Origin of the sequence: Rathayibacter sp. PhB151, assembly GCF_004366415.1 — a bacterium.
Taxonomy (GTDB): Bacteria; Actinomycetota; Actinomycetes; order Actinomycetales; family Microbacteriaceae; genus Rathayibacter; species Rathayibacter festucae.
In genome coordinates this window covers 1-56,708 of record NZ_SOEN01000002.1, presented here as the reverse complement: position 1 = coordinate 56,708, position 56,708 = coordinate 1, and the positions used below count along the sequence as shown (strand labels likewise).

Below are 56,708 nucleotides of genomic sequence, written 5' to 3'. Positions count from 1 at the left end.
CCGCAGCGGGAGGCGACGTTGACGATGAGCTTCACCGGCGCGTAGTCGGCGAGCGTCGACGAGGATCCGTCGATCGTGGTGAGCGGGATGTCGGTGATCGTCTCGGGCACGGGGGCTCCTTGTCGAGGAAGTGGGGGTGATCGTCAGGCTATCCAGTGCAGCCGTGCGCGGGCCGCGAGACACTCCTCCACAGCCGCGCCCTCACCGCGACTGTCCCCCGTCGGCGCAACTCCCTCCCCGCCGGTGTGCGAGCGGCACCACCATGGAGGCATGACCCCCTCCTCGCAGCAGCTCGTGTCGGTGGGTGGGCGGCGTCTGCGGCTGACCAACCTCGACAAGGTGGTCTATCCGGAGGCGGGGTTCACCAAGGCCGACGTCCTCTCCTACTACGCCTCGGTCGCCTCCGCGATGCTGCCGCACCTCGCCCGCCGGCCGGTGACGCGCAAGCGCTGGGTCGACGGGGTCGGCACGGCGGAGGAGCCCGGCGAGGTCTTCTTCGAGAAGAACCTGCCCTCCTCCGCGCCCTACTGGCTCAGCCGGACGAAGCTCGCGCACTCCTCGCGCGACGTCGAGTACCCGCTCGTCGACGACGTCGCCGGGCTGACCTGGCTGGCCCAGCAGGCCGCGCTCGAGCTGCACGTGCCGCAGTGGCGGGTCGGCTCCGACGGCGAGCGGCGCCCGCCGGACCGGCTCGTGCTCGATCTCGATCCGGGCGAGGGGGCGGGGCTGGCGGAGTGCGCCGAGGTGGCGTTCCTGGCGCGGGACCTGCTGGAGGGGATGGGACTCGAGCCGTTCCCGGTGACCAGCGGCAGCAAGGGCATCCACCTCTACTGCCCGCTGGACGCCTCCGCCTCGAGCGATCAGATCTCCTCGGTCGCGCACGAGCTGGCGAAGGCGCTGGAGGCCGACCACCGCGATCTGGTCGTCTCCGACATGAAGAAGACCCTGCGCGAGGGCAAGGTGCTCGTGGACTGGAGCCAGAACAGCGCGGCGAAGACGACGATCGCGCCGTACTCGCTGCGCGGGCGACTGCTGCCGCGGGTCGCCGCGCCGCGCACCTGGGAGGAGATCGGGGCGGAGGACCTGCGGCACCTCGCCCCGGACGAGGTGGTCGAGCGGCTGCGGAGCGACGGCGACCTGCTGCGCCCGGTGCTCGCGTCGCGGGGTGCGGGGCTCGAGCCGTCGCCGGAGCGAATGGCGGGTTTCGCGGCGACCGACGCCTCCGCCGACCGGCTGGCCGCCTATCGCAGCATGCGCGACGCCTCGAGGACGCCGGAGCCGGTGCCCTCGCCGGGGGCGGGGATCGCGACGTCGGGCGACACCTTCGTCGTGCAGGAGCACCATGCGCGACGGCTGCACTACGACTTCCGGCTCGAGCACGACGGCGTCCTGGTCAGCTGGGCGGTGCCGAAGGGTCCGCCGCTGGACGGCGATCCGAACCGGCTGGCGGTGCAGACGGAGGACCACCCGCTCGAGTACGCGACCTTCGAGGGCACGATCCCCGCGGGCGAGTACGGCGGCGGCGAGGTGCGGATCTGGGACGAGGGCACCTACGCGCTGGAGAAGTGGCGCGAGGGCGAGGAGGTGATCGCGGTGCTGACGGGCCGGCCGGACGGCGGGCTCGGCGGCGAGCCGCGCCGGTACGCGCTGCTGCACACGGGGGCGAAGGGCGGGAAGGGGGACGAGAAGAACTGGCTGCTGCACCTCATGGCGCCGGGGGCCGCGGCGCACGGCGGACAGTCACACGGAGGGAAGACGCACGGGCGCGGGGTCGGGGTGCGGAAGGGCGGTGGCCCGTCTGGGGCGTCGGGTGCTGGAGCGTCGGCACCGTCCGCTACGGCTCCCACCGGTTCCGGAGCGACGGCGGCCTCCGGTGTCGCGCCGACCGCGGAGGCCGCCGCCTTCCGGCCGATGCTCGCGACCGCCGGCCGTGCGGCGGACATCCCCGGGGATTCCGCGATCGAGATGAAGTGGGACGGCTATCGCGCCCTGGTGCGGGTGGCGGGCGGAGCGGTGACCCTGACCAGCCGGAACGGCAACGACCTGACGGCCGCGTTCCCCGACCTGCTCGGTCCGATCGCCGAGGCGGCGGCGGTCGACTGCGTGCTGGACGGCGAGATCGTCGCGCTCGACGACCGCGGCCGGCCCGACTTCGGCCGGCTGCAGACCCGCGGCGGGCTGACCAGGCCGCGCGAGATCGAGGCGGCGGCACGCGCGACTCCGGCGCACCTGATGCTCTTCGACATGCTGGCGATCGACGGAACGGAGGCCGTCGGCCGCCCCTACGACGAGCGCCGCGCGGCCCTGGAGCAGCTGGCGACCGAGAACGAGCGCGTGCACGTGCCGTCGGTGTTCGACGGCGACCTGGAGGAGGCGATGTCGACGAGCCTCGCGCTCGGCCTGGAGGGCGTGGTCGCCAAGCGCCGAGACGCGGCGTACCGGCCGGGCGTCCGCTCCGGCGACTGGGTGAAGCTCACCCATCACCGCGTGCAGGAGGTGGTGATCGTCGGCTGGCGCGAGGGCGAGGGCGGCCTCGTCGGCTCGGTCGGCTCGCTGCTGACGGCGCTCCCCGGCGACGACGGCCTGGTCTACTCCGGCCGGGTGGGCAGCGGCTTCAGCGACCGAGAGCGCCGCGGACTCGTCGACCGCCTCGCCGAGCACGCCACCGACGAGCCCGCGGTCTCCGTCCCGCCCGCCGAGTCCCGCGGCGTGCACTGGGTCGAGCCCGTCCTCGTCGGCGAGGTCCGCTACCGCGAGCGCACCGCCGGCGGCACCCTCCGCCAGCCCGTCTGGCGCGGCTGGCGCGCCGACAAGTCCGCCGCGGAGGTCCGCCTGGAGTGAGCGGCGAGTTACTGAGAGACGAGGTTGCGGTCTTCTGGGATCACGCCGCTCACTTCGCTCGCCCGCCTGTGTAATGCGTACAACTCGATGGCGTTGCGCCAGCGCTTCGCACAAACGCGAGCCGAAAACCCCCGCACAGCCGCACCTACAAGGAGGAGAGAATGCCATGGACAGAAGAGCCGCGGTACCGTTCAGAGCCCGCTTGTCTTTATCGTCAGCACTGATCGACCTTGGCTTACACGCCTCGCGCAGCTTGATTCGGCTAGCGGAGCGCGAGAAAGCCGAGTCGAGCGAAGCCTATCGATGGCAAACCGTCGGCGGTCAAATGCCGCTCGCAACCATCCATCGCCTCGCCCTCGTCAGCACCGACCATTACCACGCCTTCGCTCGACTCCTTCGACTTGCGGAGCCCTATGCCCCCTCATTGGCATCGCTAGCTCGATCGTTCGGAGAGGTCAGTGGTAAAGCCTGGTGGCTACTCGAGTCCACTTCCGCTGAACAACTCAGTCATCGTACGGCGGCCCTCAAGCTGTCGGACACGACGAGTGCTGGAAAGCGAGAAATCAGCACCTTCGGACCTGACGGGGTCTCGACGCCCGTCGCGGATCCCCTGCAGTCCGCTCAAGCAGCACTGACTCGATCGGAGGTCTCTGGAAAGCGCGAAAAAGTGCCGAATTACACACAATCCTTCGAACTCGCCTGCTCCAAGTCCGAACTAAAAGGCGGGACCGAGCTTTATCGCCACCTCTCAGGAGCCGCCCACGGCTCCCTTCTGACTATGGGATCACTCACTCACGTCGGTCCGCAGAATGCGGATGGCTCCGCCTACACATACCTTGCCCTGTCACTCGATCTCACCGAAAGCTATCTGGATGCCCTTGTCGGAATAATGAGTTCCATCGTTCGGCGCGTCTCGGTCGCTTATGATGCGCAGGATGAACTCGAGAGACTGCGGCAGGTAGTGATACGCGTGGATGACTCGATCAGAGCAGTCCTTCGAGAGGTTGAGTACCGCTGACATTCGTCTCCGCACCGACTCTTGCGGGTGTGGCAATCGGCATGCGAAGCGAGACGCCGGCGCTCAGTGGAGGTTCTTCAGTCGAGGCGGACGCCGCGGAGGAGGACGAGGGTGGAGCCGACGGCGACGCCAGTGCCGATGAGGACGCCGCCGGCGCCGGCCGCGGCGGCGATGGTGCCGAGGAGGGTGGGCAGGGCGATCAGGCCCATGCGGTTGCCGGCCAGGCGGAGGGAGAGGGCGCGACCGTGGCGGTCGGCGGGGGTGCGCTCGATCAGCCAGGACATGGTGATCGGCTGGCCGATGCCGAGGCCGAGGCCCAGCAGGGCGACGGCGACGAAGAGCAGCGCGGTTGGCGCGGGCAGGGCGGTGAGGATCAGGCAGACGGCGGAGACGACGATGCCGGCGATCATCACGCGGGTGCGGCCGAAGCGCGAGGTCGTCGCGCCGAGCAGGAGGCGGGAGGCCATCGAGGCGAGGGCGCGGACGGTCAGCAGGGCGCCGACCACGCCCGCGGGGAGTCCGCGTTCCGCGCCGAGGGCGGGCAGGTAGACGACGGTCAGGTCGACGGCGGCGACGACGGTCGCGCTGGTGAGCAGGGCGCGGGCGAGGCCGGGGATCCGCAGCAGACCGAGCGTCGAGCCCTCGGACGGCGCTGCGGCGGCGGGGCGGGGTGCGGGGCGGGCGATCGCAGTGGTGACGGCGAGGAGGAGGACGGCGAGCGCGCCTCCGACGAGGAACAGCGGGGCCGGGTCGGGGCGGACGGCGCTGCCGGCGAAGACGGGGATGAAGGCGGGGCCGATCGCCTGGCCGAGGGAAGCGGCGAAGGTGTAGTAGCCGAAGCGGCTGTCGAGGCGGGTGCCGGCCGCTCCCCCGGCGACCACCGCCTGCTGGCCGACGACGCAGCCGAGATGGCCCGCGCCGAGCAGGGCGGTGCCGCAGAGCAGGCCGACGATGCCTCCGCCCGCGAGCAGCAGCAGCCCGGCGGCGGCGATCGTCAGCAGCGAGCCGCAGGCCATCACGAAGCGGGCGCCGACCCGGTCGACGAGGCCGCCGACGGGCAGCGCGATCAGCAGCGGCACCACCGCGAACGAGGCGCCGAGCGCTCCGAGCGCCCAGGCCGGCACGTCGAGCTGGATCGCCTGGTAGACAGCGGCCGGCCGCAGCAGGAAGGCGACGGCCTGGATCAGCACCGCGTGCGTCAGCAGCGCGCCGGTCGAGAGAGCCTGGCGGTCCGGCACGGCGCTCCCTCCCCTCGACGGGCGGTCGCCCGCCGTCCATCCTGGCGCACCGTCGGGCCGGCCCCCGCGCGCACGATCGCCGGCCCCGATGCGGTGAGCGAGAAGCCCTCGGCGGTGAGTCGCCCGAGAAGGCTCGTTCTTGGGCGGGGGAACGAGCCTTCTCGGGCGACTCAGTGCGCGAGAAGCGGGATAAGCGGCGCGGCTCCGGCGGCGGCACCCACCACGTTGGACTGAGTCGCCCGAGAAGGCTCTCTCCCGGGCGGGGGGACGCGCCTTCTCGGGCGACTCAGTGGGTGCAGGGCTCCCGCGGGCAGAGGGGGCCGCGATCCGGCGCGAACGGCTCCTTCGGCGGCGGGGAAGCAGCCGTTGGTGACGGATCGGGGGACACGGAGGGGCGGGCAGGAGCGCGGACGTCGGCGGGTCAGCGGTCGAGCGGCTCCGGGAGCGGCTGGGCGTGCTCCGGCAGGACGCCGAGGTGGTGGCGGCCGCGCAGGCGGAACCACACCAGGCCGACGGTGACGACCGCGCCGACGACGATCAGGGCGATCCAGCGGAGGGGGCCGTCGCCGTAGACCTCGACGCGGGGCCAGGCGAGGTTCACGGCCATCGCGGCGCCCCAGAGCACGGCGACGATGTTCACCGGCAGGCCGAGGCGGCCGAGGGAGAAGTAGCCGGTGGGCGCGTCGGCGGTGGGCCAGCGGCCGCGCAGGCGGCGCAGCAGCAGGGGGACGGTGACCAGCAGGTAGGCGAGGTAGATCAGGATGACGGCGACGCTCGTCACGGCGGTGAAGATCTCGGGGGTGCCGATGTTGACGACGAGGATCAGCACGGCGAGCACGCCGATCAGGACGGCCGGGGCGACCGGGGTGCGGCGACGCGGGTCGACGCGGGCGAGCAGGGTGCTGCCGGGCAGGGCGTTGTCGCGGGCCATCGCGAAGACCAGCCGGATGCCCGCGGTGTGCACGGCGAGCGCGCAGACGGTGATCGCGACCACGATGCAGCCGAGGAACACCGAGCCGAGCGGGCCGCCGAGCACCTGCAGGACCACCAGCTGCAGGCCGCCGGACGGGGAGCCGAGCGCCGGGTCGGCGAGGTCGGGGGCGGCGAGGAGGCCGAAGAGGATGATCAGGCCGCCCAGCACGAAGGAGGCGGTGATCGCGCGGAGGATCGCGGTCGGGGCGGTGCGCCGCGGATCGACGGTCTCCTCGCCGAGCGAGCCGGCGGTGTCGAAGCCGTACATCACGTAGGCGGAGGCGATCGCGGCGATGAGGAACGCACCGAGGTAGCCGCCGGGGACGCCCTCGCCGCGGCCGGCCGTCTCGAGGACGACGTTCGGCGGGTTGACCGCATTGGCGGCGAGGACGACGACGAGGAGGACCGCAGCGACCAGCTCGATCAGCACGCCGACGCTGTTGATGCGGGCCATCAGCCGCACGCCGACAGCGTTGACGCCGGTCGTGAACGCCACCAGGATCGCGCCCCAGAGCACGGCGCTGACGCCGGAGCTCGTGCCGGTGCCGTCGCCGACGAGCTGGAAGCCGCGCCAGATCTGCGGCAGCGTGCTCTGGTAGGCGAGCACCACGGCGGCGAGCGAGACGACGGAGGCGAGCGCCATGATCCAGCCGGCGAGCCAGCTCACGGTGGGGCCGGCCAGGCGCTTGCTCCAGTTGTAGACGGAGCCGGCGACCGGGTAGCGCGCGGCGAGCTCGGCGAAGCAGAGTGCCACGGCGAGCTGGCCGGCGAACACCATCGGCCAGGACCACCAGTAGGCGGGGCCGCCGTTCGCGTAGCCGAAGGAGAAGAGCTGGAAGGTGCCGGTCAGGATCGAGATGTAGCTGACTCCCGCGGCGAAGCTGCCGAAGCGGCCGATGCCGCGGGTGAGGGTCTGCCGGTAGCCGGACTCGGCCATGCCGTCGTCGGACATCCGCGCCTCCATGCACGGGATCGGGGCGTGCGAGGTCAGGATGGCAGGCCGCGGCGGGACGTGGGGTGCGGGGGCATGGATGGGGGGGCAGCCCATGCTGATCGAGTAGGCCGCGGAGCGCGGCGTATCGAGATCCACCGGCGTCGAGAGGCGGGTCTGCAGAACCGATGTGCTGACGAGGGCGGGTCTCGATACGCCGCTGCGCGGCTACTCGACCAGCATGATCTGGCGCAGATCGGTTCATGGTGATCGAGTAGGCCGCGGAGCGGGCGTATCGAGATCCACCATGGTCGCAAGGCGGGTCTGCAGGCCCGACGTGCTGACGACGGCGGGTCTCGATACGCCGCTGCGCGGCTACTCGACCAGCATGAGGACGCCGCGGCGCGGCTACTCGACCAGCATGAGGGCGCCGCTGCGCGGTTGCTCGACCAGCATGAACGCGACGTGGCTGCACGGGTCGCGAGGCCGGAGACGTGAGCGCGTCAGCTCCTCGCCTGGGTCGGCGGGCCGAAGACGAGGATCAGCTCGGCGGGGGCGTCCGACTCGTTGGCGACTCCGTGGTGGCTGCCGGCCGGGGCGTAGAGGGCGTCGCCCGCGCGGAGGACGGCGCTCTCGCCGTCGACGGTCATCACGACCTCGCCGAGGACGACGACGTAGAGCTCGTCGGAGCTCTCCGGCGAGCAGCTGCCGGGGTCGCCGGAGAGGTGCACGTGCTCGCCCTCGGAGGTGCCCGGCTCGAGGTGGAAGCGCATCACCGAGCTGGGCAGCGCCGTGGTCGAGCGGAAGTAGTACTCCAGGTCGAGCACGCCCGAGCCGCCGTAGAGCGGGCGGCGGCGCGCATCCTCACCGAGTCTCTGGATCTGCACGGGGTCCTCCTCCGAAGTCGGTCCTCACCAGCCTGCCGGACGCGCGGCGCTCAGCCCAGGAGCGGCGCCGCGACCGGCGGGGTCACTCCGAAGGCCGACACGTCCTCGCTGGTCGCACCGTCGAGGGCGAGCTCGGCGAGCACGCGGCCGATGGTCGGCGTGAACTTGAAGGCGTGCCCGGCGCCGAGTCCGACCAGGATGTCGGGGTGCTCGTCGAGCGGGCCGAGGACGAAGCGGCGGTCGGGCGTCAGCGCGTACTGGCAGGTGACGGTCCGCAGCACCTCGCCGGCGGTGGGCACCACGGCGCCGACGAAGCCGGTCAGCTCCTCCAGCAGCTCGGCCGAGGGGACGAAGGTGCGCTCGCGCGGCGCCATCAGGTTGTCGGAGACGTCGCGCGCGGCCTTGATCGTCGGCTCGCCGTAGGTCGGGAAGCCGTAGAAGCAGTGCTCGTCCTCCCAGATCCAGACCGGGAAGCGCTCGCGGTCGAAGGCGCTCGGCTCGGCCGGCGCGAAGTAGCTGACCTGCTCCTGCATCGTGACGAGCGGGATCTCGGCGCCCAGCGGTGCGAGCAGCTCGTTCGTCCAGGCGTCGGCGGCGAGGATCACCTTGCCCGCGAGCACGTCGCCGCCCGCGGTGCGCAGGACGACCCCGTCCTCGCCGGGGAGCAGCGCCTCGACCGGCGTGCGGTCGCGGATCACGGCGCCGTGCTGCCGAGCGCGAAGCTGCAGCACGGCGACCGTGCGGGCGGCGTGCACGATGCCGGAGTCGGCGGTGTACACCGTCTGCGTGCCCTCGGGCAGCGAGAACTGCGGCCAGCGCGCGGTGACCTCGGCCGGCGTGAGCAGCTCGAACGGGACTCCGCTCTCGGTGAGGCTCGACCGGAACGCCTCGGCGGAGTAGGGGCTGCCGGCCGGGAAGAACACCAGCCCGCCGGTGATCGTGACGAGCGATTCGCCCGACTCCGCCTCGAGGTCGGCCCAGTCGAGGTACGCCGACTGCGCGAGCCGGACGTACTCGGGGGCGCCGTAGGAGGTGCGCAGGATGCGCGAGGTGTCGTGCGAGGCGCCGCGGACGTGGCCGAGCTCGAACTGCTCGAACGCGACGACCCGGGCGCCGCGGCGGGCCAGGTGGTAGGCGGCGGCGCTGCCGAGAGCGCCCATCCCGACGACGGCGACGTCGAACTTCTCCATGCTGATGCTTCGCTTCCGTGGATCGGTGAGGGCCGCCGGGATCGACGGCCCGGGTGACAGGGTCAGAGGACCTTGGACAGGAACGCGCGGGTGCGCTCGTGCTGCGGGTGGACGAGTATCCGCTCGGGCGGCCCCGACTCGACGACGACGCCGCCGTCCATGAAGGTCACCGTGTCGGCGACCTCGCGGGCGAAGCCGATCTCGTGGGTGACGACGATCATCGTCATGCCCTCGGCGGCGAGGTCGCGCATCACGTCGAGCACCTCGCCGACCAGCTCCGGGTCGAGCGCGGAGGTCGGCTCGTCGAAGAGCATCAGGCGGGGTCGCATCGCGAGGGCGCGAGCGATGGCGACCCGCTGCTGCTGACCGCCGGAGAGCGAGCGCGGGTACGCGTCCGCCTTGGCGCCGAGGCCGACCCGGTCGAGCAGCACGCGGGCGCGGGCCGTGGCGTCCGACACCTTCTCGCGGCGGACCAGGACGGGCGCCTCGATCAGATTCTCCAGCACGGTGAGGTGCGGGAAGAGGTTGAACTGCTGGAAGACCATGCCGATCTCACTGCGCCGCGTCGCGATCTCGGCGTCGCGCAGCTCGTGCAGACGGCCGTTGTGGCGGCGGTAGCCGACCAGCTCGCCGGCGACACTGATCGTGCCCGCGTCGATCTTCTCGAGGTGGTTGATGCAGCGGAGGAAGGTGCTCTTGCCCGAGCCGGACGGGCCGAGCAGGCAGGTCACCTCGCCCGGCGCGACGGTCAGGTCGATGCCGCGGATGACGAGGTTGCCGCCGTACTGCTTGTGCACGCCGGTCGCCTGGACCATGGGCGCGGTCACAGCGCTCCCTCCCCTCGGGCGGCGGGCCGCGGCCTCGCGCTCGCGAGCAGCGCCCCGAGCGGGGTCGGGCCCTGGACGATCCGGTCGCCACGGGAGAAGCGCCGCTCGATCATCCGCTGACCCGCGCTGAGGACCGTGGTGACGAGCAGGTACCAGAGGCTGACGGTGATGAGCAGCGGGATCACCTCGAAGTTGCGGGAGTAGATGGTCTGGGCGGCGAAGAGGATGTCCGGGATCGCGATCACGCTCACCAGAGACGTCGTCTTCAGCATCGAGATCGTCTGGTTGCCGGTCGGCGGGATGATCACCCGCATCGCCTGCGGCAGGACGATCCGGCGGAAGACCTGGGCCTTGCGCAGCCCGAGCGCCTCGGCGGCGTCGACCTGGCCGGGGTCGACCGAGAGCAGGCCCGCGCGGACGATCTCGGACATGTAGGCGCCCTCGTTGAGCCCGAGGCCCAGGATCGCGGCGAGGAACGGGCTGATCAGCACGTTGGTGTCGGCGCTGGCGAAGGTGGGGCCGAACGGGACGCCCAGGCTGAGCTCGGGGTAGAGCGCGGCGAGGTTGAACCAGAAGATCAGCTGCACCAGGAGCGGCGTGCCGCGGAAGAAGGCGACGAACGCGCCCGCCGCCGTGGCGACCACGAGCGTCTGCGACTGCCGGCCGACGGCCATCAGGACGCCGATGACGATGCCGACGAGCATCGCGATCACGGTGAGCAGGAGCGTGGTGCCGAGTCCGCGGAGGATCCGCCCGTCGAGGAAGTAGCCGAAGACGCTGCCCCACTCGAAGTTGGGATTGGTCGCGACCGAGTGGGCGAGCAGCGCCGCGAGCACGAGGATCACGACGGTCGCGGCCCGCCGGCCCCAGTGCCGGACGGGGACCACGGTCTCGGGCGGCGCGGTGGTCGTCGCGCGCTGCTCCACGGCGGTCATCCGCTGATCTGGGCCGGGTCGGTGTAGAGCTCGGCCTGCTCGACCGCGCCGACCTCGACGCCGAAGCGCTCGAGGTTCTCCTGGTAGTCGCCCGTCGTCATCAGGTGCTCAAGGGCGGCCTGGAAGGCGGGGGCCAGCTCGGAGCCGTCCGGGAAGGCGATGCCCCAGGGGCTCGGCTCGAAGTTGACGTCGAGCGCCTCGAGCGCGCCGTCGGACTGCTCGGCCTGGAAGACGGCCGGCGGGACGGCGCTGACCGTCGCGTCGACGCGGCCGGAGCTCAGGGCGAGCACGGCGTCGGCCGCGGTCGGGAAGGTCGAGATCTCGATCGCCGGCTCGCCCGCCTCGGTGCAGACGGCGTCCCATTTCGGCAGCGTGATGTCGTTCTCGGTCGAGCCCTTGAGCACGCCGACGGACTGGCCGCAGAGCGTGTCGATCGTGAGGTCGAGCGGGTTGCCGCCCTCGACCAGCAGCGTGGTGCCGCCGAGGAAGTCGCTGACGAAGTCGACGGTCTCGAGCCGCTCGGCGGTGACGCCCAGCGCGGCTGCCGCGGCGTCGATCTTCCCGGAGGCCAGCGAGGGGAAGAGCGCGTCGAACTTGATGTCCTCGAAGACGACGTCGAGGCCGAGCACCTCGCCGATCAGGCGCATCTCCTCGGGCTGCGACCCGGAGAGCGTCGTACCGTCCTCCGCGAGGTCGAGCAGCGGCGGATAGCCGGGGCCGCTCGCGATGCGGATCTCGCCGGCGGCCGCGATGTCCTCGGGCACCAGGTCGGCGATGCTCTGCTCGAAGAGGGCGCTCGGCTCCGCGTCGGTCGTGGCGGCGGCGTCGGCCGAGCAGCCGGCGAGGAGGGCCGCGGAGGCGAGCACCGCGGTGACGACGGCGGCCCGGCGGGCGGGGTGCGGCGTGGAGCGGAGCGCCGTGCGGCTCGCGGGGCGGGGGACGGTCGGGTTCATGGGACTCCTAGGGCTGTGGGAAGCGTTCGTGGAGCAGGTGACGGCGCGCCGCCGTCGCGCTCGGCGGGCCGTCGTGACCGCCGCCGGGCGAGTGCGATCACTGTAGGAACGGCGGGTTCCGGCGCTGTTACAGTGCGTGCTGGCGGCGATTCGGGCGCCACGGGATTGACGGTTCTGCAGAGGGGTGGCTCGTGAGCGGACGCGTGACGACGGGCCTGCGGGTGGTGCGGCTGCTCGGCGAGCGGCCGGATCCGACGGCGCCGCTCGGTGTCGGCGCTCTCGCCGCCGAGCTCGGCGCGCCGCTCAGCTCGGTCTCGCGGCTGTGCGCGGAGCTGGAGCGGACCGGGCTGATCGAGCGCGGCGCGGACTACGGCAGCTACCGCCTGGGCGCGGTGGCCGTGCGGCTCTCGGGGCGGGCCGCGGCGCCGGTCGCGCGGTCGCTCCGCTTCGCGCTGACGCTCGCCGCGCAGCAGACCGGCGAGACCGTCGTGCTGGCGGCCGGGGCGCCCGGGGCGATGCGGGTGATCGGCAGCGTGCTCTCGTCGTGGACCCTGCACTCCCCCGCCGCGGTCGGCGAGCGGATCGACGACGCGGGGAGCGCGATCGCGCGGGCCGCGGATCCGATGGGGCTGGGGGACGAGACAGTCGAGGAGACGACCGAGGGGCTGCGGGTCGAGATCGCGACGCCGCTGCTGACGCCCGCGGGCGAGTGCGCCGCGGTGCTGGCGGTGCGACTGCCGACGGTGCGGCTGCGCGAGAACGGGCCGCGGATCCGGCGGGCTCTGGCGGTCGCGCGGCGGAGCATCGAGGCGGGGCTGGACGGGTCGCGGGAGGCCGGCGCACGGAATGACACGGCCGACGGCGACGATCCGCCGATCTCCACCGCCCCTTCCGCCGGCGGCTCCGCCCTCCACGCCGTGCTGCCGCTCCTGCAGCACCTGGCCGACGGACCGGACACCGCCGCCGGCGCCGCGCGGGCGACGGGGCTGCGCCGCGACCGAACCGGGCGGCTGCTCGACGCGTGCGTCGCGGCGGGCGTGGTCGAGCGCGGCGGTGACGGGGAGCTCCGGATCGCCTGGGTCGTGCACGGCTGGTTCCGGGCGGCGGCCGCTCCGCTGATCGTGTCGCGCGGCGGGCCGCTGGTCGCCGAGGCGGCGCGGAGCCTGCGCGCGTGCGCGTTCGTCACCGTGCTCGCGGGGATGCGCAGTCTCACGCTCGTGGAAGAACTCGAGCTGGCCGGCGACGGACTCGCGATGATCCCCTGGCTCGGCCGCGCCCACCCGATCGTCGGCTCGGACGGCGGCCCGACCATGCTGATGGACCTCGAGCCGGACGAGCTGACGCAACTGTTCCCGGCCCGGCACGCCCCGCGGGACCTGGCCCGGTTCCTCCGCCGGACGCAGACCGTCCGCCGCGACGGCGTCCTCTCGATGCAGGCCTACGACGACGCCGGCATGGTCTCGATCTCGGCCCCGATCCGCGACGCGAGCGGCGCCGTCGTCGCGGCGGCCTGCCTCGTCGGGATGACCGACGACGTCACCGCGCGCTCACGTGAGCTCGAGCGGGCGGCGATCCGGCTGGCGGAGGCGGTCTCGGGCGTCCTGCGCTGAGGGTGTCCGCGTGCGGGCGTGCACAACTCAGGCTGGACGCCCCGAGAACCGCGAATTCTCGACCGATCGCGCCTTCCGGCCTTGGTTGTGCACGCACCGGTCCTCTGAGGGAGCACGGACCTCCCCGTACAGAGGGCGATGTCCCTGCTGATCGAGTGGCTCACGGAGCGGACGTCTCGAGATCCACCCGCGCCAGCAGACACGTCTGCAGACCCGCCCTGCTGACGACGGCGGGTCTCGATACGCCCCTGCGGGGCTACTCGACCACCATGACGCGGCGCAGCCGCGCCCTTTCCCTCACCACTGAGACGCGAAGCGGCTTCACCATCCCGAGGCGCCCCCGCGGGGCTGCTCGACCGGCACGAGGGGAGGCCGACTCGACGTGGGCTCGCACACAGGAGCGCGTCGTCGCAGGGCGAGTGGGAGCGGCTCCCGACGCGAGGGAGCGCACATCGCTCCGCAGGTCAGCGGCTCCGCTCCTGGCGCGGGATCTGCGTCAGGTCGATGCCGAGGACGCTCCGGAGCTGCGCGGCGAACGCCCGCTCGAGGTCGGCGCAGACCGGGTCGCCCTCGGCCCAGATGCGCGCGGCCCGGCAGCTCGCCTCGATCCGCTCGGCGGTCGCAGCCCGCCACCACTGCGGGTCGGCGGCTGCGGCGAGGAGGCTGCGGGCGTCCTCGACCTCGCGCCGGTAGCGGGCGAGCAGTCCGCGCGTCCTCTCGGGGTCGGCCTTGGCCACCCAGAGGTCGTCGATGTGGGACTGCAGTTCGGCGTCCCCGACGCGGCAGGCGTGCAGGACCAGCTCGCGCGCGTTCTCGAGTGGCGGGGTGCGGGTGTCGTCGAGGCCGGTCACGGCCGTTCGCCCGTGATGCGGCGGCCTTCGGGGGGTCGGGGGTCCAGCAGAGTCGTCATCGAGGTCCTTCGGCGCGCAGTCGGGGGCGGGGAGCGGCGGGGCTCGGTGACGTGCGTCCGGCCGGCCGCGAGGGAGTGGGGGCTCTCCTGCGGCGGACGAGCAGTGCCCTCGTCGCCACGGCCCGAGGGTCGGCGTCCGCGGGCGGGCGCCTTCTCGTGGGGCCGCGGGGGGATGCGACGACGGCCGACTCCGGATCCGCTCGCCGATGACGCTATCTGAACATCCCTTCAGACATCGAGGTGTTGACAGGGCACCGGATCCGCACGAGTGGACCCGGATCGGGCTCCGACGCCCGGCCGCACCCCGTTCCGCGTCCAGTCGCGGTGCACCTGCCGCGCGAGTGGACCCGTACCGGGCTCCGGCGCCCACGCAGCCCCCGCTCCGCGTCCAGTCGACGCGGCGCAGCACGCAGCAGCACTCACCGAGATGATCCTGCGAGAAGAGAAGGACCCCCGGCGCGTCACGGTTCGCGCCCGGAGAGGCCCACTGGGGGAATTCGCTGAAGCCATGACAGGGCGTCGCCGCTGCCCGAAAGATCACCTTATCAGTATGGCGAAGCCCATGCTGATCGAGTAGCCCGCGGAGCGGGCGTATCGAGATCCACCAGCGTCAGAAGTCGAGTCTGCAGACTGCCCCGCTGGCGCCGGCGGGTCTCGATACGCCCCTGCGGGGCTACTCGACCCGCATGATCGGAAGCCGCCACCGGCATGATCGGGACCTGCCGCCGACACGATCGAGTGCCGCTGCGCCCGCGGCGCCGGCGCGTCAGCGCGTCGTCGCCATCACGCGCAGACGGCAGGCCAGCTCCAGGGCGAAGCGGGTGTCCGGGTCGTCGAGGTCCAGGGCTAGCGCCTGCTCGATCCGGCGCACGCGGTAGTTCACGGCGTTCGGGTGCAGCAGCAGCACCTCGCCGGCCCGGGCGAGGGAGTTGCGGTTGCTGAGGTACGCCAGCAGCGTGCGGACCGAGATGGCGGAGCGCTCGGCGCCGAGGGCGTCGAGCGGCGCGAGCACGTCGTCGAGCAGCGCGCGGCTGAGCGGCGACGCGTAGAAGTCGAGCAGCACCCGCCGCAGCCCCGTCACGTCGGTGACCTCGACCGCCCCGAGGCGGCCCGCCGCGACGGCCGAGCCGGCGGTGATCCGCGCCTCCGTCGCCGACTGCCGGAGCCCCGAGGCGCCCGACTGCGGCGTGCCGAGCCCGACCGTGAACGTCCAGCCCTCCCCCGTGACCGCCACGCCGTACGCGATCAGCCGCTCGGCCACGTCCCGCACGCGCCGCTGGTGGTCCGGCGCGCCCGACTCCTCCGACGCCACCACCACCAGGTCGTCATGGAAGACCGCGAGGTGCCAGACCTCGTCGCGGCCGTCGGTCAGCTGGAAGGCGTTCAGCTCGATCGCCGCGACCAGTGCGGCGGGCAGGCGGCGCTCGGCGTCCTCGCGGTGGCGCGGGGTGATCCACGCGGCGGCGTGCGCGGAGGCGACCGGCAGCCCGGCCCGCGCGGCGTCCACCGCGAGGGCGTCGATGCGCGAGGACTCGGCCAGCAGCAGCTCGACCACGAGGTCGGCTCGCGAGCGCGCCGGACCGAAGCGCACCTGCGACTCGCGCTGCAGGGCCCGCGAGAGCAGCGCGGCGATCACCGGCAGCGCGATCACCGCCGCGGTCTCCGGCTGCTCGGCGACCAGCCGCCCGACCGCGACCTCGCCGATGCAGACCGCGTCGGGGTCGCTCCAGGTGACGGCCGGGTCCTCGATCATCCGCAGCTCGATCCCGAGCGCCGCCGTCGCCGCGTCGAGCACCGCCGAGCGCGCATCGAGAGGGTCGCCGTCGCAGGCGGCCCGGGCGGCGGCGATCGCCAGCTCCGCCCGGCCGAGCGCCTCGGCCGCCCCGCCGCGCAGCAGCCGGTCGATCGAGACGGCCAGGTCGGACGGCGGCGCGCTCGCGGTCAGCACCGGCAGCGCCCCGCGATCGGCCAGCGAGCGCGAGGTCTCGGCCAGCGCCAGCTCGCCGACGAAGAGCAGCGCGGCGACCTCGGCCGCGATCGCCCGCCGGATGACGATGTCGATCTGGTACGCCCGCGGCTGCTCCGCGCCGTGCAGCACGATCACCAGGTGGCCGGGCAGCGCCTGTCCCACGTCCTCGAGTGCCAGCATCTCCACTCCGCTGAGCGAGACGCCCGCCGGGTCGCCCGCGCGGCAGACCATGCCGAACTGCTCGCCGTGCTCGAGGACGTGAAGGAGGGACGTCTGTGCCATGAGCACAATCATGGCCGTATCCTCATGGTGGCGGCACATTCCACCCGCTTGCACCCCTGGCTAGCCTCGGAGCATGAGCTTCACGCCCCCGGCCGGACCGAGCCCCGTCCGCCTGATCACCCGCGACGACGTCGCTCCCCTGGCCGCCGGCTGCGCGGTCTTCGGCACCGGCGGAGGCGGCTCGGTGCACGGCGCCCAGCTCTCGGTCGAGAACGCGATCGACGCCAACGGCCCGGTGCGGGTCGTCGGCGTCGAGGACCTCGGCCCGGACGACGCGGTCATCATCATGTCCGGGATGGGCGCCCCCTCGGTCGGCATCGAGATGCTCGGCTCGAGCAGCCAGGCGCACACGCTGCTGCGCGAGGTCGAGCGCCTGATCGGCCGCCCGGTCACCACCGTGATGGCGGCCGAGATCGGCGGCAGCAACGGCGTCGCGCCGGTCGGCTGGGCCGCGGAGCTCGGGCTCGCGGTGCTCGACGCGGACGGCATGGGCCGCGCGTTCCCGAAGGCCACCATGATCTCGATGAACGTCGCCGGGCTGCCGAGCGAGTTCGCGGTGATGAGCGACGTGGTCGGCAACGTCACCGTCCTCCGCACCGTCGACATCGCCTGGCTGGAGCGCCACGCCCGCGCCTTCACGGTCGCGGCCGGCGGCATCGCCCTCGGCGCGCACTACCTGCTCACCCACGAGACCGCGCCGGGCGCCGTGATCGAGGGCACGGTGAGCCGTGCGATCCAGGTCGGCCGCCGCCTGCTCGCCTCCGCCGACCCGGTGACCGACATCGCCGAGGAGCTCGGCGCGGCCGTGCTGATCGGCGGCAAGGTCATCGACATCGACCGCAGCACCGAGGGCGGCTTCACCCGCGGCTCCGTCACGATCGACGGCGTCGGCGCCGACCGCAGCCGGATGGTGCGGGTCGAGATCCAGAACGAGAACCTCGTGGTGATCGAGGACGGCGGCGTGGTCGTCAGCGTCCCCGATCTCGTCTCGATCCTCGATTCGGAGACCGGCGAGGCGATCTCGACCGAGATGCTCCGCTTCGGCCAGCGGGTCAGCGTGCTCGCCTGGGCCTGCGATCCGCTCTGGCGGACCCCGCGCGGGATCGAGCTGGCGGGCCCCGCCGCCTTCGACTTCGACTTCGACTACGTGCCGTTCGACGGCGCCGTGGCGGAGGTCGCCCGATGAGCGCCGCACTCCGCGACCTGTCCGTCGGCATCGACGTCGGCGGCACCAACACCGACGCCGTCGTGCTCGACGCCGACGGCGCGGTGACCGCCTGGACCAAGCAGGCCACCACCGAGGACGTCACCGGCGGCATCCGCTCCGCGCTCTCCGCGGTGCTCGGCGAGCTGGGCGCCGACCGCGACCGCGTCTCCCGCGTCATGCTCGGCACCACCCACGCCACCAACGCGATCGTCCGCCGCCGCGACCTCGGCCGCGTCGCCGTGATCCGCCTCGGCGCGCCCGCCTCGACCGAGTTCCCGTCGCTCTCCGGCTGGCCCGCCGACCTCCGCGACACCGTGCTCGCCGGCAGCCTGCTCGCCGGCGGCGGCCACCTGATCGACGGCTACCCGATCTCGCCGCTCGACGTCGACGGCATCCGCCGCTTCCTCGACTCGCTCGAGGGCCGCTTCGACGCGGTCGCCGTCTGCGGCATCTTCAGCCCCTCCTTCCCGGAGCAGGAGCTCGAGGTCGCCGCGCTGGTCGCCGACCACGTCGGGGTCGACCTGCCCGTCTCGCTCAGCCACGAGATCGGCGCCCTGGGCCTGCTCGAGCGCGAGAACGCGACCGTGCTCAACGCCGCGCTGCACGGCATCGCCCGCGATGTCACGCAGGGTCTGCTCACCGTGGTCGACGAGGAGCGCCTCGACGCCGCCACCTTCTTCGCCCAGAACGACGGCACGCTGATGGCCGTCGAGTACGCGGCCCGCTACCCCGTGCTCACCATCGGCTCGGGCCCCGCCAACTCGATCCGCGGCGCCGCGTTCCTCTCCGGCGCCGACGACGCGATCATCATCGACATCGGCGGCACCACCAGCGACCTCGGCGTGCTCGTCGACCGCTTCCCCCGCGAGTCGACCCTGCCGCGCGAGATCGGCGGCGTCCGCACCAACTTCCGGATGCCCGACATCCTCAGCGTCGGGATCGGCGGCGGCACGATCGTCGACACGGCCACCGGCGTGCCGACCACCGACTCGGTCGGCTACCGGATCGCCCGCGAGGGCCTGCTCTTCGGCGGCGCGACCGCCACCCTCACCGACGCCGCCGCGATGCAGCTGCCCGGGATGATCCCCGGCCGGAGCCTTCCCGCCCTCGACCGCGCCACCCGCTCCGCCCTCGGCAACGCCCTCGCCGTCGCGCAGGACCGGATCGAGTCGGCCGTCGAGCGGATGTCCCTCGGCCGCGTCGGTCTGCCGCTCGTGGTCGTCGGCGGCGGCGGCTTCCTGGTCCCGGACCACGTGCACGGCGCGAGCGAGGTGCTCCGCCCCGACCGCGGCAACGTGGCCAACGCCGTCGGCGCCGCGATCGCCCTGGCCGGCGGCCGCGCCGACCAGCTGTGCGACCACGTCGACCGCGCCGCCGCGATCGAGGCGGCCGGCCGGATCGCGATCGAGCGCGCGATCCAGGCCGGCGCCGATCCGCGGCTCGTCGAGATCGTCGACGTGCTCGAGACGCCGCTGTCGTACTCGGCCAGCGCGTCGCTCAAAGTCTCCGTGAAGGCCGCGGGCCCGCTGGCCCTGATCGGGAGTCCTGCACCACTCGCCCTGCATTCCCCGAAGGACGCATCATGACCCGTTCTCCCCGCACCACAGCGCTCCGAGTCCCGGCCGTCGCCGCGGGCTCGCTGGTGGCGCTGCTCGCCCTGAGCGCCTGCTCGGCCCCCGCCGGCGGCTCCGCGTCCGGCGCCGACCCCGTCTCGGGCGGCACCTTCTCCCTCGCGATCAACGACGACCCGGGCAGCCTGAACCCGTTCACCGGCGTCTCGCTCGTGCAGCGCGCGATGGTCACCTTCGGCTACGACTCGCTCGCCTACACGACCCCCGAGGGCGAGGTCGTCCCCTTCCTCGCCGAGAGCTGGGAGTCGACGCCCACCTCGATCTCCTACACGCTGAAGGACGGCATCACCTGCGCCGACGGCACCCCCTTCACCGCCGAGACGGCCGCGGCGAACTTCGCCTACCAGGCCAACGCCGACAACGGCACGTTCTGGTTCGGCTCGAGCGTGACCGCCGACATGACGGCGACCGCGGAGGGGAACGTCGTCACCGTCACCTCGACGGCGAACAACCCGTTCCTGCTCCAGGGCACCGGCAGCATCGAGATGGTCTGCCAGGCCGGCCTCGACGACCCGTCGACCCTGACCGACACCACCAACGGCACCGCGCTCTACGCGCTGACCGCGTCGAGCCCCGGCTCCGACTACACCTACACCAAGCGCGACGACTACACCTGGGGCCCGGACGACGTCACCAGCGACACCGAGGGCCTGCCCGACGAGATCGAGGCGCGGGTGATCACCGACGAGGCGACCGCCGCGAACCTGCTGATCTCGGGCGAGCTCAACGCCGCCTCCGTCATCGGCGCCGACCGCCAGCGCCTCGACGCGGCGGGCCTGGACACCGAGGGCGTGCTCAACCCGATCGGCGAGATGCTCTTCAACGAGCGCGCCGACCGCCCCACCGCCGACGTCCGCGTCCGCCAGGCGCTGACCCTCTCGCTCGACCGCGACGCCGTGGGCGAGCTGGTCACCGACGGCAACGCCGTCGACTCGGTCTCGCTGGTCAACCAGATCCCGCTCACCTGCGTCGCCGGCGGCCCGGAGTGGACGCTGCCCGACACCGACGTGGACGCCGCCGGCGAGCTGCTCGACGAGGCCGGCTACCCGCTCGGCTCCGACGGACTGCGCGCGAAGGACGGCGAGCCGCTGACCATCCGCTTCCTCTACGACGCCGGAACGCCCTCGCACGGCGCCGCCGCCGAGGAGGTCCAGCAGGAGTGGAACGAGCTCGGCATCACGACCGACCTGGTCGCCGAGGACTCGGCCGGCTGGTCGACCGACCTCTACCAGAGCTACGACTGGGACACCGGCTTCATCCAGCTCGCCCCCTCCAGCCCCGTGGTGCTGAGCCTGTTCTTCCTCGGTGAGACGAGCGAGAACGGCGGCTACAACTTCATGGGAGTCTCGAACCCCGAGTACAACGCCCTCGCGACGCAGGCGCTCAGCGCCGGCAGCGCCGACGAGGCCTGCGGTGTCTGGAAGCAGGCCGAGGCCGAGCTGATCGAGCGGGTCGACGTCTTCCCGCTCGCCGAGACGGAGTCGCCGATGTACGTCAAGGGCGCGACCCTGGAGCGTCCCGGCACCGTCGCCCCCACCACGATCCGGATGCAGGGCTGACCATGACGATCCCCTCGGTGCGACCCACGGCCCCGCTGTCACCGGCCTCCCCGCCGAGCGCGCCCGCGGCCGGTCCGCGCCGGGGGGATCGTCTGCTCGGCGTGGTCGGATCCCCGCGCCTCGCCTTCCTGCTCAAGCGGTTCGCCCGCGCGGCGGTCTCGCTGGTGATCGTCCTGATCGCCTCCTTCTTCATGGTCCACTTCGTGCCGGGCGACCCGGTGCGCGCAGCGCTGGGCCCGACGGCGCCGGCCGAGACCGTGGCGGTGCTGCGCAGCACCCTCGGCCTCGACCTGCCGATCGGCCAGCAGTTCGCGAACTACCTCGGCGGGCTGCTGCGCGGCGACCTCGGCACCTCGATCAGCACGCAGCGGCCGGTCGGCAGCACGCTGGCCGAGCGGCTGCCCGCCACGCTGATGCTCTCGGTCGTCGCCTTCGCGGTCGCCGCGCTCGGCGCGTTCCCGATCGGCGTCGCGACGGCCGTCTCGGCCCGCGCCGGCAAGCACCGCACGCTCGACCTCGGCGTCTCGGGCCTGCTCGGCGTCGTGATCGCGATCCCGAACTTCCTGCTCGCGGTCGTGCTGATCTGGCTGTTCAGCATCGTCGTGCCGCTCGCGCCGTCCGCGGGCTGGGGCGGCCCGGAGTACGCGGTGCTGCCGGTGCTCGCCCTCGCGATCGGCCCGCTCGCCTACCTCGCGCGCATCGTGCACGTCGAGATGGTGCGGGTGCTCGAGGCGCCGTACCTCACCACCGCGCGCAGCAAGCGGCTGCCGGGGCACCTGCTCTACCTCCGGCACGCACTGCCCAACATCGTCACCGCGACGCTGACCGCGGGCGGAGTCGTGCTCACCGGCCTCGTCGCCGGCACGGTGCTGATCGAGACGGTCTTCGTCATCCCGGGCATCGGATCGACGATCGTCTCGTCGATCACCACCAAGGACTACCCGCTGATCCAGGGCATCGTGCTGATGTACGCCGTCCTGGTCCTCGCCGCCAACCTCGTCATCGACCTGCTGCTCGCCGCGCTCGACCCGCGGTCGGCCATCGCGGAGGCCTGAGCCATGAGCACTGCATCCCGTTCCGCCCGCCCGTCACTCGCCCACCGGCTCCCGGAGTCACTGCGCACCCCGCAGGGCGTCGCCGCCGCCGTCGGCCTCGCCCTGGTGATCCTCGCGACGATCCTCGGCCCGATCCTCTTCGGCGACCTCGCCACCGAGCGCTCGATCGCCGACCGCCAGCAGGGCGCGAGCCTCGCGCATCCCTTCGGCACCGACGACCTCGGCCGCGACCTCCTCGCCCGCGTCGTCGTCGCCACCCGGGTCTCGGTGCTGCTCACCCTCGGTGCGACCGGCATCTCGGTCGTCGGCGGCGTGCTGCTCGGCGTCGTCGCGGTGCTGCTGCCCCGCCTGCTGCAGCGGCTGATCGCCGGCCTCATCGACATCCTGCTGTCCTTCCCCTGGCTGCTGCTCGCGCTGTTCTTCTCGGTGATCTGGGGCACGACCGCGGTCGGCGCGATGCTCGCCGTCGGCTTCGCCGGCATCCCGGTCTTCGCGCGGCTCACCAGCACGCTCGCGGCTTCGGTGTCGTCCAGCGACTACGTCCGCGCGGCCGGGATGCTCGGCAGCCGCCCGCTGCGGACGACCGTCCGGCACGTGGTGCCGAACATCCTGCCGCCACTGCTGGTCAACTCGGCGGCGCACGCCTCCGTCACGCTGCTCTCCTTCGCCGCGCTGTCCTTCCTGGGCCTCGGCGTCCAGGCGCCCGAGTATGACTGGGGCCGGCTGCTCAACGAGGGCGCGAAGCGGATCTACGTCGATCCGATGGCCGCGATCGGCCCCGGCATCGCCGTGGTGCTGGTGGGCGTCGTCTTCGCGCTGCTCGGCGAGGTCTTCAGCGAGTCGTCCTCCCCTCGCCGCGCGGTCAAGGCAGTGAAGCGCCGGCGCTCGGACGAGGTCGTCGCGCCGGTCACCGACGGCATGCCCGTCGTCGAGATGTCCGGGCTGCGCGTGGCGTTCCCCGGCCGCGACGGCGCGATGACCGAGCGCGTGCACGGCGTCGACCTGACGATCCTGCCCGGCGAGACGGTCGGCATCGTCGGCGAGAGCGGCTCGGGCAAGTCGGTCACGGCGAGCGCCGTCGCCGGGCTGCTCGGCCCCGACGCGCTGGTCACCAGCGAGCAGCTCGTCTTCCGCGGCATCGACATGACCGCGGTGCCCAACGCCGGCGAGCGCCGCCGCCTCGGCCTCGAGCAGGCGATGATCTTCCAGGACCCGCTGACCTCGCTCAACCCGGCGCTCACCATCGGCCGCCAGCTGCGCGAGGCGAGCGAGGTGCACGCCCGCACCCCGCGCGCCGAGTCGCTGCGCCGCGCGATCGACAAGCTCAACCTGGTGCGCATCCCGGACGCCGAGAAGCGCGTCGGCCGGCTGCCGCACGAGTTCTCCGGCGGCATGCGGCAGCGGGCGATGATCGCGATGGGCCTGATGGGCACGCCGCGACTGCTGATCGCCGACGAGCCGACCACCGCGCTCGACGTCACCGTGCAGCGGCAGGTGATGCAGGCACTCCGCGAGGCGCAGACCGCGACCGGAGCGGCGATCCTCTTCATCTCGCACGACATCGCGCTGGTCAGCGGCTTCTGCGACCGGATCGTGGTGATGCGCGACGGTCGCGTGGTCGAGGAGATCGCGGCCGATCACCTCGACGAGGCGCGGCACCCCTACACGCGCGGGCTGATCGCCTGCGTGCCGGACATGGCGACCGACCGGAGCGCGCTGCTCCCGGTGATCGCGGCGATCGACGAGGAGCCGCAGGCGCCGTCGACCGACCGGACCGCCCACGACGAGCCCGCCCACGACCAGCCCGCCCACGACCAGGAGGCACTGACCGCATGAGCGAGCTGCGCTACGAGGCGGTGACCGTGCGCTTCGGCCACGGCCGCTCGGCGACCACGGCCGTCGACGCCGTGGACCTGACGGTCCGGCCCGGCACCACGCACGGGCTGGTCGGCGAGTCCGGCTCCGGCAAGTCGACGGTCGCCCGGGTCGCGGTCGGGCTCACCCCGCTGCACTCCGGCCGGATCCTGCTCGACGGCGTCGACATCACCAGCCGCGAGCCGTCCGCCCGGGACGCCCGCCGCCGGGTGCAGATGGTGTTCCAGGACCCGCTGTCCGCACTCGACCCGCGGATGAGCGTCGGCGCCTCGATCGCCGAGGGACTGCTCGCGACCGGCCGGCGCCACTCCGCCGCCGCCCGCGACGACCGGGTCCGCGAGCTGCTCGACCTGGTGCACATCGACCCGGCGCGCGCTGACGACCGCCCGACCGCCTTCTCCGGCGGGCAGCGCCAGCGGATCACGATCGCCCGGGCGCTGGCCGCCGAGCCGCAGGTGCTGATCGCCGACGAGATCACCTCGGCGCTCGACGTCTCGGTGCAGGGCGTGGTGCTCAACCTCCTGCGCGAGCTGCAGCAGAGACTCGAGCTCACGATGCTCTTCATCTCGCACAACCTCGCCGTCGTCCGCTACGTCAGCGACGAGGTCTCGGTGATGCGCGGCGGGCGCCTCGTCGAGCACGGCACGACCGACACCGTGCTGTCCGATCCCGCCGATCCGTACACGAGGCAGCTGCTCCGGGCCGTGCCCGTGATGGGCCGGCCTCTCGACCTGGAGGACGCATGACCGAGCTCCTGATCCGCTCCGCTCGCTTCGCGGGGCAGGACGCCCCCGCCGACCTGCTGCTGCGCGACGGCGCGATCGCCGAGATCGCCCCGGCCGGCACGCTGCCGGGCGGCACCGAGGCGATCGACGCCGACGGCCGCTTCGTCGCGCCCGGCTTCTGGGACGCGCACGTGCACTTCACCCAGTGGGTGGTGCGGAGGCAGCGGGTCGACCTCGCCCCCGCGGCGAGCGCCGCCGAGGCCGTCGCGATCATGCGCGCGGCGCTGCCGGTGCGCGAGGACGCCGTGCTGATCGGCTACGGCTTCCGCGACGGACTGTGGACGGACGCGCCGACCCGCGCGGCCCTCGACGCGATCGCGCCCGACCGCCCGCTCGTCCTGATCAGCGGCGACCTGCACTGCGGCTGGCTCAACAGCGCGGCCGGCCGGCGCTTCGGCCTGTCGATCCCGGAGGACGGCGTGCTGCGCGAGACGGAGTGGATCGGCACGCTCGACCTGATCGACGCGGCCGGCCTGCCCTCCGTCGCCGCCTACCGGGAGACCGCCGAGGCCGCCGCGGCCCGCGGAGTCGTGGGCATCGTCGAGTTCGAGAACGCCGACAACTCCCGCGCCTGGCCGGCCCGCATCGCGGAGGGCGTCACGTCCCTGCGCGTCGAGACCTCGGTCTGGCCCGACCGGCTCGACGACGCGATCGCCCGCGGGCTGCGCACCGGCGACGCCCTCGATCCGGCCGGCCTCGCCCGGATGGGCCGCCTCAAGATCGTCGTCGACGGCTCGCTGAACACCCGCACCGCCTACTGCTTCGACCCCTACCCCGGCATCGCCGCCGACCACCCGCACCCCTGCGGCGTGCTGAGCGTCGCGCCCGAGGAGGTGGAGGGCCTGCTGGTCCGCGCCCGCGACGCCGGCATCCTCCCGGCCGTGCACGCCATCGGCGACCGCGCGAACGCCGAGGTGCTCGACGTCTTCGAGCGGCTCGGCCTCGCGGGCACGATCGAGCACGCCCAGCTCGTCGCGGCCGAGGACTTCGCGCGCTTCGGCCGCCTCGGGCTCGTCGCGAGCGTGCAGCCGGAGCACGCGATGGACGACCGCGACGTCGCCGACCATCACTGGGCCGGCCGCACCGACCGCTCCTTCGCCTTCGCCTCGCTGCACGCCGCCGGCGCGACGCTCGCCCTCGGCTCCGACGCCCCGGTCGCCCCGCTCGACCCCTGGGTCTCGCTGGCCGCGGCCGTCAGCCGCCGCCGCGACGGCCGCGAGGCCTGGCACCCGGCCGAGCGCCTGCCGTTCGACGTCGCGCTCGCCGCGAGCACCCGCGGGGCGACCGTCGCCGTGGGAGCCGCGGCCGACCTCGTGCTGCTCGACCGCGACCCGGCGACCACCGACGACGCGGAGCTGCGCACGACACCCGTCGCGGCGACCCTGCTCGGCGGCCGGCCGACCTGGTCCGCGCTCTGACGGACTCTCCTCCACAGGGCCGTGCCGGACCGGTGTCCTCCACAGGCCGTCTCTCCTCCACAGGCCGCGCAGACCCGCCCGTTCTCCACAGCCACTCGCTCCTCCCCGACAGGACCCTCCCGCCATGCCCCTGATCACCACCCCGGCCGGCGTCGCCGTGCACTACGAGACGACGGGCGACCCGTCCGGCCGCCCGCTCGTCCTGCTGCACGGCGGCGGCGCCCAGCTGATCGGCTGGGACGACCGCTTCTGCGAGCTGCTCGCCGAGCACGGCTTCTTCGTCGTCCGCACCGACAACCGCGACGTCGGCCTCAGCCAGGCGACCGGCGGCCCGGAGGACACCTCGGCCGGCTACGACCTCGCGGACATGGCGCTCGACGTCGTCGCCGTGCTCGACGAGCTCGGGATCGCGCGCGCGCACCTCACCGGCATGTCGATGGGCGGCTACATCGCGCAGCTGGTCGCGATCCTGCACCCGGAGCGGGTCGCCTCGCTCGGCCTGATGTCGACCTCGCTCAGCTCGGCGCCGGAGTTCCTGGTCGGCGAGCACACCGGGCAGCCGATCACCGAGGTCCCGGAGGTCCTCGACCGCGACGCCTACATCGCCATGTTCGTCGGCGGCCAGCGGCACTACCAGTCGCCCGGCTTCCCCTTCGACGAGGCGGCGAGCGCCGCCCTCGGCGCCCGCTACTACGACCGCGCCTACACCCCGACCGGGCTGATCCGGCAGTGGAACGCGCTGCTGCGCGGACCGCTCGAGCGGCGGGAGGCGATGGCGAAGGTCACCGTGCCGGTCGCCGTGATCCACGGCCGCGGCGACCAGAGCCTGCACTGGAGCGCCGCGCTCGAGACCGCGCGGATCCTGCCCCAGGCCGAGCTGCACCTCTACGAGGAGATGGGCCACGACATCCCCGTGGAGCTCTGGCCCGAATTCGCTGCGATCCTGGCACGGACCGCCGCCCGCGCCGAGAGGACCGCCGATGCGTGAGAGCACCGAGTACGCGATGACCGACCCCGCCGAGATCCGCGCCCTGATCCGCGCGACGCCCTGGGCGACGATGGTCAGCGCGACCGCGGAGGGCGTCGTCGTCTCGCACTACCCGTTCCTGCTGGAGGAGCCGCTCCCCGGCGCCGACCCCGACGAGCTCGTGCTGGTCAGCCACGTCGGCCGGCCCGACGAGCGCGCCCACCGGCTCGGCGAGTCCGAGCTGGCCGTGGTCTTCCAGGGCCCGCACGGCTACGTCTCGCCCAGCTGGTACGGCGTCGCGCGCGCGGTGCCGACCTGGAACTTCGCCGCCGTGCACGTCTGGGGCGTGCCCGAGCTGCTCGGCGACGCGGAGAACCTCGCCGTGCTCGAGCGGCTCGTCGACCACTTCGAGGACGAGCTGCCCGAGCCGTTCCGCCTCCGGATCAGCGCCGAGAACGCGGCCTACGCCGAGCGGATCGTGCACGGCACGGTCGGCTTCCGGCTCCGGGTCACCCGGCTCGAGGCCAAGGAGAAGATGAGCCAGGACAAGCCGGCCGAGGTCGTCGACCGGGTCACGGCGGCGCTGGACGCGCCGGGGCCGTACCGGAACCCCGCGCTCGCCGAGCGGATGCGCCGCGTGCACGCCTCGATGCGGCCGGAGACTCCGCAGTGATGCCCGGCCTCCACGACGACCTGGTGCGTCTGCGCCGCCGCCTGCACGCCGACCCCGAGCTCGGCCTCGCCCTCCCGCGCACCCAGGCGCTGCTGCTCGAGGAGCTGGCCCCGCTCGGCCTCGAGATCACGACCGGCCGCGGCCTCGGCTCGATCACCGCCGTCCTCCGCGGCGGCCGCCCCGGACCGGTCGTCCTGCTGCGCGCCGACATGGACGCGCTCCCCGTCGTCGAGGCGACCGGGCTGCCCTTCGCCGCGACCAACGGCGCGATGCACGCCTGCGGCCACGACCTGCACATGGCCGGGCTGATCGGCGCGGCCCGCCTGCTCGCCGCCCGCCGCGAGGAGCTCGCCGGCACGATCGTGCTGATGCTCCAGCCCGGCGAGGAGGGCTTCGCCGGCGGCCGGCTGATGATCGAGGAGGGCGTGCTCGACGCCGCGGGCGAGCGCCCGGTCGCCGCCTTCGCGATGCACGTCGACTGCTCCACCGACTCCGGCCTCTTCGTCACCCGCTCCGGCCCGATGATGGCGAGCGCCAGCGGCATGCGGATCACCGTGACCGGCACCGGCGGGCACGCCGCGTTCCCGCACCTCGCCGTCGACCCGATCCCCGCGGCGGCCGCCCTGGTGCAGGCCCTGCAGACCTTCGTCTCCCGCCGCGTCCCGGCGACCGACCCCGCCGTCGTCTCGGTCGTGAGCATCGTCAGCGACTCGACCGCGCCCAACGTCCTCGCCGCGCGGGTCGAGCTGATGCTCAACATCCGCACGCTCTCCCGCGACACCTTCACCCTCGTCCGCTCCTCGCTCGCCGAGCTGGCCGCTGGCATCGCCGCGGCGCACGGCTGCGGCGTCGAGACCGAGTTCATCGACTCCTACCCCGTCACCCACAACGACCCGGAGGAGACCGAGCGCGTGATCGCCGCGCTCAGTGCCCGGCACGGCGCCGACCGCGTGCGCCGCCTCCCCGCGCCGTCGATGGCGTCGGAGGACTTCGCCTACGTCCTCGACGAGATCCCCGGCACGCTGCTCTTCCTCGGCACCCGCCCGCCCGGTCTGCCGGCGGAGGGCGCCCCCTCGATGCACTCCGAGTCCGCTGTCTTCGACGACGCCCTGCTCGGCCTGCACGCCGAGACCCTCGCCCAGCTGGCGCTCGACCGCTGCACGCTGATCGAGTAGCCCCCTCAGCGGGCGTCTCGAGATCCACCGTCGAACAGCGTCCAGGTCTCGAGACGCCCTGCGGGCTCCTCGACGAGCAGGGGGTGCGCACAACATCAGCTGAGAGCAGGGGGCCTCCCCTGACAGCGGAGGCCACCCCTTCTCAGCTGATGTTCTGCAGCGCTCGAGCGCTCCACACCGTTCGAGCGGCCCCTCCGCTGATCGAGTAGTCCGCGAAGCGGACCCGTCATGCTGACCGAGCTCCCCGCGCAGCGGCCCCCCTCATGCTGATCGAGCAGCCCGCGTAGCCATGCTGATCGAGCAGCCCGCGCAGCGGCCCACCCCCTGCTGATCGAGTAGCCCGTGCAGCGGGCGTATCGAGATCCACCCCTCGCCCGAGACGCCCAGGCGCGGCCACTCCCCCGCCAAGCACCCGGACCCGCTCCGTCTACTCCCCGACGGACGAACGCAGCCCGGCCGCGCACTTCAGCAGGTCGGGGATGCCGCTGACCGGCTGCGGCTCGGGGTCGGCCCGCGGGCCCAGGCGGCGGAAGACCGGCGGCTCCGTCGCCAGCACCTGACCGACGGCGCGCCCTCCGGTCCAGACCGTCAGCAGCACCTCGCCGTCCGGGCGCTCGGGAGCGCCGATCTCGTAGACCCGGCCCCGCACGGCCGCGCGCACCGGCGTCTTCCGGGCCAGGTGCACCCACACCGGGAACTCGCAGACCATGTCGACTCCTTTCTCATCAGCCCTCGACTGGGCGGAACCGCTCAGTAGTCGAGAGCGCTCTCGACGTCGAAGTTCGAGGTCAGACCGCCGTCGCCCGGCTGGACCGGGTGCGACCCGACGAGCGCCTCGGTGCGCGCGCGGATCCGCTGCACCTCCTCGTGGTTGTCCGGCTCGGGCAACTCGGACGGCGTCGTCTCCGAGACGAGCGACGCGCCGGAGTTCAGCAGGAACGACACCTGGATCGTCGCGCCGTCCGCCCCGATCCCCGTGTACTCGACCCGGTCGGCCGTGCGGTTCGCGCCGAGTGCGACCGCGTACGCCACCAGGGCGTCTGCTGCGTCGTCCCCGAGCAGGATCGTCTTGTCCGCGAAGAGGATGTGCTTCATGCCACCATGCTCGGTCGCGGTCCCCGCGCCGGGGGAGGTCCTTGACAGATCGGGGAGGGGACGGAAGGGAAGCGAGAGTCCGTCGGGGTTGCCGCCGGAGTCGAAGTGGAGAAAGGTGTCGATCACGCGGGCGCCCGCCGGCTGTGACGAAGGCTGGAGACGGCGATGGGAAAACTGTTCTACGACGGATCCGTCGAGATCGATTTCGAGGACAGGGTGCTCGCGCACCTGCAGATCGTCGTCACCGCCAAGCTCCGCCGCAACGAGTCCTTCCTGCTCAGCTGGCGCGACGATCACAGCATGGGCGACGGCCGCAGCGCCATCTGGCTGCATCCTGCGGTCGGCCTGCGCTACAAGTACTTCGGCGGGCGGATGCCCCGCATCAACCCCGCCTGGATCGCCGCGCTCACCGATCTCGCCAACTCCTCCGGCGGCCTCTACGTCGTCGCCGAGCCCGACACCGAGCACGTCCGCACGGCCGACCGGGAAGCGCACTGATGCGCCGGCTCGACATCCTCTACAACGGAGCGCCCTACACGGTGAGCGACCGCACCGCCGCCCAGTTCCGGGGCGAGGTGGACGCCGCCCTCGCCGCGGAGACCCCGCAGTGGCTCACCGTGAACCACGGCGAGGGCCGCGCCAGCACCGCGCTCATCCTGATCACCCCGTTCACGGCGATCACGATCCTCACGAACGACGCCGAGGACGACGTCGCACCCGACGCGGCATGAGCGGCGCGGGGCCAACGCCGACGCGGCGACACTGCAGGCGGCCGCCTCGTCGCTCCGGCCCGCGCGTCCCGGCACCGCGGCGGCTAGGGTGGGCGCGATGACCGATTCCGCCGTCCTCTGCGACCCGTATCTGCGCGGGTACCCGATCGACGGCGTCGCCATCTCCACCCTCGGCCGCACCTTCGGCGGCGAGACGATCGCCGCGAGCGACCCGACGGCCGCGCGGCTCGACGAGATCCAGCTCGACCTCGGCCAGGGCCCCTGCTGGGACGCGATCGCCGCGGGCGCCCCCGTGTCCCTCCTCGACACCGGCACCGACGTGCGCTGGCCGCTCTTCGCCGAGGCGGTGGACGCCCTCGACGTGCGCTCGGTGTTCGCCTTCCCGCTCACCTTCGCCGGGCTCTCGATCGGCGCCGTCGACCTCTACACCCGCACCCCGATCACCCTCGACGACGCCGCGCTCACCGAGATCTCGGCGCAGTCGCCCGCCACCTCGCTCCGGGTGCTCGCCGCGGTGCTCCACGACGACGCGGACGAGGTGAGCAGCAACCCCGGGTCCCGGAGGGTCGTCCACCAGGCGACCGGCATGATCATCGCCCGCTACCGCCTCGACTCGGACGACGCCCTCGTCCTGCTGAGGGCCCACGCGTTCGCCCAGCACCGCCCCCTCGTCGACGTCGCCCAGGACATCGTCGCCCGCCAGGACGGCTTCCCCGACCGCCCGCTCACCGTTCAGGACGACTCATGGTGATCAACTCCCGCGAGCGGAGCGTCATCGCGACCTTCGTGGCCCTCTCCGACACGCTCGTCGACGACTACGACGTCGTCGACTTCGCGCAGATGCTCGTCGAGAGCAGCGCGACCCTGTTCGACGCGGTCTCGGCGGGCCTGGTGCTCGCCAGCCCCGAGGGCACGCTCGAGGTGCTCGCCTCGACCGACGAGGACACCCGCCTGATCGAGCTGCTGCAGCTCGAGACCGCCGGCCCGTGCGTCGAGTGCTACGAGACCGGGCGCGCCGTCGTCGTGCCGGACACGCTCGCGGTCGACGACCGCTGGTCCGAGTTCCGCACCCGCTCGAGCGACCTCGGCGTCCGGGCCGCGCACTGCGTGCCGATGCGCTCGCGGGGCACCACGATCGGCTCGCTCAACCTCTTCCAGGCCGGCACCGGCACCCTCGACCCCGACGACGTCGCCGTCGTGCAGGCCTTCGCCGACGTCGCGACGATCGGCATCCTGCACCAGCGCGCGCTCCGCGAGAGCACCGTCACCCAGGAGCAGCTGCAGCGCGCCCTCGACAGCCGCGTCCTGATCGAGCAGGCGAAGGGCATCATCGCCTACTCCCAGCGCACCACCGTCGACCGCGCCTTCGAGATCCTCCGCTCCCGCTCGCGCTCGACCTCCACGCCGATCACGACCCTCGCCCACCAGATCATCGAGGGCTACCGGGACTGACCGGCCGCCGCGGCAGCCCGAGCCGCCGGCCCGCGTATCGAGCCCCGGTGGCCGATGTGCCTGCGGTGGGGGATCTCGATACGCCCGCTGCGCGGGCTACTCGATCAGCATGGAGCGCCCGCGCCCGCGTCCGCATCCGCGCATGCACGGGCCGCGAAGAACAGGGAGCGCAGCTCGCCTTCCCTGCTGGTCGAGTAGCGGGTCGCAGGCCCGCGTATCGAGACCCACCCGGTCCGGGCGCTACGCCGTCAGGGAGACCGCCGTCCAGGAGACCGGGGGCAGCGTCAGCGTCAGCACGCCGTCCGCGAGGGTCGCGTCGACGGGCTGCAGGCCCACGCGGTTCTGGTCGTCCTTGGTGTTCTTCGCGTAGACGTCCTCGTCGAAGAGGGCGACGGCCTCGGCGACGGTGGTGACGCCGAGGCCGTTCACGTCGACGGTGACCTCGAGGGTCTCCGTGGTCGAGCGGTTGACCAGGAACACGGCCGCACGGCCGTCATCCAGCGTGGCCACCGAGTCGACCAGCGGTGCGTCGCCGTGCCGGGCGGTGGAGTAGGACCCGACCTCGATCCGCGGCCGCAGGACCGAGCCCGACGCGAGACGCGCGGTGGTCGAGAACGGGAAGAACGTGGTCTGCCGCCACGCGGCTCCGCCCGGCTCGGTCATGATCGGCGCGATGACGTTGACCAGCTGCGCGAGCGACGCCGAGGTGACCCGGTCGGAGTTCTTCAGCAGCGTGATCATCAGGTTGCCGAGCACGACGGCGTCGGCGACGGAGTAGACGTCCTCCAGCAGCCGCGGCGCGTAGGCCCACTCCCGGGCGCCGGCGGTGTCAGCGGCGGCGAGGGCGGCCTCCTCCTCCTGGTGCTCCTGGAGGTACCAGATGTTCCACTCGTCGAAGGACAGCTTGATGTCCTTCGACTTCTTCAGCTTGTGCTTCACGTGGTCGACGGTCGCGGCGACGGTGGAGATGAAGTACTCCATGTCGAGCGAGGACGCCAGGAACGAGCCGAGGTCGCCGTCGTACTCCTGGTAGTAGGCGTGGCAGGAGACGTACTCGACGTCGTCGTAGGCGTGTTCGAGGACGACCCGCTCCCACTCGCCGAAGGTGGGCATCGAGGAGCCGGAGGAGCCGCAGATCACGAGCTCGAGCGAGGGGTCGGCGATCTTCAGGGCCTTGGCGGTGCGGGAGGCGAGCTTGCCGTAGTCGTCGGCGTTCATGTGGCCGACCTGCCAGGGGCCGTCCATCTCGTTCCCCAGGCACCACATGCGGATGTCGTGCGGCTCCGGCGACCCGTTCGCGATCCGCTGGTCCGCGAGGAACGTGCCGGCCTTGCCGTTGGCGTACTCGAGGACGTCGAGGGCCTCGAGGACGCCGCGGGTGCCGAGGTTCACGGCGTACATGATCTCGCTGCCGGTCAGCTTCGCCCACTTCGCGAAATCGTCCAGGCCCACCTCGTTGGTCTCGAGCGAGTGCCAGGCGAGGTCGCGGCGGCGCGGGCGGTCCTCGCGGGGTCCGACGCCGTCCTCCCAGCGGTAGCCGGAGACGAAGTTGCCGCCCGGATAGCGGACGGTGGTCGAGCCGAGCTCCTTGACCAGCTCGACCACGTCCAGGCGGAAGCCGTCCTCGTTCGCGGTCGGGTGCCCGGGCTCGTAGATCCCGTCGTAGACGCAGCGGCCGAGGTGCTCGACGAACGAGCCGAACAGCCGCGGATTCACGGGAGCGACCACCGCGGCCGGATCGAGGGAGATGCGCGCGGTCGCGGGCGGGGAGACGGCGCGGGAGGCGTCGGTCATGGCAGAGCCTTTCTGGATCGTGCTGAGGTGAGCGGTGATGCGGGAGTCCCGACGCCGGTCGGCGTCACTTGACGGAGCCGATGGAGAGTCCGCCCTGCCAGTACTTCTGCAGGGTGAGGAACGAGACGATCAGCGGGATGACGGAGATCAGGGCGCCGACGATGACGAGGTTCCACAGCGACTGGCCGCCGGTGTTGACCGACGCCTGGGTCTGCCAGGTGCCGAGTCCGACGGTGACCGGGAAGAGCTGCGAGTTCGAGAGCATCACGAGGGGGAGGAAGTAGTTGTTCCAGGTCCCGACGACGGAGAGCAGCAGCACCGTCACGAGTGCGGGGCGCAGCAGCGGCAGGGCGACGCGGAAGAACACCGTGATCTCGCCGGCTCCGTCCATCCGGGCGGCGTCGAGCATCTCCTCCGGCACCGCGTCCTGCGTGTAGACGCGCATGAGGTAGACCGCGAACGGGTTGAGCATCGACGGCAGGATGACCGCCCAGACGGTGTTGGTGAGCTGGGCGGTGCTGAACATGACGAACAGCGGGATGACCAGGGCCGTCGCCGGCACCATCACCGACCCCAGGACGAGCGAGAAGAAGGCGTTGCGGCCCTTGAAGGCGTAGGCCGCGAAGCCGTAGCCGGCGAGCACCGACAGCACCGTCGCTCCGAGTCCGCCGGCGAAGGCGTAGAGGAACGAGTTGCCGAGCCACTTCCAGTAGAGGCCGTTCGAGTAGGTGAACAGCGAGCCGATGTTGGTGAAGAACTCGAAGGAGTCGCCGAACCACAGGGGGCTGACGGTGCCCGAGAACAGGCCGACCTGGTCCTTGGTCGAGGCCACGACGAGCCACCAGAACGGCAGCGCGAAGTAGACGACGAAGGCGAGCAGGATCACGTGCGGGAGCAGCTGGCGGCCGCCGCGGCGGCTCCGCGCCCGGACGGCGTCGTCGCGTCGCTGGACGCGGTCGCGCTTGGGGGCGAGCGAGAGGGTGCTCATGAGAGTCCGTTCCTCTTCTTGGTGGCCATCAGGAACAGGTAGGACCCGAGGAACACCACGAGACCCAGCGCGAAGGAGATCGCGGAGGCGTAGTTGAACTGGTTGTAGGAGAAGGCGAGCGTGTACGCGTAGATGTTCGGCGTGTACGACGCGTCGATCGAGCCCGAGGCCAGCGAGCGCAGGATCTGCGGCTCGGTGAAGAACTGCAGGGTGCCGATGAGGGCGAAGACGAGGATCAGCACCATCGAGGAGGAGATCATCGGGATCTTGATCCGCAGCGCCGTCTGGATCGCGCTCGCGCCGTCCAGGCGTGCGGCCTCGTAGACCGCGGGGTCGATGCCCTGCAGGGCCGCGTAGATGATGATCATGTAGTAGCCGGCCCACTGCCAGGTGACGACGTTGACCAGGCTGCCGAAGATCGAGTCCTTGCCGAGCAGGTTCGGCGCGTCGAGACCGAGCCAGCCGAACACCTCCGTGGCAGGCCCGAAGGACGGGCTGTAGAGGAAGCCCCACATCAGGGCGCCGATCACCGCGGGCACCGCGTAGGGCACGAAGATCATCAGCCGGGCGAACCGCGAGAAGCGCGAGGTGAGCGCGTCCAGCATCAGTGCGGCGATCAGCGAGACCAGCATCTGGATCGGGATCAGGATGAGGGCGAAGCGCACCACCAGCCAGACGCCCTCGAGGAAGAGGGGGTCCGAGAAGGCCTTGGCGTAGTTCGCGAACCAGACCCACTGATTGCCGGTGGCGACGGTCTTGTTCTGCAGGCTCAGGATGAACGAGTAGATCAGCGGAGTGATCAGGAAGACCACGAGGAAGATCCCGAACGGGGCGACGAAGACCCAGCCCCAGCGGGCGCGCCGCGAGGCGACGACTCCGGTGCGCGGCTTCTTCGGACGGGTCTCGGCCGGAGCGGCGCTGGCGGCGGGGGCGGGGACGACGAGGTTGGACATGGTGCTCCTTCGAGGAGGGACGGGGCGGCCGCCGCCCTCGCGGACGGCGGCCGCCGATCGTCAACCGACCGTGTAGCCCTGGCCCGCGGCGTACTCGCTGACCGCGGTCTGATAGGTCGAGAGGGCGTCCGCGACGCTCGAGTCACCGCTGTTCACGGCGTTCACCGCCTCGGTGAGCTTGTCGTAGGCGAAGTTCTGGAACGGCGAGACCTGGAAGCCCTGGTACTCCGTGGCGGCGGCGAGGAAGACGTCCTTGTTGATCTGCTGACCGCCGAAGAAGTCGTACTCGAGGTTCGCGAAGTAGTCCGACTCGAGGATCGGCTTCCACAGCGGGAACAGAGCGCCCTTCTCGATGCCGATCTTCCAGGCCTCCTCGGTGCCGAAGATCTCCTTCGCCACCGTCGCGGCCGCTTCCTTGTCCTCGGCCTGGCTGGTCACCGCGAAAGCGGATCCGCCGATGTTGATCTGGGTCGGCTCGGCACCCTCCCACTGCGGGACCGGTGCGGCACGCCACACGGCGTCGGTGTCGGCGCCCTCGAAGCCCTTCAGGTAGCCGGGCAGCCAGGCGGCGGCGACGACCGAGGCGTAGGTGCCGTCGACCAGGTGGGTGTTGTAGTCGGTGGTCGAGGCGTCCTCGGTGCCGACCAGGCCCTTCTGCACCAGGTCGCTCCAGTAGTCCATGACCTTCGCGCTGGCCTCGTCGTCGAGGTCCACCGTGACGTCCGTGCCGTCGACGGTGTAGGGCACCGAGCCGGCCTGCGCGAAGAGCGCCTGCTGGTAGGCGCGGCCGTTGCCGGGGAAGTCCGTCATGAGCGTGGTGGAGCCGGCGTCCTTGAGAGCCTGCGCCGCTGCGGCGTACTCCTCCCAAGTCGTCGGGACGGGGATGCCGTACTGGTCGAGGATGTCCTGGCGGTAGAGCATGCCGACCGGTCCGCCGTCGACGGGGATCGCGTAGGTGGCGTCGCCGCTGGAGACGTCGGCCCAGGCGCCCTCGGAGTAGTTGCTCTGCACGTCGCCCGCGCCGTACTCGGTGAGGTCGACGAGCGCGTCCTGCGGGATGTAGCTCTGCACGACCTCGCTCTCGAGCATGACGACGTCGGGTGCGCCCGAGCCGGCCTGCACGGCGGTGGTGAGCTTGGTGTACTCGTCGTTGCCGGCACCGGCGTTGCTCCAGCAGATCTGGACGTCGTCGTGGCTGTTGTTGAAGAGGTCGACGATCCCCTCGAACTCCGGGTACCAGGCCCACATCGTGACGACCTTGGCGTCCTCGTTCACGATCGTGTTCTCGCAGGTGGCGGCGTCGCTCCCTGCGGAGCAGCCGGTGAGGGCGGCCGCGGAGGCGGCGACGGCCACCCCCGCCGCGAGCATTCTCTTCGTGTGACGCATCATTGCGTGTCCTTTCGGATACGGCCGTCGTCGGCCGGGAAGGGGGGATCGTCCTGGAGCAGGTCGCTTGTACAACGATGGAAAACAACGTTGTAGAAATGATGATGCGGAGTTCGTCGGCGAGTGTCAAGAGCGCGGTCGCCGTCCGCGACGCAACCGTGATCAACGCGCTACGGCGCGGTCGACTCCCGCGACGTCACCGAGAAACCGGCCTCGTGCAGCGTCGGAGGCGCGAGGAGCGAGCCCTCGATCCGCCCCTTCAGCACCTCGACGGCGGTCCGCGCGATCTCGTCGCGACCCGGATCGATGCTCGACAGGCTCGGGACCGAGTACCGCGATTCGTCGACGTCGTCGAAGCCGATGACCGCGACGTCCCCGGGGATGCTCAGTCCCTGCACCTGCAGCGCGCGGATGGCGCCGAGCCCGAGGGAGTCGTTCAGGGCGAAGACGGCGTCGAAGTCGACCCCGGACTCCAGGACCCTGCACATCGCCGCGTTGCCGTTGGCGCGGTGCCACGGTCCCGAGTAGCTGACCAGGCGCTCGTCGTAGGCGATGCCCGCCGCCTCCAGGGCCTCGCGGTACCCCCGCATCCGCAGTGCGGCCGAGCCGACGTCCTCGTTCTCGTGCGCCCCGAGGGCGACGATCCGCCGCCGGCCGGACTCGATCAGGTGGGTCGTCGCGGCGCGGGCGGCGGCGACGTTCTGCATGGTCACGTGGTCGACCCGCGAGGTGAAGATCCGCTCGCCCAGCAGGACCAGCGGGTAGTCGACCGCGAGCGCGGGCTCGTCGGCCATCGCCATCCCCAGGGGGCTGAAGAGCAGCCCGTCCGTGAGCTGGCGCCGCGAGCTGCGCAGGACGTCCCGCTCGCGCTGCGGGTCCCCTCCGGTCTGCTCGATCAGCACGGTCAGGCCCCGGTCGTCGGCCGCGCGCATGACGCTGTCGGCGAGCTCGGCGAAGTACGCCAGGCTGAGCTCGGGGAGCGCCAGTCCGATGACGTTCGTCCGCCCCCGCCGGAGACTCCGGGCGGAGAGGTTCGGGATGTACCCCAGCTCGGCGATCGCGGCCTCGACCCGCTCGCGGGTGGCCGGGCGCACGTGCGGGTAGTCGTTGATGACGTTGGAGACGGTCTTGATGGAGACTCCGGAGGCCCGCGCCACGTCGTGCAGAGTGATCGCCATCGATCTCCTTCAGTCGGGACCTGCTGAACATACAACGTTGTAGCCGACTCTAGCGCTCCCCTGAACGGGTGCGCCGGAAGGCGCCGCGCCGCCCACGGACGGAGGCGGTCCCGACGATCGGACGTGCGGCGACCGCCTCAGAGGAAGTCGTAGTCCAGCTCGCCCCAGAGCTGCCGGGGGTCGGCGTCCCAGACCCCGATCGGCTCCCGCGAGCGCTCGAGCGCGTCGAGGCGGTCGCGCAGGTCGAGCGCGGAGTCGGTGCCGGCCCCGGTCCGCTCGCCCCGCAGCAGGAGCGGGACCCCGACTCCGATCGTCAGGACCACCACCGCCGAGGCGTCGGAGGACGCCGCGTCCGCGAGAGTGACGGTGGCCATCCGGCCGCGATCGGCCAGCGCCACCGAGTAGCGCAGAACGGCGTCCGCGGCCTCGTCCTCGAGGACGATCGCGCCCCCGGCGTACGACAGAGTCTTCATCTCATGCTCCCCTGGTGCTCTCGGCGGATGGACGAGGTCCGACATCGGGGACCAGGATGCGGTCCGCTCACCGTACGCCACCCGGCCGCCGCCGCACAGGGTGGCGCCGGAGGAGCGACGCCGACCGCACGCCCGCGCCGATCCGCCCTAGCCCCGGACCGACGCGCATGTTAGCGTGAACACTACCCGCCGGCCCCTCTTCGGCGGCCTGATCCCCCTCACCCAGGAAAGGTCTCGACGATGAGACGACGCTCCCCGGAGCCCCCTGCCACCGCGCCCCGGCGCCGTGCCCGGTCCCTCTTCCTCTCCGCACTCGCGTGCACGAGCGTCGCCCTCGGAGGCGCCCTCGTCCCCGTGACGGCCCAGGCCGCCGACGTGCCGGCGCCCACCGCGCACTACGACATGTCGCACGCCGGCTCCGCACTCCTCGACATCTCCGGCAACGGCCGCAACGCGACGCTGACCGGGCTCACCGACGCCTCCTTCGCAGACGCCGGTGGCGACCAGGTCGCCCGCTTCAAATCCGACGGCTACGCGAGCCTGCCCAAGGGACTGGTCACCGGCACCGACAACGCCTTCGCCGTCGAGTACACGGTGAAGACGCAGACCACCGCCAACCAGTTCGGCTGGGTGATCGGCGACGGCGTCGGCCCCTGGAACACCACCCAGCTCGGCAACCACGTCTTCGTGAACCCGCGGAACCCCGACGGCTCCCCGAGCGGCCAGGTCCTCGCCGGCATCCGCGTGAAGGACAGCGGCAACGGCGAGACCCGGATGCCCTTCGGCGGCACCCTCAACCCCGGCTTCACCACCCTCACCCTCGTCGGCACCGGCACCGGCTCGAGCACCGCGCTGACCCTCTACCGCGACGGCGTGCAGATCTCGACGGTCACCGCCGCGAAGTCGATGGCGAGCATCGTCCCCTCCGGGAGCACGCTCGGCTACCTCGGCCGCTCGCTCTACACCGGCGACCCGCTGCTCACCGCGGACGTCACGGACGTGAAGTTCTGGGACACGGCGCTCACCGCCGACCAGGTCGCGTCGAGCATGCCGACCGCCGCCGCGAAGGCCGCCGCGACCTCGGCGCTGCTGCGCCCCGACATCCTGCCCGTGCTCCTGGCCGGCAACCCTTCGCTGACCGCCGTCTCGACGAACCTGACGCTCCCCGCGACCAGCAGCGGCGTCCCGCTCACCTGGACCTCCTCGAACCCCGCGGTCGTCTCCGGCACCGGAGTCGTCTCGCGCTCGATCGCGCAGGACACCCCGGTCACCCTCACCGCGACCACCGGCCAGGGCGCCGTGCTGACCTTCGACGTCGTCGTGCTCGCCCCGAGCATCAACGACGACCTCGACGCTCTGGTGCTCGCCACCCGCACCACCGAGAACCTGCCGCTCGCGGTCACAGGAGTCAAGAACGGCACCGCCATCACCTGGACCTCGTCCGACCCGGCGCTCGTCACCCCGACCAGCACCTCGTACACCGCCCCGGCGGTCGGCGCGGCCGACCCGTTCCGCGGCGGCGGCGTCGTCACCCGTCCGGCCTACGGCTCGGGCGACAAGCCCGTCACGCTGACCGCGACCGCGACGCTGAACGGCGTCACCGAGACCCGCTCCTTCACCCTCACGGTGGCCGAGCTCGGCCGCGCCGCCCCTGACGCGGGCTACGCCTCGGCGTACTTCAAGTCCGACGGCGACGAGAAGATCTACCAGGCGGCGACCTCCGGCAACGACTTCTTCACCTTCTCCCCGGTCAACGGCGGCAAGGCGGTCATCACCTCGACGACCGACACCAAGGGCCTGCGCGATCCGTTCATCCTCCGCTCGCACAACGGCGACAAGTACTACATGGTCGCCACCGACCTCTGCATCTCCTGCGGCACCGGCTGGGGCGACGCGCAGTCCAAGGGCAGCCTCAAGATCGAGGTCTGGGAGTCGACCGATCTGGTGACGTGGACCCGCACCAACGGCGCCGACACCGGCATCACGGTCAACCAGCCGGCCGCCGGCATGACCTGGGCGCCGGAGGCGTACTGGGACGACGCCCTGCAGTCCTACGTGGTCTTCTTCTCCTCGCGCCTCTACTCCGACGCGACCAAGACCAACAGCGACAAGCTCTACTCCCGCGTCTTCTCGGTGATCACCCGCGACTTCCGCACCTTCACCCAGCCGCCCGCCACCTGGCAGGACACCGGCTACGCGCGGATCGACTCGACGATCACCAAGATCGGCGACTCCTACTACCGCTTCACCAAGAACGAGGAGGGCGGCGCCGCCGGCACCCTCGAGGCCGGGAAGGACATCTTCCTGGAGAAGTCGACGGTGCTCACCGCGCCGACGACCTCGTCGAACTGGAACGCCGACCCGACGAAGACCTGGCAGCTGACCGACACCAACATGACGAAGCTCGAGACCGGTCAGGACGGTGAGGGCCCCGAGATCATCAAGCTGAACGCCGGGGACCCCAACGACACCACCGCGAACGGCGACGGCTACGCCTTCCTCGTCGACAATTACGGCCAGGGCGGCTACAAGGCCTTCGTGACCTCGGGAGCCGCCATCGCCGGCAGCTCGCAGTCGGCCCGCCTCTCGAAGTCGGCCGACTGGAACGTCTCGACCAAGGGCGGCCTCCCGGCCAGCCCGCGGCACGGCGCGTTCGTCAGCGTCCCGCAGACGGTCCTCACCGCGATGAAGAACTGGACCAGCGTCACCGCCGTCGACTCCACCACGACCCTCACCGCCGACGGCCGCACGGTCACGGCGAAGGTCACGGCGGCCGACAAGGGCGACGTCGCCGGCACCGTCACCTTCACCGGCGGCACCTGGAGCTCGACCGTCGCGCTCTCGGGCGGCTCGGCGAGCGCCGTCGTCCCGGCCGGAGTGAGCGGCGTCACCGCCTCCTACAACGGCTACGCCGACGCGCTGGTGCGCACCTCGGCCTCGGCCGCGCTGCCGCTCGACACCCTCGAGCTCGCGCCCGCCGTCTCGACCCGCTGCATCGCCGGCAAGGTCGTGCTCACCGTGACCGTCAAGAACACCGACACCGCAGCGGCCGACATCACCGTCGACTCCGCCTACGGCACGAAGGCGTTCCCCTCGGTCGCCCCGGGCTCCTCCGCCTCGGCCGCGTTCACCACGCGCCTGAAGTCGACCCCCGCCGGCTCGGTCACCGTCACCGGCACCTCCCCCGGCCAGCCGGCCTTCGCCGCCACCCTCCCCTACCAGGCGGCCACCTGCTGACCCCCTGACCCCGAGGGCCCCCCTCCGCGCCCAGCGGACGGGGGCCCTCGTCGTCCCCCTCCGCGAGATGCCACTTGAGTACGCGACACGCCGATGGACGCGTACCGAAGTGGCATCTCGCGATGGCCGTCAGGGCAGGTCGAGGCGGAAGCCGACGCCGCGGAGGGTGGTGATCGTCACCGCCGCGCCGAGCTTGCGGCGGAGCGCGAAGACGTGGACGTCGAGGGTCCGGGTGGAGCCGAACCAGTTGCAGTCCCAGACCTCGTCGATCAGGGCCTCGCGGGTGAGCACCGCCCCCGGGCGCCGGGCCAGGGCCAGCAGCAGGTCGAACTCCTTGGGTGTCAGAGGGAGCTCGGCGCCGTCGAGGTGCACGCGACGGGACGCCGGATCGACGACGACCCGGCCGAGCGACAGGGTCGGCGGCGGGAGGGCGACCGCCGACCGCGCCCCGGCCGCGCCGACCCTCCGGCTCACCGCCCGGATCCGCGCGATCAGCCCTCGGACGCCGAACGGCTTGATCACGCAGTCGTCCGCGCCCACCTCGAGCGCGGCGACGGTGTCGGCCTCGTCGCTCCGCGCGGTGATCACGATGATCGGGACGTCGGACCTGCGGCGCAGCGTCCGGCAGACGTCGAGCCCGTCCATGTCCGGCAGTCCGAGGTCGAGGAGCACGAGGTCCGGAGGACCGGAGTCGAGCGCCTCCCTGCCCGTCCGCGCCCGGACGACGGCGTAGCCGTACTGCTCGAGCACCGCGGTCACGCAGTCGGCGATCACGGGATCGTCCTCCACCAGCAAGATGAGCACGACTCACTGTGCCACGCCGGGCGGGCGAGCCGCTCCGCTGTCACGGCGTGACGGGCTCCTTCGACGAGTGGTGCTCGATGATCTTCCACTCCCCGTCGATCTCCTCGTAGACGAAGGTGAACCGGGCGTGCACGAGCTCCCCGGTCTCCGCGAGCGCGAAGGTGTAGAGGCCGGTGTTCGAGGCGTAGCCGTCGCCGAGATCACGGACGACGCTCTCGTCGATCGTCCCCGTCGGCCGCTTCTTCAGGAAGGCGTCGAAGTAGCCGATGCGCTCGGCCGAGGTGTCGAGGACCCCGGGTGCGACGGTCGGCAGCAGCACCGCGTCGTCCGCGTACAGCGCGTCCACCTGCGCGGGGTCGCCGGTGGTGAGCGCCGCGTTCCACTCGTCGAACAGCCCCCGCACCTCGGCATCGGTGGGCGCGGCGACCGCGGCAGTGGCGGTCGCCGTGGACGCGGCCGGCGCGGGAGCGGCGCTGCACCCGGCGAGCACCAGGAGCAGCGCGGCCGGCGGCGCGAGCACAGCGGCGAGACGGCGGGACGGACGGGCACGAGGAGACGACATGGGATTCCCTTGACGACGAGAGGAGCGGCGGTCCGGCGACGCCGGCACTCCACACTCCGCTCCACCCCGTCAGCGCTCCGTCACCCCTGCATCATGCGCGCGTCACGATCCCCCCCCCCCCTCGCCGTTCGGCAGCGTCGGCCCGAGGAGGACGAGGCATGTCGCGCCTCCGCTGCCGCAGGACGCGCAACGACACAGAAGCGGAATCCGGCCCCACTACGGTGTGGCAACCCGATCGATCGCGCGAGACGCTGCCGCCGGCCCTCACCGGGCCCGGTCCGCCCGGAGCATCCCGCCCCTCCCACCCAGGAGCAGCCATGCCTCGACGCCTCACCCGCCCGACCGCCGTCCTCGCGGCTCTTCTCGCCGTCTGCACCGCCCTTCCCGCGCACGCCGCGACGCCCGGCCCCTCCCCCCTCGACGATCCGCTCGTCGGGGTCAGGATGGAGGAGCTGCGCGTCCTGCCCGCGGACCCGAAGGTCGGACGTCCCGCCGCCGTGTACACGATCGTCGACGACCGGGACATCGCGTTCCCGGTGGCGGCGACGCCGCAGCCGGGTGCCGAGGGGTCGGCGTACGACCTGCGGACGGCGACGCCACTCGCCGCGGTCACCGACGTCGTCAGGGGCCGGACCGCACTCGTGCGCTGCTCGCAGGTGGACGCCGTCCCGGACTCGATCGCGACCGTGTTCGCGAGCCTCTGCCGGGCGGCGAGCGCCGCCGAGATGACCTGGAGGGACGGCCGCTCACTCGGAGTGCCGATCTGGTACGCCCGCGACCTCGACGGGGGTCTGGTCTGCATCACGGGGACGGGAACGGAGTGCCTCACGAGCGAGCCCGGCGTCGATCCGGCGTCGGGTGCCGATCGCTGGCGGGTGTCCGCCGCTCGGTGCAGCTCCGCGGCGGCGGGTTCCCCCCTGCTGCAGGCCTGTGATCGGCTCCGAGCCGCCCTCGACGACTCCGGGCACTGGATCGCGCAGCGAGCGTACGACCGTCAGCACGCGCGGATGGATCGGCTCTTCTCCCTGGGGCTGAACGACGCGAAGCTCGGAGCGGAGGCGGCGCTCCGCGAGAGGATCGCCGCCTTCGAGCCGCGGATCCACCGCGCGATCGCCGAGCGGAGAAGCGCGTGCCAACCGTTCTGGCTGGCCCTCAGTCTCGGCTTGAGCATGGTCTTCTGCACAGCCGCCGGTCACGATGTGGAGACGCTCGAGGCGGAGCGGAACGCCGTCCGGAACGAGTACGGCGCCCGGGTCGCCGAGGCGCAGGCGGCCCTCCGGGCCCGGATGGCGGAGGACTGGCACGAGCTGCACCGCACCTGGGCGGGCGAGGACCCCACCGGCTATGCGGCCCTGCTCCGGGTCGAGAGCAAGGAGCTGTCCGAGTTGAAAGCTTCGGAGGAGGAGTACCGGCGCGCCGCCGACCGTGACGAGGAGACGTTCCGCGAACTGCAGCGGCAGTGGCTCCACGAGCACAGCGCGATCGGGGAGGCGGAGCAGATCCCGCTGATCGGGCCGCTGATCCGGCACATCGAGGAGTACGAGCAGAACCCGAGCGGGACCAACCTCCGCCGCGTGTTCCTCGGAGCACTCGGACCGGCGGGCGAGGCCATCGAGGGCGGGCTGGAGCTCTCCGCCGAGACCGCGCTCAAGACCGGCGAGCAGCGGTTCCTCTCGGACGCGCTGCACGAGATCGGAGGGAAGGACGACTTCGGGACCACGCTCGAGAGCCTCGTCACCGACTTCTCGAAGGACCTCGGCGACGAGGCGGTGGAGGGGGTCCGCGAGAGCGGCCTCTGGAGTGACGCGCCCGGGTCCGACGCTCCGCCCGAGTCGCACTACCAGGACTTCGGGCAGCTCCTCGCCCGGGCTTCGCGGATGATCCCGGAGGCGACTCACAAGTGGCTCCTCGCGAACGGGCCGCTCCGCGACGAGCTGGGGCTCGACGGCACGAAGACCTACCCCGTGGTCGGCGCCACCAGTGCCGATCTGCGCCAGGCCGCCGCGCAGGTCGCCTTCGAGCGCGGGGTGGAGACGGTGTTCACCCATGCGTTCGGCCCGGACTACGAGGAGGTCGCGCGGCAGAACCCCGCGTGGGCGAGCGCGGAGAGCCGGTCGATCACGGCGGAGCTGCTGAAGGTCCTGACGGATTCCGCGTACCTCGAGCAGATCAGTCCGCTCTGGGTCGCCTCCGACACCCTGGGCGACCGGCCCGCCGCCTTCGTCTACGACGACGATCAGAGCGCGATCCTGCTCAACGAGGACCTCGTGAGAATCACCGACGGCTCCGCGAACCCGGACTTCGCCAAGTTCTACCTCGAGGAGCTCGGTCACTCGCTCAACTGGTGGCGTTGCGCCATCTTCGACGTCGAGGTGAAGCGCTGCAAGGGACAGGGCGATGTCGGCGCCCGCTTCCGCGACGCCGTCATGCTGAGCACTCCGCCGTCCGACCCCGGATTCAGCGCCGCGATCGCGAGCCTCCCGGCCCACGACCAGGACAGCTCCGCGACGGTCCTCTTCACCGGCGGCTCGACCGCGCATCTGGAGGGCTGGAGCTCCTACAGCCTCCTCAACTCGCACATCTCCGGGAAGGGCCGCTTCAGCTTCCTCCTGCGGGCCGGGATCGAGCTCTCCTCCAAGTACCCCGGGGTGAGCGACGAGTTCGACCTGGAGATGTCCGTCGGCGCTCCGTCGATGACGAGGAGCGGCAATCCGTGGGTCACCTCTCCGAACGGGCCATGCGAGGTCCGGCAGCTCGCTCTCAAGGAGGACTGCAACGTCCCCACGATGTCGATCGCGTTCTCCTTCCGCGACTCGATCAACTACTCGGTCCTGGGGGCGCCGAAGGTGAAGGACACGGCGTTCGCGAAGGCGGGGGTCAATCTGTCTCCGGCGCTCGTCCGGAAGCACGGCGTCCGGCTCTACTTCCAGCCGAAGGCCGGAGAGCCCGACGCGTGGCGCTTCCTGCCCGGCCACACGATCTACTTCAAGGAGTTCAGCCTGGCCGGTGACGGCAAGGTCGACGGCACGAAGATGCTCGACACGTTCGCCGGCAAGCGGATGCCGGCCCCGCACCGGCTCGACGTCGCCGGGAAGGCGACCGTCGAGGGCAGCTACATCGTGGAGATCGCCACCCGGGAGAAGTCAGCGCTGGACGCCTGGCTCGCCCTCGACGTCTCGAGTGCGCTGCTCGGCTGCGCCGGCGGCTTCGTCTTCGCGATCGTCGCGGAACAGGACCCGATCACGGGCTGCCACGTCGGCTCCGATCTCCTCGAGGGGATCGAGACCGCGGCGGAGGCGGCGGACGGGCGGCTCACCAGCTTCCTGACCTCCAACGCCTCCGTCGCCGTGCCCCTCTCCGTGGAGTACAAGGCCACGCGAGCGGCGGGACGCGCCACCGACCTCCCGGCCGACGTACCGCCGCAGTCCGCAGTGGAGATGTGGGAGGTGGGTCCGCCCCCGGCCGCCGCCGCGCACTCCGCCGAGCAGGTCTCCTCCCTGCGGACGAAGGCGAGCACTGCGCTGAAGAAGATGAAGTCGGTGTCCTTCACCGGCCTGGCCGTGTTCCGCCCCCGCATCAGCTGGACGCTCGGGACGCGCACCCTGCACCTCGGCACCCACTCGCTCCCCACCGCGAACCTCATCGAGTAGCCCGGGCCCCCTCCCCCGCCGCGAGATGCCACTTGTGCACGCGACACGCCGTGAGAAGCGTGCACAAGTGGCATCTCGCGGAGGGGGTCAGCTCGTCGGGGTCAGCAGGTCGGCGTGGTGCACGGCCGCCACGTTGGGGTGCGCGCGCAGGCGGTAGCGCAGCGCGTTCTCGCCGTAGGTCTCGAGGATCGGGCTGTTGGTCGGGTCGACCGAGAGGCCGGACTTCAGCTCCTCGGGCAGCGGCAGCGAGGGCATCGTCGAGTCGAGCGAGGGGTTGAAGAAGAACGGGATCGAGATCCGGTCGGTGCCGATCAGCGGCGAGATCACGCGGTGCAGCGTCGCCTTGAGGTAGCCGCCGGTGGCCAGTTCGAGCATCTCGCCGATGTTGACGACGAACGCCCCGGGCAGCGCCGGCGCCTCGATCCAGGAGCCGTCGTGCTCGACCTGCAGGCCGCCCTTGCCGGGCTCGACCAGCAGCAGGGTCAGCACTCCGCCGTCGCGGTGCGCGCCGACGCCCTGCTTGGGCTCCGGGTCGGAGGTGCCCGGGTAGCGGACGACCTTGACCAGCGAGAACGGCTTCTCGGCGAACGCCTCGTCGAAGACGTCGGCCGGAGCGTCGAGGGCCACGGCCCAGGTGCGCAGCAGACGGATGGCGACAGCGGCGAGCTCCTCGTGCCAGCGCTCGAAGACGGCGCGGAACTCGGGCAGCGACTCCGGCCAGAGGTTCGGTCCCTCGAGGCGCTGGTAGTCCGGGACGTCGGCGCCGGCCGGCACGGTCTCGCGGTCGATGCCGATGTCGACCTGCTCGCGGTAGTCGACGTCGCCGTTGGTCAGCTCGGCACCGAAGCGGGTGTAGCCGCGGAACTGCGGACTGGCCGTGTTCTCGATCGCGAGCTTCTCCTCCTCGGAGAGCTCGAAGAAGCGGCGGGAGACGGCGACCACGTCGTCGAGGAGGTCCTGCGGCACGCCGTGGCCGACGAGGTAGAAGAAGCCCACGTCGTGCGTGGTCTCGCGGAGATCGCGGCGGAACGCGGCGGCTTCCTCCTCTCCCTGGTCGAGGCGGGAGAGGTCGAGGATCGGCAGGGAATCGGTCATGGAGAAAGCCTTGCGCAGTTCGCCTTCTCCGCACCGATTGTTACGACAACTAAATGCGAAGACCCAGCCTGCGTCCGGGGACCGAGGTCTCCGGACGCCGGCTGGGCCCGCGGATGTCGCCGAGTGTTACGGCGTGGGCATGCCGCCGTTCACGTGCAGCGTCTCGCCGACGACGTAGCTCGACTCGGGCGAGGCGAGGAACACGTAGGCCGGAGCGAGCTCCGAGGGCTGGCCCCAACGGCCGAGCGGCGTCTGCGAGCCGACCTCGGGCAGCTTCTCCGGCGGCTGGCCGCCAGCGGTCTGCAGCGGGGTCCAGATCGGACCGGGCGCGACGACGTTCACGCGGATGCCCTTGGGTGCGAGCTGCTGCGAGAGCGCCTTCGAGAACGTGTTGATCGTGGCCTTGGTGGAGGCGTAGTCGACCAGCGTCGGCGACGGCTGGTAGGCCTGGATCGACGAGGTGCTGATGATCGCGGAGCCCGGGGCGAGGTGCGGCACGGCCGCCTTCGTCATCCAGAACATCGCGTAGACGTTGGTCTTGAAGGTCTCGTCGAACTGCTCGTCGGAGATGTCGAGGAAGTCCTCGACCGACTGCTGCTTGCCCGCGTTGTTGACGAGGATGTCGAGGCCGCCGAGGCCCTCGACGGCCTTCGCGACGGCGCCGACGGCGAAGTCGTGGTCGGTGATGTCGCCGGGGATGGCGACGGCGACGCGGCCGGCCTCCTCGATGAGGGCGACGACCTTCTTCGCGTCGGACTCCTCCTCGGGCAGGTAGACGATCGCGACGTCGGCGCCCTCGCGCGCATAGGCGATGGCGACGGCCGCGCCGATGCCGGAGTCGCCACCGGTGATCAGCGCCTTGCGGCCCTCGAGGCGGCCGGAACCGCGGTAGGTCGACTCGCCGCGGTCGGCGAGGTCGTCCATCTTCGAGTCGAGGCCGGAGCCCTCCTGATACTGCTCCTCGGTGTCGATGTCGGCGAACATCTTCGTGGGGTCCTGGAACGTGTACTGGTCGGTCGTGTTCTCGGAAGTCATGTCCTCGACGCTAGGCGCGGGCACGGCGGCAGCGCGCGTGGTTGACAGCTCAGGATCCGCGCGGCAGAGCGGATGCCCAGCCCGCTTCCAGGTTCGACGTCCGCAGACGCGCTGAGAGGCTGACCACGGCCCCCGCTTCCGGGAGAATGGCCCGGTGACCCGCGACGACTCCCCGGCCTTCGACCCCACCGCCCCGCTGCCCGGCTGGCAGCACGCCTACTCCGGCAAGGTGCGCGACCTCTACACCCCCGACGACTCCGACCCGGTGCTCGGCGCCGACCGGATGCTCGTCGTCGCGAGCGACCGGGTCAGCGCCTTCGACACGATCCTCGAGCCCGGCATCCCCGGCAAGGGCGAGCTGCTGACGGAGCTGTCGCTGTGGTGGTTCGGCCAGCTGGCCGACGTGCCCAACCACCTCGTCCCGGGAGAGATCCCCGAGGCCGTGCGCGGCCGCGCCATGCTCGTGAGGACGCTCGACATGTTCCCGATCGAGTGCGTCGTGCGCGGCTACCTCTCCGGCAGCGGCTTCAAGGAGTACCGCGCGACCGGCGCCGTGTCCGGCGTCGCGCTCCCCGAGGGCCTCGACGACGGCGACGTGCTGCCCGAGCCGATCTACACCCCCGCCTGGAAGGCGCCCCAGGGCGAGCACGACGAGAACATCTCGTTCGAGCGGACCGTCGAGCTCGTCGGCGAGGACGCGGCGGAGGCGCTGCGCACCCTCTCGCTGCACGTCTATCGGGAGGCGGCCGCGATCGCGCTGCGCAGCGGCGTCATCCTCGCCGACACCAAGTTCGAGTTCGGCGTGGACCGGGCGACGGGAGTCGTCACCCTCGGCGACGAGGTGCTGACGAGCGACTCCTCGCGCTACTGGGACGCGGTCGACTACGACGCGGGCGTGCGCGGGCAGTCCTTCGACAAGCAGATCGTCCGGGACTGGCTCGCGGACAACTGGGACGGCCAGGGCGAGCCGCCCCGGCTCCCGCACGAGATCGTCGTCCGGACCGCCGGTCGCTACCGCGAGCTGATCGAGCGCCTCACCCGCTGAGCGCGCCGCCCCGCGGGAGCAGGGCCGCGGGCTGCAGGGCCGCGGGCTGCAGGGCCGCGGGCTCAGACCGCGGGCTGCGGTCCGCGCTCGAAGATCCCGGAGAGCCCCTCGAGGATCGCGGCGAAGCGCACCGACTCGGCGTCGGCGACCGAGTCGGTGAGGGTGCGGACCTCGCCGTAGACCCGCTCGTCGGTCTCGCCGAGCGCCTTCTCGGCCCGGCCGGTCAGGCAGAGGATCCGGCCGCGGCCGTCGGAGGGATCGAGCACGCGGTCCACGTAGCCGGCGCGGGAGAGCCTGTCGACGAGGATCGAGACGGCCGCCGTCGTCAGACCGATCGCCCCGGCCAGATCGACCGCGCGGATGATCTCGTTCCGCCCGGCGCCGGCGCCGATCAGACGCAGGGCGGCCAGGTCGGTCGCGCCGATGCCGAGCCGGCGCTCGACGCGCGCGTCGTAGCTCCGCTCCACGGTCCGCAGCCGGGCCAGCAGTGCGAACAGATCCGGTCGATCGTCCATGGGTCGCCCTCCTGACGGCAGGCGCCCCGATCGGGAACTCGCTCCGACCATGCAACCACTTCTCGGCAGCCCGCGGGCGCCCTCCGGGAAACGCAGCACGCGCTGTCCCGGAAACGCACTGCTCGCCGGGCATTTAGCTAACCGATTTAGTCAATAAAGTACGCTGTTCTGTGGTGCGCCCCACTTCGGTGCGCCGGAAACGGCGGAGGAGAGTCGACGATGGGACGCCTGCTGTACGGGGCACCGCCGAGTGCGCACCGGTTCGAGGACCGCACCCTCGCGCACCTGCAGAGCGTGATCACCGCGCGGTTCCGCCGCGGCGAGGGCTTTCTGCTCACCAGCGCGGACGACGACGGGCGACTGTCCGAGCTCTGGCTGCACCCCTCCATCGCCACGCGCTACGAGTACGACGCCGAGGGGCAGCACGAGCTCAATCCGCACTGGCTGCGCGCGCTGACCGCGGCCTCGCACGGCCGGATCGGACTGCACGTCGTTGCGGAGCCCGAGAGCGCTCCCGATCCCCGGGCCAGGAGGATCCTCGCGTGAGCGACCACAACGGCACGCTCTTCCGGCGCGGCGGCACCGTCCGCTTCGTCCGCTGGGTGTCCTCGCGCGACGGGGGCTGGGCTCCGGAGATCATCCAGGGGCGCTACCTCGAGCGCGACGACGCCGGCTGGCTCGTCGACATCGACGGCACGCCCACCCTGCTGACGAAGGACGACTGGGCGGTCTACCGCTGACTCCGCCGACGACACCGGCCGCCGCGTAGTGTGGCGAGAGTGCCTCCCGTCGCCCGCCGCGGCATCACCTCGGCCCCGTTCCTCCTGACCACCGCCGGCACGACCGCGCTCGTCTTCCTCTGCGCGTTCGAGTCGCTCGCGGTGACGACGATCATGCCGATCATCAGCGCCGACCTCGACGGCCGGGCGCTCTACTCGCTCGCCTTCGCGGCCACCCTCGCCGCGGCCGTCGTCGGCATGGTCACGGCGGGCTCGTCGGCGGACCGCCGGGGACCGACCCCGGCGCTGATCACGGCGATCCTGCTCTTCACGCTCGGCCTGATCGCGGCCGGGACGGCCACGTCGATGCCGGTCTTCGTCGGCGCGCGCCTGCTGCAGGGCCTCGGCAGCGGAGGGATCACCGTCACGCTCTACGTGCTCGTCGCCCGGGTCTTCCCCGCCGAGCTGCATCCGCGGATCTTCGGCGCCTTCGCCGCGGCCTGGGTGGTGCCCTCGCTGGTCGGGCCCCTCGCGGCCGGCCTCGTCGCCGAGCTGACCAGCTGGCACTGGGTGTTCCTCGGCGTCGTGGTGCTGGTGGCCGTCGCGAGCGCGGTCATCGCGCCGACGCTGCGCGCGCTCGAGCCGCAGGAGCTGCGGCCCTTCGACCGGAGCGCCATCGGCCGGGTGGTCCGCGCCGTCGTCGTGGCCGCCGCCGTCGTCGTGCTGAGCACGAGCGCCGAGATCGCACCGGAGGCGGCGGGAGTGGTCGCCGCCGTCGCGATCGCGGTGGTGATCCTCGCGGTCCGCGCCCTCCTGCCGGTCGGCACGCTGCGGGCGCGCGGCGTCCTCCCGTCGACGATGCTGCTGCGGGCCCTCGTCGCGGCCGCCTTCTTCGGCACCGAGGTCTACCTCCCGCTGCTGCTCAGCGAGCGGTACGGACTCCCGCCGTGGCTGTCCGGGGTCGCGCTGACCGCCGGCGCCGTCTCCTGGGCGCTGGGCTCGCAGCTGCAGGGCCGGCCGGGCACCCGCCTCTCGCACGGCGGCGCGATGCGGCTCGGAACCGGGCTGCTGCTCGCCGGCATCCTCGTGGTGCTGCTGACCGTCGTGCTCGCGCTGTCCCCGATCGTCGCGGGAGCCGGTTGGTTCCTCGCGGGCGGCGGGATGGGCGCGATGTTCCCGCGGATGGGCACGCTGACCCTCGGCCTCTCGGCGCCGGGGCGCGAGGGCTTCAACAGCTCGGCGCTGCAGATCGCCGACTCGACGGGCGGGTCGGTGTCGCTCGCGCTCACCGGGCTGCTCGCCGCCGCGGTCACCGGTCTGCTCGGGAGCGGCGCCGCCGTCTTCACGGCCACGTTCGCCTACGGCGCGCTGATCGCCGTCGCGGCGGTGGCGCTGGCGCTCCGGCTGAGCGGGCTCCTCCGGCTCGAGGGCCGGGAGGAGCCCGTCGCACGGGATCGGGCGTAGGCCCGGCGCGGGCGCGGGGTCAGCTGTAGAGCGACTCCGGCACGTCGAGTCCGTAGATCGCGCGGCCCGAGCTCCAGATCACCGAGCACGCCGCGCGCAGCAGGTCGGTCTCGTCGGAGCCGGCGTCGACGATCACGACGGAGTCGCCGTCGAGCCGGACCTTCGCCGAGCGGACCGAGTGCGTGCCGTTCCGGGCCACGACGGTCGCCGGGTACGGTGCGTCCAGCTCCCGCAGGTCGGCCAGGATGTAGGTCGGCCGCAGCTTCGGCTCGGCGGCCAGCAGCTGCTTCGCCCGGTCGATGCCGGTCAGGACGAGCACGCTCTCCATGCCGGAGGTGTTCGCCCCGGCGATGTCGGTGTCGAGCCGGTCGCCGATGAACAGCGGATTCGTCGAGCCGAACCGCGCGGTCGCCGCGTCGAAGATCGCGCGCTCCGGCTTGCCGGCGACGACGGGCAGGCGCCCGACCGCGGTGTGCACGGCGGAGACGAGCGTGCCGTTGCCCGGCGCGATGCCGCGGGCGACGGGGATCGTCCAGTCGGTGTTGGTGGCCACCCACGGGATGCCCGTGTGCAGCGCGAACGACGCCTCGGCGAGCTCGGCCCAGCCGACCGACTGCGCGAAGCCCTGGATGACGGCGGCCGGTGAGTCCTCCGCACTGCGGGTGACGGTGAAGCCGGCCCGCTCGACCTCGGTGGTGAGGCCCTCCCCGCCGACGACCAGGACGATCGAGCCGGCCGGGATCAGATCGGCGAGCAGCACGACGGCCGCCTGCGGCGAGGTGACCACGTCCTCCGGGCGCACGGCGAGGCCGAGGTCGGAGAGGTGGCCGGCCACCGAGACGTCGGTGCGCGAGGCGTTGTTGGTGATGTAGCCGACGCGGACCGTCTCCGCCGCGCGGTTCAGGCTCTCGACGGCGAACGGGATCGCGTCGGCGCCCTTGTAGACGACCCCGTCGAGGTCGGCGAGGACGCAGTCGCGCCCGTCCAGCGGGCTGGGCTCAGGCTTCGGGCTTCGGAACATCGGGGCCGTCCTCCTCGGTGTCGGTGGGGGTGGTGGTGGTGTCGTCTGCGGACTCCGCGGCGGTGGACTCAGCGGCGGCGGACTCCGCGTCCGGCTCCTCCGAGGGCTCCTCGGTGGCGGGCTCCTCCATGGCGGTCTCCTCGGCGGCGTCCTCCACCGACAGCGCCTCGGGCGTCGAAGCGGCGAGGGCCTCCTCGAAGTCCGCGTCGGACAGGTCGGCGTCGTCGAGCGCGGCCTGGTGCTCGATGGCGTCCACGGCCGTGGTCTCGGCGGACGCGTCGGAGTCGGCGGGCTCGTCGGTCTCCACCGGTCCGTCGGCGTCGGCGGGCTCGTCGGTCTCGACAGGCTCGTCGATCTCGAGGGGCTGGTCGATCTCGGGAGCGTCCTGCTCGGCGAGCTCGGCCGAATCGGGGTCGAGGCTGTCGTCCTCGTCCTCGTCGTCGATCTCGAGCGAGTCGTCCAGGTCGGTCGCGGCGTCGGCTTCGGGGGCTGCGTCGGCGGCGACCAGGCCCGAGAGCTCGGCGCGGGTGGCGGGCACGTAGTCGCCCTCCTCCTCGACGACCTCGATCGTCTCGTCGTCGCCGCCGCCCTCGGCCGCGAACACGGCGCGCGCGGCGATGTCCGCGCGGCGCTGCCACTCGGCGGCCTCCTCGGCGCGGCCGACCTCCTCGAGAACGAGCGCGTACGCGGCGAAGAGGTCCGGGCTGTAGGAGAAGGCGCGGTCGGGGTCGAGCTGAGGGATCTCGAGCTCCATCAGAGCGAGCTCGCCCTGACCGAGGTCGAGGCGCGCACCGGACATCGCGATCGCGAGCGACACCTGGGCACCGGGGCTCAGCGTGCTGCGATCCACGGAGCGGCCGAGCTCGAGCGCCTTGTCGGGCCGCCCCACTCCGCGCTCGCTGTCGACCATCAGGGGGACCTGCTCGTCCGAGCCGGAGATCCGGCGGTAGGTGCGCAGCTCGCGCAGCGCGAGCGCGAAGTCTCCGGTGGCGTAGGCCGAGATGGCCAGCGACTCGCGGACGACCGCGATCCGGCCGGCCCGGCGCGCGGCGGACAGGACATGGCGGTGCGCCAGCTCCGGGTCCTCCTCGAGCAGACGGCCGGCCATCACCAGGTGGCGCGCGACCCACTCCGCGTTGTCCTTGGACAGCGTGCGCAGCTCGTTGCGAGCGACCTTGTCGAGATCCTTCGCCTGGACATCGTCCGGCAGGTCGGGGTCGTCGTGCCGAGGGCGCACCGACTGGAGGGAGCGACGCTCGCGCTCCTCCTCGGTGAGCTCCGGCTCCTCGCGAGGAGCGCCGCGGCCGGCGTACCCGCCGCCGAATCCGCCAGGGCCGCCCGCGCGATCGCCACCGCCCCGACGGTCGTCGAAGCGCCCACCGCGGGAGTCGCCTTCACGACGCGGACGGGAATCGCCATCACGAGAAGGACGGAAGTCGCCTTCACGACGCGGACGGGAGTCACCATCACGGGAAGGACGGAAGTCGCCCTCACGACGCGGACGGGAATCACTGTCACGAGAAGGACGGAAGTCGCCCTCACGACGAGGACGGGAATCACCGTCACGAGAAGGACGGGAATCGCCTTCGCGGCGAGGACGAGCGTCTCCATCGCGAGAAGGACGGAACTCCCCCTCACGACGAGGACGAGAGTCACCGTCACGGGAAGGACGCGAATCACCGTCACGGCGAGGACGGGAATCGCCATCACGAGAAGGACGGAAGTCGCCTTCACGACGAGGACGGGAGTCACCGTCTCGGGAAGGACGCGCATCGCCGTACCGGGGACGAGAGTCGCCATCACGAGAAGGACGGGAGTCACCCTCACGACGAGGACGGGAATCACCATCCCGCGAGGGACGGGAGTCACCATCACGGCGCGGACGAGAGTCACCATCACGAGAGGGACGGAAGTCGCCCTCACGACGCGGACGGGAGTCTCCGTCACGGGAAGGACGCGCATCGCCGTCGCGACGAGGGCGGGAGTCGGCGTCACGAGAGGGACGGAAGTCGCCGTCGCGGCGCGGACGGGAGTCGCCGCCGGAGTATGGACGCGATTCGCCGTCGCGGCGCGGACGGGAGTCGCCGCCGGAGTATGGACGCGATTCGCCGTCGCGACGAGGACGGGAGTCTCCACCACGGTCCGGTCGTCCGGCTCCGTCACGGCGCGGAGCGTCCGAGCGCGATCCGGAGTCGTTCGAGCGGTACGGACGGGAGTCTCCACCGCGGGTGGGACGATCGCCGTCTCGAGCTCCGCCCCGCGGGGAGGAGGAGCGGTCGCCGCCGGCGGCGCGGGGCGGGCGCTCGTCGCGCCGGTCCTGTCCGCGGTCGTTGCGGTCGGATGCTGCGTCGTCCATGCGTTCCTCGCCTGTCGTGGTGGAGCTCTGTGGAGTTGACCCGCTCGTGAGGACGGGGATCGGCGGCCCGTGAGCCGTCAGCCACCACCCTAACCCGCACCATGGCGGATGCCACGGGGGTCGAGGTGCTGGGTCTTCCGGTTCCGTCTGTGGAACCTCTGGTTAAACAGCGATGGCCACCCATTTCTGGGTGGCCATCGTGAATTGGTGTCCGGCGGTGTCCTACTCTCCCACAGGGTCCCCCCTG

Annotated in this window: 49 protein-coding genes (1 of these 49 running past the window's edge); 23 read left to right on the top strand and 26 right to left on the bottom strand. The window is 72.2% G+C overall.

Features of this window, described 5'->3' with window-relative positions; all coding sequences use genetic code 11:
* Positions 1 to 110: the 5' portion of a glutathione peroxidase gene (locus tag EDF35_RS00515; RefSeq protein WP_123448041.1), read on the bottom strand. It extends 376 nt beyond the left edge of the window; the window shows 110 of its 486 coding nt (coding positions 1-110); the start codon lies at positions 108 to 110; its stop codon lies off the left edge, out of view.
* Between the two features lie 160 nt (positions 111 to 270).
* On the opposite strand from EDF35_RS00515, the gene EDF35_RS00510 reads away from it, so the two are divergent.
* On the top strand, positions 271 to 2,841 hold the full coding sequence (locus tag EDF35_RS00510; protein WP_133960429.1) for an ATP-dependent DNA ligase: 2,571 nt from the start codon (positions 271 to 273) through the stop codon (positions 2,839 to 2,841).
* Between the two features lie 166 nt (positions 2,842 to 3,007).
* On the top strand, positions 3,008 to 3,859 hold the full coding sequence (locus EDF35_RS00505) for a hypothetical protein (protein WP_133960428.1): 852 nt from the start codon (positions 3,008 to 3,010) through the stop codon (positions 3,857 to 3,859).
* A gap of 77 nt (positions 3,860 to 3,936) precedes the next feature.
* Here EDF35_RS00505 and EDF35_RS00500 read toward each other — a convergent pair whose 3' ends face one another.
* The 7 genes from EDF35_RS00500 to EDF35_RS00470 all read right to left on the bottom strand — a co-directional run bounded on the left by EDF35_RS00500 (position 3,937) and on the right by EDF35_RS00470 (position 11,792).
* Complete coding sequence (locus EDF35_RS00500) at positions 3,937 to 5,097, bottom strand: MFS transporter (RefSeq protein WP_133960427.1); 1,161 nt, start codon at positions 5,095 to 5,097, stop codon at positions 3,937 to 3,939.
* Between the two features lie 421 nt (positions 5,098 to 5,518).
* A complete protein-coding gene (locus tag EDF35_RS00495) occupies positions 5,519 to 7,021 on the bottom strand; it encodes an amino acid permease (RefSeq protein ID WP_243839800.1) in 1,503 nt (500 codons plus the stop codon).
* 482 nt (positions 7,022 to 7,503) lie between these two features.
* Positions 7,504 to 7,887, bottom strand: coding sequence for a cupin domain-containing protein (locus EDF35_RS00490; protein ID WP_133960425.1), 384 nt, complete (start codon positions 7,885 to 7,887; stop codon positions 7,504 to 7,506).
* A gap of 50 nt (positions 7,888 to 7,937) precedes the next feature.
* Positions 7,938 to 9,077 carry an N-methyl-L-tryptophan oxidase gene (gene solA / locus EDF35_RS00485; RefSeq protein ID WP_133960424.1) on the bottom strand — a complete coding sequence of 380 codons (1,140 nt, stop codon included), beginning with the start codon at positions 9,075 to 9,077 and terminating at the stop codon, positions 7,938 to 7,940.
* Positions 9,078 to 9,139: 62 nt separating this feature from the next.
* Positions 9,140 to 9,904, bottom strand: coding sequence for an amino acid ABC transporter ATP-binding protein (locus EDF35_RS00480; RefSeq protein WP_279587510.1), 765 nt, complete (start codon positions 9,902 to 9,904; stop codon positions 9,140 to 9,142).
* The gene (locus tag EDF35_RS00475) at positions 9,901 to 10,839 is read right to left on the bottom strand and encodes an amino acid ABC transporter permease (protein ID WP_133960423.1); all 939 of its coding nucleotides are present in this window, start codon (positions 10,837 to 10,839) and stop codon (positions 9,901 to 9,903) included. The genes EDF35_RS00480 and EDF35_RS00475 overlap by 4 nt, the downstream gene beginning before the upstream one ends.
* Positions 10,836 to 11,792, bottom strand: coding sequence for an ABC transporter substrate-binding protein (locus EDF35_RS00470; RefSeq protein WP_133960422.1), 957 nt, complete (start codon positions 11,790 to 11,792; stop codon positions 10,836 to 10,838). The genes EDF35_RS00475 and EDF35_RS00470 overlap by 4 nt, the downstream gene beginning before the upstream one ends.
* Positions 11,793 to 11,983: 191 nt before the next feature.
* On the opposite strand from EDF35_RS00470, the gene EDF35_RS00465 reads away from it, so the two are divergent.
* The gene (locus tag EDF35_RS00465; RefSeq protein WP_133960421.1) at positions 11,984 to 13,402 is read left to right on the top strand and encodes a helix-turn-helix domain-containing protein; all 1,419 of its coding nucleotides are present in this window, start codon (positions 11,984 to 11,986) and stop codon (positions 13,400 to 13,402) included.
* 464 nt (positions 13,403 to 13,866) lie between these two features.
* Here EDF35_RS00465 and EDF35_RS00460 read toward each other — a convergent pair whose 3' ends face one another.
* Together EDF35_RS00460 and EDF35_RS00455 are read right to left on the bottom strand one after the other, a co-directional pair.
* Entirely contained in the window at positions 13,867 to 14,253 is a 387-nt protein-coding gene (locus tag EDF35_RS00460) for a hypothetical protein (protein WP_133960420.1), read from the bottom strand.
* 825 nt (positions 14,254 to 15,078) lie between these two features.
* A complete protein-coding gene (locus tag EDF35_RS00455) occupies positions 15,079 to 16,563 on the bottom strand; it encodes a PucR family transcriptional regulator (protein ID WP_208322989.1) in 1,485 nt (494 codons plus the stop codon).
* A 73-nt stretch (positions 16,564 to 16,636) separates the two neighbouring features.
* Here EDF35_RS00455 and EDF35_RS00450 point away from each other — a divergent pair, with 73 nt between their 5' ends.
* The 10 genes from EDF35_RS00450 to EDF35_RS00405 all read left to right on the top strand — a co-directional run bounded on the left by EDF35_RS00450 (position 16,637) and on the right by EDF35_RS00405 (position 28,908).
* Complete coding sequence (locus EDF35_RS00450; protein WP_208322988.1) at positions 16,637 to 17,749, top strand: DUF917 domain-containing protein; 1,113 nt, start codon at positions 16,637 to 16,639, stop codon at positions 17,747 to 17,749.
* Positions 17,746 to 19,356 (top strand): hydantoinase/oxoprolinase family protein, encoded by a 1,611-nt coding sequence (locus EDF35_RS00445; protein ID WP_133960419.1) that lies wholly within the window; start codon positions 17,746 to 17,748, stop codon positions 19,354 to 19,356. Before EDF35_RS00450 ends, EDF35_RS00445 begins: the two co-directional genes overlap by 4 nt.
* Positions 19,353 to 20,960 carry an ABC transporter substrate-binding protein gene (locus EDF35_RS00440; protein ID WP_166673969.1) on the top strand — a complete coding sequence of 536 codons (1,608 nt, stop codon included), beginning with the start codon at positions 19,353 to 19,355 and terminating at the stop codon, positions 20,958 to 20,960. Before EDF35_RS00445 ends, EDF35_RS00440 begins: the two co-directional genes overlap by 4 nt.
* 101 nt (positions 20,961 to 21,061) lie before the next feature.
* Entirely contained in the window at positions 21,062 to 22,015 is a 954-nt protein-coding gene (locus tag EDF35_RS00435; protein ID WP_208110648.1) for an ABC transporter permease, read from the top strand.
* 3 nt (positions 22,016 to 22,018) lie between these two features.
* A complete protein-coding gene (locus EDF35_RS00430) occupies positions 22,019 to 23,851 on the top strand; it encodes a dipeptide/oligopeptide/nickel ABC transporter permease/ATP-binding protein (protein WP_133960418.1) in 1,833 nt (610 codons plus the stop codon).
* Positions 23,848 to 24,636: an ATP-binding cassette domain-containing protein gene (locus tag EDF35_RS00425; protein WP_133960417.1), complete on the top strand. Its 789-nt coding sequence runs from the start codon at positions 23,848 to 23,850 to the stop codon at positions 24,634 to 24,636. The genes EDF35_RS00430 and EDF35_RS00425 overlap by 4 nt, the downstream gene beginning before the upstream one ends.
* Positions 24,633 to 26,093 carry an amidohydrolase family protein gene (locus EDF35_RS00420; protein WP_133960416.1) on the top strand — a complete coding sequence of 487 codons (1,461 nt, stop codon included), beginning with the start codon at positions 24,633 to 24,635 and terminating at the stop codon, positions 26,091 to 26,093. Before EDF35_RS00425 ends, EDF35_RS00420 begins: the two co-directional genes overlap by 4 nt.
* A gap of 124 nt (positions 26,094 to 26,217) precedes the next feature.
* Positions 26,218 to 27,081 carry an alpha/beta hydrolase gene (locus EDF35_RS00415; protein ID WP_133960415.1) on the top strand — a complete coding sequence of 288 codons (864 nt, stop codon included), beginning with the start codon at positions 26,218 to 26,220 and terminating at the stop codon, positions 27,079 to 27,081.
* The gene (locus EDF35_RS00410; protein WP_133960414.1) at positions 27,074 to 27,733 is read left to right on the top strand and encodes an FMN-binding negative transcriptional regulator; all 660 of its coding nucleotides are present in this window, start codon (positions 27,074 to 27,076) and stop codon (positions 27,731 to 27,733) included. The genes EDF35_RS00415 and EDF35_RS00410 overlap by 8 nt, the downstream gene beginning before the upstream one ends.
* On the top strand, positions 27,733 to 28,908 hold the full coding sequence (locus tag EDF35_RS00405; RefSeq protein WP_133960413.1) for a M20 family metallopeptidase: 1,176 nt from the start codon (positions 27,733 to 27,735) through the stop codon (positions 28,906 to 28,908). Before EDF35_RS00410 ends, EDF35_RS00405 begins: the two co-directional genes overlap by 1 nt.
* Before the next feature lie 427 nt (positions 28,909 to 29,335).
* Here the strand turns inward: EDF35_RS00405 and EDF35_RS00400 are convergent, their stop codons facing one another.
* On the bottom strand, positions 29,336 to 29,617 hold the full coding sequence (locus EDF35_RS00400; protein WP_133960412.1) for a hypothetical protein: 282 nt from the start codon (positions 29,615 to 29,617) through the stop codon (positions 29,336 to 29,338).
* Positions 29,618 to 29,658: 41 nt separating this feature from the next.
* Positions 29,659 to 30,003, bottom strand: coding sequence for a hypothetical protein (locus tag EDF35_RS00395; RefSeq protein ID WP_133960411.1), 345 nt, complete (start codon positions 30,001 to 30,003; stop codon positions 29,659 to 29,661).
* A 165-nt stretch (positions 30,004 to 30,168) separates the two neighbouring features.
* On the opposite strand from EDF35_RS00395, the gene EDF35_RS00390 reads away from it, so the two are divergent.
* The 4 genes from EDF35_RS00390 (at position 30,169) to EDF35_RS00375 (ending at position 32,186) form a co-directional block, all read left to right on the top strand.
* A complete protein-coding gene (locus tag EDF35_RS00390) occupies positions 30,169 to 30,501 on the top strand; it encodes an ATP-dependent DNA ligase (protein ID WP_123706265.1) in 333 nt (110 codons plus the stop codon).
* On the top strand, positions 30,501 to 30,734 hold the full coding sequence (locus tag EDF35_RS00385; RefSeq protein WP_123706264.1) for a hypothetical protein: 234 nt from the start codon (positions 30,501 to 30,503) through the stop codon (positions 30,732 to 30,734). Before EDF35_RS00390 ends, EDF35_RS00385 begins: the two co-directional genes overlap by 1 nt.
* A gap of 97 nt (positions 30,735 to 30,831) precedes the next feature.
* Positions 30,832 to 31,485 carry a GAF and ANTAR domain-containing protein gene (locus tag EDF35_RS00380; protein WP_123732452.1) on the top strand — a complete coding sequence of 218 codons (654 nt, stop codon included), beginning with the start codon at positions 30,832 to 30,834 and terminating at the stop codon, positions 31,483 to 31,485.
* Positions 31,479 to 32,186 (top strand): GAF and ANTAR domain-containing protein, encoded by a 708-nt coding sequence (locus EDF35_RS00375; RefSeq protein WP_123706262.1) that lies wholly within the window; start codon positions 31,479 to 31,481, stop codon positions 32,184 to 32,186. Before EDF35_RS00380 ends, EDF35_RS00375 begins: the two co-directional genes overlap by 7 nt.
* Positions 32,187 to 32,426: 240 nt before the next feature.
* Here the strand turns inward: EDF35_RS00375 and EDF35_RS00370 are convergent, their stop codons facing one another.
* From EDF35_RS00370 to EDF35_RS00345, 6 genes are all read right to left on the bottom strand, one after another.
* Positions 32,427 to 33,980, bottom strand: a complete 1,554-nt coding sequence (locus EDF35_RS00370; protein ID WP_133960410.1) for an alpha-L-arabinofuranosidase C-terminal domain-containing protein — start codon at positions 33,978 to 33,980, stop codon at positions 32,427 to 32,429.
* A gap of 64 nt (positions 33,981 to 34,044) precedes the next feature.
* Positions 34,045 to 34,968 (bottom strand): carbohydrate ABC transporter permease, encoded by a 924-nt coding sequence (locus tag EDF35_RS00365; RefSeq protein ID WP_123444558.1) that lies wholly within the window; start codon positions 34,966 to 34,968, stop codon positions 34,045 to 34,047.
* Entirely contained in the window at positions 34,965 to 35,921 is a 957-nt protein-coding gene (locus EDF35_RS00360; protein WP_123706628.1) for a sugar ABC transporter permease, read from the bottom strand. Before EDF35_RS00360 ends, EDF35_RS00365 begins: the two co-directional genes overlap by 4 nt.
* 60 nt (positions 35,922 to 35,981) lie before the next feature.
* Complete coding sequence (locus tag EDF35_RS00355; protein WP_166673968.1) at positions 35,982 to 37,307, bottom strand: extracellular solute-binding protein; 1,326 nt, start codon at positions 37,305 to 37,307, stop codon at positions 35,982 to 35,984.
* Positions 37,308 to 37,477: 170 nt separating this feature from the next.
* Positions 37,478 to 38,485, bottom strand: a complete 1,008-nt coding sequence (locus tag EDF35_RS00350) for a LacI family DNA-binding transcriptional regulator (RefSeq protein ID WP_133960409.1) — start codon at positions 38,483 to 38,485, stop codon at positions 37,478 to 37,480.
* Positions 38,486 to 38,622: 137 nt separating this feature from the next.
* Positions 38,623 to 38,958 carry a hypothetical protein gene (locus EDF35_RS00345; protein ID WP_123706631.1) on the bottom strand — a complete coding sequence of 112 codons (336 nt, stop codon included), beginning with the start codon at positions 38,956 to 38,958 and terminating at the stop codon, positions 38,623 to 38,625.
* Positions 38,959 to 39,198: 240 nt separating this feature from the next.
* On the opposite strand from EDF35_RS00345, the gene EDF35_RS00340 reads away from it, so the two are divergent.
* Entirely contained in the window at positions 39,199 to 42,195 is a 2,997-nt protein-coding gene (locus tag EDF35_RS00340) for an immunoglobulin-like domain-containing protein (RefSeq protein ID WP_133960408.1), read from the top strand.
* Between the two features lie 129 nt (positions 42,196 to 42,324).
* Here the strand turns inward: EDF35_RS00340 and EDF35_RS00335 are convergent, their stop codons facing one another.
* A complete protein-coding gene (locus tag EDF35_RS00335; protein WP_133960407.1) occupies positions 42,325 to 42,999 on the bottom strand; it encodes a response regulator transcription factor in 675 nt (224 codons plus the stop codon).
* Between the two features lie 40 nt (positions 43,000 to 43,039).
* Positions 43,040 to 43,561, bottom strand: coding sequence for an SgcJ/EcaC family oxidoreductase (locus EDF35_RS00330; protein ID WP_123706633.1), 522 nt, complete (start codon positions 43,559 to 43,561; stop codon positions 43,040 to 43,042).
* A gap of 317 nt (positions 43,562 to 43,878) precedes the next feature.
* Between EDF35_RS00330 and EDF35_RS00325 the strand changes: the two genes are divergently transcribed.
* On the top strand, positions 43,879 to 47,211 hold the full coding sequence (locus tag EDF35_RS00325) for a hypothetical protein (protein WP_133960406.1): 3,333 nt from the start codon (positions 43,879 to 43,881) through the stop codon (positions 47,209 to 47,211).
* Between the two features lie 87 nt (positions 47,212 to 47,298).
* On the opposite strand, the gene EDF35_RS00320 is transcribed toward EDF35_RS00325, so the two are convergent.
* Both EDF35_RS00320 and EDF35_RS00315 read right to left on the bottom strand, forming a co-directional pair.
* Positions 47,299 to 48,306 (bottom strand): 2-oxoglutarate and iron-dependent oxygenase domain-containing protein, encoded by a 1,008-nt coding sequence (locus EDF35_RS00320; protein WP_123706620.1) that lies wholly within the window; start codon positions 48,304 to 48,306, stop codon positions 47,299 to 47,301.
* A gap of 126 nt (positions 48,307 to 48,432) precedes the next feature.
* Positions 48,433 to 49,341, bottom strand: a complete 909-nt coding sequence (locus EDF35_RS00315) for a glucose 1-dehydrogenase (protein ID WP_123706621.1) — start codon at positions 49,339 to 49,341, stop codon at positions 48,433 to 48,435.
* A 154-nt stretch (positions 49,342 to 49,495) separates the two neighbouring features.
* On the opposite strand from EDF35_RS00315, the gene EDF35_RS00310 reads away from it, so the two are divergent.
* Positions 49,496 to 50,386: a phosphoribosylaminoimidazolesuccinocarboxamide synthase gene (locus EDF35_RS00310; RefSeq protein WP_133960405.1), complete on the top strand. Its 891-nt coding sequence runs from the start codon at positions 49,496 to 49,498 to the stop codon at positions 50,384 to 50,386.
* A 62-nt stretch (positions 50,387 to 50,448) separates the two neighbouring features.
* On the opposite strand, the gene EDF35_RS00305 is transcribed toward EDF35_RS00310, so the two are convergent.
* Entirely contained in the window at positions 50,449 to 50,901 is a 453-nt protein-coding gene (locus EDF35_RS00305; protein ID WP_166673967.1) for a MarR family transcriptional regulator, read from the bottom strand.
* Positions 50,902 to 51,120: 219 nt separating this feature from the next.
* Between EDF35_RS00305 and EDF35_RS00300 the strand changes: the two genes are divergently transcribed.
* From EDF35_RS00300 to EDF35_RS00290, 3 genes are read left to right on the top strand one after another with little or no spacing between them, the layout of a single operon-like run.
* On the top strand, positions 51,121 to 51,447 hold the full coding sequence (locus EDF35_RS00300) for an ATP-dependent DNA ligase (RefSeq protein ID WP_133960403.1): 327 nt from the start codon (positions 51,121 to 51,123) through the stop codon (positions 51,445 to 51,447).
* Positions 51,444 to 51,641 carry a hypothetical protein gene (locus tag EDF35_RS00295; protein ID WP_123706625.1) on the top strand — a complete coding sequence of 66 codons (198 nt, stop codon included), beginning with the start codon at positions 51,444 to 51,446 and terminating at the stop codon, positions 51,639 to 51,641. Before EDF35_RS00300 ends, EDF35_RS00295 begins: the two co-directional genes overlap by 4 nt.
* A 39-nt stretch (positions 51,642 to 51,680) precedes the next feature.
* Positions 51,681 to 53,084, top strand: a complete 1,404-nt coding sequence (locus tag EDF35_RS00290) for an MFS transporter (protein ID WP_243839799.1) — start codon at positions 51,681 to 51,683, stop codon at positions 53,082 to 53,084.
* Between the two features lie 19 nt (positions 53,085 to 53,103).
* Here EDF35_RS00290 and EDF35_RS00285 read toward each other — a convergent pair whose 3' ends face one another.
* Genes EDF35_RS00285 through EDF35_RS21090 form a run of 3 tightly spaced genes read right to left on the bottom strand, consistent with a single transcriptional unit; the run spans position 53,104 to position 56,268 of the window.
* The gene (locus tag EDF35_RS00285; RefSeq protein WP_133960402.1) at positions 53,104 to 54,105 is read right to left on the bottom strand and encodes an HAD-IIA family hydrolase; all 1,002 of its coding nucleotides are present in this window, start codon (positions 54,103 to 54,105) and stop codon (positions 53,104 to 53,106) included.
* On the bottom strand, positions 54,083 to 55,213 hold the full coding sequence (locus EDF35_RS21095) for a hypothetical protein (RefSeq protein WP_243839801.1): 1,131 nt from the start codon (positions 55,211 to 55,213) through the stop codon (positions 54,083 to 54,085). Before EDF35_RS21095 ends, EDF35_RS00285 begins: the two co-directional genes overlap by 23 nt.
* Positions 55,213 to 56,268, bottom strand: coding sequence for a hypothetical protein (locus EDF35_RS21090; RefSeq protein ID WP_243839798.1), 1,056 nt, complete (start codon positions 56,266 to 56,268; stop codon positions 55,213 to 55,215). Before EDF35_RS21090 ends, EDF35_RS21095 begins: the two co-directional genes overlap by 1 nt.
* Between the last annotated feature and the right edge of the window lie 440 nt (positions 56,269 to 56,708).

Bases quoted from the DNA above. Each gene is read 5' to 3' on its own strand.
- EDF35_RS00445 (WP_133960419.1), top strand. From the start codon at position 17,746: ATGAGCGCCGCACTCCGCGACCTGTCCGTCGGCATCGACGTCGGCGGC.
- EDF35_RS00430 (WP_133960418.1), top strand. From the start codon at position 22,019: ATGAGCACTGCATCCCGTTCCGCCCGCCCGTCACTCGCCCACCGGCTC.
- EDF35_RS00320 (WP_123706620.1), bottom strand. From the start codon at position 48,306: ATGACCGATTCCCTGCCGATCCTCGACCTCTCCCGCCTCGACCAGGGA.
- EDF35_RS00410 (WP_133960414.1), top strand. From the start codon at position 27,074: ATGCGTGAGAGCACCGAGTACGCGATGACCGACCCCGCCGAGATCCGC.
- EDF35_RS00505 (WP_133960428.1), top strand. From the start codon at position 3,008: ATGGACAGAAGAGCCGCGGTACCGTTCAGAGCCCGCTTGTCTTTATCG.
- EDF35_RS00420 (WP_133960416.1), top strand. From the start codon at position 24,633: ATGACCGAGCTCCTGATCCGCTCCGCTCGCTTCGCGGGGCAGGACGCC.
- EDF35_RS00345 (WP_123706631.1), bottom strand. From the start codon at position 38,958: ATGAAGACTCTGTCGTACGCCGGGGGCGCGATCGTCCTCGAGGACGAG.
- EDF35_RS00440 (WP_166673969.1), top strand. From the start codon at position 19,353: ATGACCCGTTCTCCCCGCACCACAGCGCTCCGAGTCCCGGCCGTCGCC.
- EDF35_RS00380 (WP_123732452.1), top strand. From the start codon at position 30,832: ATGACCGATTCCGCCGTCCTCTGCGACCCGTATCTGCGCGGGTACCCG.
- EDF35_RS00305 (WP_166673967.1), bottom strand. From the start codon at position 50,901: ATGGACGATCGACCGGATCTGTTCGCACTGCTGGCCCGGCTGCGGACC.
- EDF35_RS00405 (WP_133960413.1), top strand. From the start codon at position 27,733: ATGCCCGGCCTCCACGACGACCTGGTGCGTCTGCGCCGCCGCCTGCAC.
- EDF35_RS00395 (WP_133960411.1), bottom strand. From the start codon at position 30,003: ATGAAGCACATCCTCTTCGCGGACAAGACGATCCTGCTCGGGGACGAC.
- EDF35_RS00385 (WP_123706264.1), top strand. From the start codon at position 30,501: ATGCGCCGGCTCGACATCCTCTACAACGGAGCGCCCTACACGGTGAGC.
- EDF35_RS00425 (WP_133960417.1), top strand. From the start codon at position 23,848: ATGAGCGAGCTGCGCTACGAGGCGGTGACCGTGCGCTTCGGCCACGGC.
- EDF35_RS00510 (WP_133960429.1), top strand. From the start codon at position 271: ATGACCCCCTCCTCGCAGCAGCTCGTGTCGGTGGGTGGGCGGCGTCTG.
- EDF35_RS00355 (WP_166673968.1), bottom strand. From the start codon at position 37,307: ATGCGTCACACGAAGAGAATGCTCGCGGCGGGGGTGGCCGTCGCCGCC.
- EDF35_RS00340 (WP_133960408.1), top strand. From the start codon at position 39,199: ATGAGACGACGCTCCCCGGAGCCCCCTGCCACCGCGCCCCGGCGCCGT.
- EDF35_RS00365 (WP_123444558.1), bottom strand. From the start codon at position 34,968: ATGAGCACCCTCTCGCTCGCCCCCAAGCGCGACCGCGTCCAGCGACGC.
- EDF35_RS00360 (WP_123706628.1), bottom strand. From the start codon at position 35,921: ATGTCCAACCTCGTCGTCCCCGCCCCCGCCGCCAGCGCCGCTCCGGCC.
- EDF35_RS00325 (WP_133960406.1), top strand. From the start codon at position 43,879: ATGCCTCGACGCCTCACCCGCCCGACCGCCGTCCTCGCGGCTCTTCTC.
- EDF35_RS00495 (WP_243839800.1), bottom strand. From the start codon at position 7,021: ATGTCCGACGACGGCATGGCCGAGTCCGGCTACCGGCAGACCCTCACC.
- EDF35_RS00370 (WP_133960410.1), bottom strand. From the start codon at position 33,980: ATGACCGACGCCTCCCGCGCCGTCTCCCCGCCCGCGACCGCGCGCATC.
- solA (WP_133960424.1), bottom strand. From the start codon at position 9,077: ATGGAGAAGTTCGACGTCGCCGTCGTCGGGATGGGCGCTCTCGGCAGC.
- EDF35_RS00415 (WP_133960415.1), top strand. From the start codon at position 26,218: ATGCCCCTGATCACCACCCCGGCCGGCGTCGCCGTGCACTACGAGACG.
- EDF35_RS00455 (WP_208322989.1), bottom strand. From the start codon at position 16,563: ATGGCACAGACGTCCCTCCTTCACGTCCTCGAGCACGGCGAGCAGTTC.
- EDF35_RS00300 (WP_133960403.1), top strand. From the start codon at position 51,121: ATGGGACGCCTGCTGTACGGGGCACCGCCGAGTGCGCACCGGTTCGAG.
- EDF35_RS00330 (WP_123706633.1), bottom strand. From the start codon at position 43,561: ATGTCGTCTCCTCGTGCCCGTCCGTCCCGCCGTCTCGCCGCTGTGCTC.
- EDF35_RS00450 (WP_208322988.1), top strand. From the start codon at position 16,637: ATGAGCTTCACGCCCCCGGCCGGACCGAGCCCCGTCCGCCTGATCACC.
- EDF35_RS00390 (WP_123706265.1), top strand. From the start codon at position 30,169: ATGGGAAAACTGTTCTACGACGGATCCGTCGAGATCGATTTCGAGGAC.
- EDF35_RS21095 (WP_243839801.1), bottom strand. From the start codon at position 55,213: ATGGCCGGCCGTCTGCTCGAGGAGGACCCGGAGCTGGCGCACCGCCAT.
- EDF35_RS00375 (WP_123706262.1), top strand. From the start codon at position 31,479: ATGGTGATCAACTCCCGCGAGCGGAGCGTCATCGCGACCTTCGTGGCC.
- EDF35_RS00400 (WP_133960412.1), bottom strand. From the start codon at position 29,617: ATGGTCTGCGAGTTCCCGGTGTGGGTGCACCTGGCCCGGAAGACGCCG.
- EDF35_RS00470 (WP_133960422.1), bottom strand. From the start codon at position 11,792: ATGAACCCGACCGTCCCCCGCCCCGCGAGCCGCACGGCGCTCCGCTCC.
- EDF35_RS00475 (WP_133960423.1), bottom strand. From the start codon at position 10,839: ATGACCGCCGTGGAGCAGCGCGCGACGACCACCGCGCCGCCCGAGACC.
- EDF35_RS00285 (WP_133960402.1), bottom strand. From the start codon at position 54,105: ATGTTCCGAAGCCCGAAGCCTGAGCCCAGCCCGCTGGACGGGCGCGAC.
- EDF35_RS00315 (WP_123706621.1), bottom strand. From the start codon at position 49,341: ATGACTTCCGAGAACACGACCGACCAGTACACGTTCCAGGACCCCACG.
- EDF35_RS00350 (WP_133960409.1), bottom strand. From the start codon at position 38,485: ATGGCGATCACTCTGCACGACGTGGCGCGGGCCTCCGGAGTCTCCATC.